Here is a 56,908-nt window from a genome sequence, read left to right on the forward strand (position 1 = left end):
TGTGCGCTAGCAAACAAACTGGCGCGAATCGTGTGGGCGGTACTGGCCAAAGGCGGCCAGTACGACCCACATCCGAACGCTTGAATGCACAGCGTTACCACCGGCTTTTGCGACGTCACTGACTGATGACAGTAAACGGCAAACGGCCCGACTGAGAACCTGGCAATAAAATCAGCTTTAGAAGCTGAGGGTTTTTTCAGGACAGTCGGGAGCGGCTACTCATCGAGGGCCGAGCGTTGTTGCAGCAACGCTCACAACGAGCCCGGATACATTAGCGCAAGCCAGCTTTACCGAAAACAGCCCATGAGGTTGCAGGAGAAGGGCTGACCATACATTTTATTGCCCGCTGATTTCATTGACGTGTTCCGCTCCCCCAGGGACTCAGCTACATTCGACCCTCGCCGCCCTCCCGCAGAGAACCTTATGGACATCACTGGCATCCCCTTCGGCACCACCGACTGGTCGACAATCGAACCCAGCGAACACAAAGGCGTCACCGGAACCGCCTACTGGCGAACCCGGCAGTTCGGGAATATCCGCGTCCGGATGGTCGAGTACACGGCGGGTTACCTGGCCGATCACTGGTGCACCAAGGGGCACATCCTGTTTTGCCTGAAGGGCGAGCTGCATACGGAGCTGGAAGATGGGCGACAGTTCGTGCTCAAGCCGGGCATGAGCTACCAGGTAGCGGACCAGGCCGAGCCCCATCGCTCTTCAACCTCGGTGGGCGCCACCTTGTTCGTGGTGGATTGAGTTTCGAAGCACTCGTCCTGGAGCTGTAGAATCAACCGCCTCATTTTTCATATCAGGAGCCTTGGCCATGCCGTCGGCAAACAAACAGCAGAAGCGAAACCAGCGCGCCAAGGCGAAAGCCAAGAAGAACCGGGTACAGCGTGCCGCTGCGCCGAACGACTTCCTGGACCCGAACGATGAGCGCATCGACCTGGAGACCGTGGACCTGTCCGAGCTGTTCCAGCTCATGCGCGACGCTGAAAAGATCAGCCAGCAAGCCATGTGCATCGCCTTCCTCGGGCACCCACTGCTGGCGCTTGTGCTGGAACAGGAAGGCGAAGAAGAAGCCATGGATTTCATTATCACCGCCCTGATCGAATACCGTCGCGCCACCACCGGCGTCGATGAACAGACTGCGCTTGACTGGGTCGAGAGCGAGCAATTCCAGGCTGATTATCTCGCGGCCTCCAGGGAACTGGTGCAACCCCAGGCCTGAGCCTCGCCCGCCCGGCGCTCTTGCGATGAGGGCGCTTGCTGGGGGGATGACATCCTTCAGCGACAGTTCCTACAAGCCAAGCTCCATCAATATGAGCCGGCGTCAAAACCGTCTTGCATGAAGCGGTTGTTTTTCCTCCACGGCAATCAGCTCCGTCCGGCATCATCAATATGAAGCCTGACGCATCATTCAGTCCGTCCCACTCCACGGCTGAACATCTTGATGACTTCGATCTCCCCACAAGACGATCCGCAATTGGCACCACTGATCGGCGAACTCGCCGAATTGATCCGCCAGGCACGCCAGAAGGTCATGCGCGCCGTTGACACCCTGCAGGTACAGACCTGCTGGCAGATCGGCCGGCATATCATCGAATTCGAACAGGAGGGCGCCGAGCGGGCGACTTACGGGGCCCGACTGTTGCCGACACTGGCGAAGGCGCTGACGGTGAAGTTCGGGAAAGGATTTGATGCATCGAACCTTCGTTACATGCGCCTCTTCTACCAGGCGTTTCCAATATGTGACGCACTGCGTCACGAATTGAGCTGGACTCATTACCGCTTGTTGCTTCGTATAGAAGATGATCATGCGCGCCACTGGTACATGAACGAAGCCGCAGTGCAGAACTGGTCAACGCGCGCCCTGGAACGCCAGATCGGCACCTTCTATTACGAACGCCTGCTGGCAAGTCGGGACAGGCCGGCGGTAGAGCAGGAGGCCAGCGCCCATATCGAGTCACTGGACCCCGGGCCCAGGGATATCGTCAGGGACCCGGTGGTGCTGGAATTTCTCGGGTTGCCCAACGCGGGCACCTTGCTGGAGACCGATCTGGAGCAGGCCTTGATCGACCAGCTACAGGATTTTCTACAAACTGCTCCTGCCCACCGAAGAAGAACTGCGCAATGAGCTGGATCGCGAACGGAGGCGGCTCGAAGAACAGCGACGACACACGATCACTTGAAGCCACGAAAGCCGGCATTGCGTGACCGTTTATTGTAAAAACCGATGTAAGCTTGATGCGCTTCGGAAATACCTACATCTTCAAGAGCTCTATCCTGCATGTCACCGGCCGCACCCTACCCCACTCTGATCCAGGCGTTGCGGACCGAAACCGCTGAACTGCACGTCGCCCTGGAAAAACGCCTGCCGTTTTTCTCCCAACAGCTGGATCTCGATCTGTATCGGCGCCTGATGGTGGCCTACTACGGCTTTTATCAGCCATTGGAACAACGACTCCATGCCCTGGCGCTGGCCGGGCTGGACCAGCCCCTGCGAGTCAAGCTCCCAGTGCTGAGGGCCGATCTCACGGCACTGGGCCTGGACGAAGCGGCTATCGAGGCGCTGCCCCTTTGCAGCGAGTTGCCCGCTATCGACTCTCGTGCCGCCGCGCTTGGGGTTTCCTATGTCCTGGAAGGCGCAACCCTGGGCGGCCAGATCCTGCGGCGCAGGGTGGCCGAGCAGCTTGGCCTCGACGCCAGCAGCGGGGCAGCATTTCTCAACGTATACGGCGAGCTGACGGGGCGGCGCTGGAAGGACTTCCTGGAGTACCTGGGCGACAGGAACCTTGGCGATGGCCAAACGCTCGAAGTCACACATGCTGCCAAAACGACATTTATCTGCTTTGAACGCTGGCTGGACAGCCAGGAGGTCCTGTTATGAACCCTGAAAACCAAGAGGCCTTCGAAGAGCTGCTGGCCAACTGCGCAGACGAACCGATTCGGTTCCCCGGCGCCATCCAGCCTCACGGCGTGCTGGTGATGCTGTCCGAACCCGACTTCGTGATCCGCCAGGTCAGTGCCAACGTATCGCAGCTGATGGGACATGATCCCGAGGCGCTGTTGGGGCAGACGCTGGACGTGCTGCTGGGGCCGGAGCAGGCAGCAGCCATCCTTGACGCCCGGCGCATCGAAGCAGGCCACGACAACGCACCGCTGGATATTCTCGTGAACCGGCACCGCTTCGACGCGCTGGTCCATCGTCACCAGGGCGTACTGATCGTCGAACTCGAGCAGCACCTGAGCGACTATCGTCCGGAAGGCGTCAGCGGCGAAGCCGATATGGGGCGCATGCTCCAGCGTCTGCACAGCGCGAAAAGCCTTCAGGCCCTCTACGAAATCAGCGTTCGGGAAATCCAGGCCATGACCGGCTATGACCGCGTGCTGATCTATCGTTTCGAGGAAGAGGGCCACGGCCAGGTGATCGCCGAGGCCAGCGCGCCATCGATGGAGCTTTACAAGGGCCTGTTCTTCCCGGCCTCGGATATCCCCGAACAGGCCCGGGAGCTGTATCGCACCAACTGGTTGCGGATCATCCCCAACGCCGATTACACGCCGGTACCGCTGGTTCCGAATCTGCGCCCCGACACCCGGGCGCCCCTGGACCTGAGCTTCGCGACCCTGCGCAGTGTCTCGCCGATCCACCGGCAATACATGAAGAACATGGGGGTGCTGTCGTCCATGAGCATCTCGCTGATGGACGGTGAACGCCTGTGGGGCCTGATCAGTTGCGGCAACCGTAAGCCCTTGCTCGTCCCCCATGAGATGCGCAAGGCCTGCCAGACCATCGGTCAGGTCCTGTCACTGCAGATCAGCGCCATGGAAGCACTGGAGCTGAGCCGTCAACGAGACGCCAAGCTCGAGGACCTCGGCATACTTGCCAAGGCCATGGCCGAGTCCAGCGATAACGTCTTCGACGGCTTGTCCCATGAGCCACAACGCTTGATGGACCTGACCGGTGCCAGCGGCGTCGCGATTATCGAGGACAACAAGCTGCATCGCCACGGCCAGTGCCCTGAACCGGAGCAGATCCGGGCGCTGCACCAGTGGATCCTCGAAAGCGGGCAACCGGTGTTTTCGCACCATCAACTGGGCAGCGTCTACGCCCCGGCCCGCGGTTACCAGGACGTGGCGAGCGGCGTGCTGGCGATTCACCTGCCCAAGCCTGTGGAAAATGGCGTGCTGTGGTTCCGGCCCGAAGTGAAGGAAACCATCCATTGGAGCGGTGACCCACAGAAACCCCTGGACCTGGAAAACAGCGAGAACGGCCTGCGCCTGCGCCCCCGGACATCCTTCGAGATCTGGAAAGTCGAAATGGCCGGCATCAGCAACAGATGGAGCCATGGCGAACTGTTCGCCGCCAACGACCTGCGGCGCTCGGCCCTGGAAAACGACCTGGCCCGGCAAGTGCTCAAGGAGCGCCAGGCCGTGCACGCTCGCGACGAGCTGGTGGCAGTGGTTTCCCACGACCTGCGCAGCCCGATGACGGTCATTTCCATGCTCTGCGGCATGATGCAGAAGTCCTTCAGTTCCGACGGTTCCCACAGTTCGAAGCGAATCGCCTCGGCCATCGACACCATGCAACAGGCCACCAGCCGCATGAACACGCTGCTGGAAGACTTGCTCGACACCTCGCGAATCGACGCCGGACGCTACACCATCAATCCCAAGCCAATGGAAGTCAGCCAGATATTCGACGACGCCTGTTCGCTGTTGACGCCGCTGGCCAGCGCCAAGGCCATCAATATCTCGTTCCATGCCGAACCCGACCTGAAGATCAAGGCCGACCCCGAACGGTTGTTCCAGGTGCTGTCCAACCTGATTGGAAACGCCATCAAGTTCACGCCGCACGAAGGCGTCATTGGCATCAGCGCGATGTCGGTGGGCAACGAGATCGTGTTCAGCGTTCGCGATTCCGGCCAAGGCATCGCGCCGGAGCAGTTACCCCACATCTTTGATCGCTATTGGACAATCAAGGAAGGCAACCCCAGCGGCACCGGTCTTGGATTGTATATTTCCAAGGGGATTGTCCAGGCCCATGGCGGTAAACTGCACGCCGAAAGCCAGCCCGGCCAAGGCAGTGAGTTCCGCTTCACTGTCCCGAAAATCGACTGAACCGGGCAACGCCCCTCCTGACAAACTGGAACCCGAAGCCCAATGGCCTCATTGAACAAGCAGCAGAAACGCGCCAAACGCGCAAAGGAAAAAGCCAAGCAGATTCGCATGAGCGGCCGCAAGGCCTCGCCCATGTACGGCGATCCTGCCTACGCCACCGCTCAGCCACCGGTCTATGTACTGGAACTGTTCGCCAAGCTGCGCGAAGCCGAGGCCATCGGTCGCGGCGAACTGCTCGACACGCTGCTGTCCTCCCTGAGTGTGATGATCGCTGAGCGACCAGGCCTGCTGGACCTGAAAAACGCCGAGAACGAAAGCATGGCGGCCACCAACCTGGCTGCCGACATGCTGGTGGACTACCGCATGTGGACCGATGACATGGACCGCGAAACGGCACAGCGCTGGCTCAGCACGCCGGAGTTCATCAAGGATTTCAGCGAAGCGCTGGACCGCTATCGCCAGTCCATGGAAGAACCGGCCGGCGAATAAACCTGTCGTCGGCTATTCGTCACTGTTCCAATGGAACACCAGCTTGCGTGGAGCGCCACTGCCGATGTTGGCGGTGTCGCGCCGCTCCTCATCGTTACGTGTCGCCACCACCGTGTATTTGCCCGGTGGCAGTTGCACGAAAACCAGAGGTCCGGCCTGATCCAGCGTCAGCAGCGTTTGCCCGGACGCATTGCCAATAGCGATGTCCACATCCGCGACATACCTGTTTTCCGGCCCGATCGCGAAGGTCACGTGCAGGTTATACCCCTGGGCCTGGCTGATGGCGCGGGCTTCATCCTCACCGATCCCACCGGACAGATAAGTGATGCCGTTCTGCTGCAACGGCTGGACCTGCACACCGGAGCTGTCGATGGGGGCGAGGTTGGTGGCGTTGAGCGCCAGGATAGGAAACAGCAGCGCCACAGCCGCAAGGGAAGACAACAGAACGCACCGGGTCAGTTTCATGGCGAAGACTCCAGGATCTGGAAAACAACTTCACACGAACACACCTTTGATCCGTAACGCCCGACGTGGTTTAGACCGATTGGAAGTAGGCCGTAGAACGTACCGCTCTCGTGGACCGTTCTTGGTACTCGACACAGCAATGAGATTCAGCGCTGCAGAACAAAAGCGCACGCCAGAAATTCCTCGCTCCTGCCCGGCCGTTCTGCCCTGATGCGGCCGGTATCCAAGCGCAACGGCAACGCTTATCCGTTAACCCTTCCAACCCCCGCCCAAAGCTGGCACCATCGCGCCTTTTTTTACGCAACTCCCCGGGCTCTTCATCGGTAAACAGGGTTCAAACGGCCGTTCGGTTGTTGATGGCGCGACAGTCTGCTGTGCCTATGCGACAACCTGCCACACATCACCGGTTTACCACCCGCAGCGCTGTTGGCTGTCATTCGGACGCATGCTAGCTTGGCCGCCTCGCCAGGAAGGCCACCAACAGCAAGGGAGCACATACCATGAGGACCGCACATGGCCCAGGCCACGCCCGCGCTTGAAATCCGCAACCTGCACAAACGCTACGGACAGCTGGAGGTGCTCAAGGGCGTCTCGCTGACCGCCCGCGACGGCGACGTGATCTCGATCCTGGGTTCGTCCGGGTCCGGCAAGTCCACGTTCCTGCGCTGCATCAACCTGCTGGAAAACCCCAACCAGGGCCAGATCCTGGTGGCCGGCGAAGAGCTCAAGCTCAAGGCCGCGAAAAACGGTGAGCTGGTGGCCGCCGACGGCAGGCAGATCAATCGCATGCGCAGCGAGATCGGTTTTGTATTTCAAAACTTTAACCTCTGGCCGCACATGAGCGTGCTCGACAACATCATCGAAGCCCCGCGCCGCGTCCTTGGCCAGAGCAAGGCCGAAGCCATCGAAGTGGCCGAGGCCCTGCTGGCCAAGGTCGGCATCGCCGACAAGCGTCACGCCTACCCCGCCGAGCTGTCCGGCGGCCAGCAGCAGCGCGCGGCCATCGCACGTACCCTGGCCATGCAGCCCAAGGTGATTCTGTTCGACGAGCCCACCTCCGCCCTTGACCCGGAAATGGTCCAGGAAGTACTTAGTGTGATCCGCGCCCTGGCCGAAGAAGGTCGCACCATGCTGCTGGTGACCCACGAAATGGGCTTCGCCCGTCAGGTTTCCAGCGAAGTGGTGTTCCTTCATCAGGGCCTGGTCGAGGAGCAAGGATCGCCACAGCAGGTCTTCGAAAACCCGCTTTCGGCGCGCTGCAAACAATTCATGTCCAGCAACCGCTAACGGAGCAGTACATATGCAGATCTACAAGAAGTTTTTCCTGGCCGCTGCCGCCGGCCTGGTGTTCTCTGCCAACGCCATGGCGGCTGAAAAGCTGCAGATGGGCATCGAAGCAGCCTACCCCCCCTTCAACAACAAGGACGCCAGCGGTCAGGTCGTAGGCTTCGACAAAGACATCGGCGATGCCCTGTGCGCCAAGATGAAAGTCGAGTGCGGCGTGGTCACCTCCGACTGGGACGGCATCATCCCGGCCCTGAACGCCAAGAAATTCGACTTCCTGATCTCTTCCCTGTCGATCACCGAAGAACGCAAGCAAGCGGTGGATTTCACCGACCCGTACTACTCCAACAAACTGCAATTCATTGCGCCCAAGAACGTTGACTTCAAGACCGACCCTGCCACTCTCAAAGGCAAGATCATCGGCGCTCAACGCGCCACCCTGGCCGGTACCTGGCTCGAAGACCTGGGCGACGACGACATCACCATCAAACTCTACGACACCCAGGAAAACGCCTATCTGGACCTGACTTCCGGTCGTGTCGACGCGATCCTGGCGGACAAGTACGTCAACTACGACTGGCTGAAGACCGATGCCGGCCGCGCCTACGAATTCAAGGGCGATCCGGTGGTGGAAAGCGACAAGATCGGCATTGCCGTGCGCAAGGGTGACAATGACCTGCGCAACCGGCTCAACGCCGCCCTGAAGGAAATCGTTGCCGACGGCACCTACAAGAAAATCAACGACAAGTACTTCCCGTTCAGCATCTATTGATCCTGACGTGCCTGGCCGGTGCCGCTCCCCGCGGCCCCGGCCCTTAGCAAAGCCTGCCGATATGAACACGTACCCATGATCATCGACCTCTACGGATTCGGCCCGGCGCTCGCCGCCGGCGCGCTGATGACCGTCAAGCTGGCGCTCTCGGCCCTGTGCCTGGGGCTGGTGCTCGGCCTGCTCGGCGCCTTGGCCAAGACTTCACCGTACAAGCCCCTGCAATGGCTTGGCGGCACCTATTCGACACTGGTCCGCGGCGTCCCGGAATTGCTCTGGGTGCTGCTGATCTACTTTGGCACCGTCAACCTGATGCGTGCCATGGGCGAGTATTTCGGCCTCCCCGATCTTGCCCTCGATGCCTTCACCGCCGGCGTCATCGCCCTTGGGCTGTGCTTCGGCGCCTATGCCACGGAAGTCTTTCGCGGCGCGATCCTGGCGATCCCCAAGGGCCACCGTGAGGCCGGCGTGGCCCTGGGCCTGTCGAAATGGCGGATTTTCACCCGGTTGATCATGCCGCAGATGTGGCGCATCGCCCTGCCCGGCCTGGGCAACCTGTTCATGATCCTGATGAAAGACACCGCCCTGGTCTCGGTGATCGGCCTGGAAGAAATCATGCGCCACACGCAAATAGGCGTGACCGTGTCCAAGCAACCGTTCACTTTCTACATGGTGGCGGCGTTCATGTACCTGGGCCTGACGATCCTCGCCATGGCCGGCATGCATGTGCTGGAACGAAGAGCGGCCCGCGGCTTTGCCAGGAGTACCCAATGAACTGGGAAGTCATCATCAAGTGGCTGCCGAAACTGGCCCAGGGCGCGACCCTGACCCTGGAGCTGGTCGCCATCGCCGTGCTCGCCGGCCTGCTGCTGGCGATTCCGCTGGGCATCGCCCGCTCTTCTCGCCTGTGGTACGTACGGGCGCTGCCCTACGCCTATATCTTCTTTTTCCGTGGCACGCCGCTGCTGGTCCAACTGTTCCTGGTCTATTACGGCCTGGCGCAATTCGATGCCGTGCGCAGCAGCGCCCTGTGGCCGTACCTGCGGGATCCGTTCTGGTGCGCCACGGCCACCATGACCCTGCACACCGCCGCTTACATCGCCGAGATCCTGCGCGGCGCGATCCAGGCCATTCCCCGTGGTGAGATCGAGGCGGCACGCGCCCTGGGCATGTCGCGGCCCAAGGCGCTGTTCTACATCATCCTGCCCCGCGCCGCGCGAATCGGCCTGCCGGCCTACAGTAACGAAGTGATCCTGATGCTCAAGGCCAGCGCCCTGGCCAGTACCGTGACCCTGCTGGAGCTCACCGGCATGGCCCGCACCATCATTGCCCGTACCTACCTGCCGGTTGAGATCTTCTTCGCGGCCGGTATGTTCTATCTGTTGATGGCGTTCGTGCTGGTGCAAGGCTTCAAGCAGCTGGAGCGCTGGTTGCGCGTCGATGCCTGCCAGGGACGCTGAAACGGTCGTCTTGACGGGCGAGGCATTACTCGCCCGCTTCAGGGCGCTGGACGCTTTTCTCATTGCGCACCAAGGGCTGTGGAAACCCCGGCCGTTCACCCATCTGCAACTACCCTGGGAAACGTCCTACCCGGAGTTAGCCCAATGGCTACGCCGACGTTCGCTGGAAGAGGCAGAAAATGACCATCACCAGCCTTGGCTGATTGAAAACGCCCCCGCACCGTTTCCCGAATGGGCGGCAGTCGCCCATGGGTTGAGCACGATCGGCCCACTGCCTGGCATGGCGCTCGAAGCGCCTGCCCATCGCCTCGACGTCGAGGTGCCCGGCCGCAAGTGGCAGCAGATCGAGGCCTTCGCCAGTCGCCTGGACTTTTCCAGCGAACCGAGCCATTGGCTCGACTGGTGCGCCGGTAAAGGCCATCTCGGCCGGCGCCTGCTGCGCGGCACACAGCGCCTGACCTGCCTGGAATATGATCCGGCCTTGGTCGCCAACGGCCAGCAACTGAGCCAGCGCCACCACCTGAGCGCCACCCATGTGCGACAAGACGTGCTGGCGCAGGACGCAGCCCAAGCGATCCACTCCGAACACACGCCTGTCGCCCTGCATGCCTGCGGCGACCTCCATGTACGGCTCATGCAACTGGCCAGCGCCGCCCATTGCAAGCAGATGGCCATCGCACCGTGCTGCTACAACCGCATCGGCGCCGAACACTACCAACCCCTGTCCGACGCAGCCAAAGGTTCTGCCTTGCAACTGTCGCTGGAAGACCTCGGCCTGCCACTGAGCGAAACCGTTACCGCCGGCGCACGGGTGCGAAGGCAACGAGACCACTCCATGGCCTGGCGCCTGGGTTTCGATCTGCTGCAACGGCAAATCCGGGGTAGCGACAGCTATCTGCCGACGCCCTCGCTTCCCACGTCCTGGCTGGAGAAAACCTTCGCCCAATACTGCACCGATCTGGCGGCCCTGAAAGACTTATCCACAATCGGCTCGCCTGACTGGGCAGCCTTGGAAGCAGCGGGCCATCAACGCCTGGCCCAGGTACGCAACCTGGAGTTGCTACGAAGCCTGTTCCGCCGTCCCCTGGAGCTGTGGCTGGTTGTGGACAGGGCTCTTTTTCTGATTCAAGAAGGCTATGAGGTTCGCCTTGGGACCTTCTGCGAAGCGACCCTGACACCTCGAAACCTGATGCTGTTGGCTGAGCGTTGCGCAGAAGCAACACCCTGTGGATAACTCTGTTGATGAAATACGCCTGGATCCAATAAATTCGCCATTTCCTGACCGATTCAAGGCTGGTCATTTTTTATTCATATGAATAAAAAACCATGAAAACAGGCATTTGCACGCAAACGCGAAAGCTGTCACAGAATTACAATATTCCTTGCGCCTGACCCTGCCCGTTGTGCATAAGCGCCCAATCAAAACGACATAACCGCCGAATCCTAGGGTGCTCTGCGCCAACAATTGCACCCACCGTGCCCGTGCAGTACAACAGTTCCACTTATCGTGACAGACACCCTGCCGACGCACTCAAGGACTGACCGTGACGTTCATCTCCTACGCACAGAACTTCGAAGACATACGCCTGTGGCGCGCCCTCCAGTCGGTGGAAAACGGCTTTTATCTCGACATCGGCGCAAACCATCCGACAGACGACTCCGTGACCCGGGCCTTTTATGACCACGGCTGGCGCGGAATCAACATCGAACCGGTGTCGACCTATTACGAAGCGCTCTGCCAACAGCGCCCCAATGACATCAACCTGCAATGCGTGGCGGGCGAAAACGCCGAAAGCCTGACCTTCTACACCATCGCCGACACCGGCCTGTCCACCGTCGAGGCCAGCGTCGCCCGGCAGCACCGAGAATCCGGCATGGATGTGCGCGAACAGACCGTCCAGTCCCGCACCCTGGCCTCGATCTGCGAGCAATACGCCCAGGACCGCCCCATCCATTTCCTGAAGATCGACGTCGAAGGCCATGAAGAAACCGTGCTGCGAGGCATGGACTTCAGCCGCTGGCGGCCGTGGATCATCCTCATCGAAACCCCATGGGCCCGCGACCAGGCCTGGGAAAGCCTGGTCACCAACACCGGCTACCAATCCATCCTCTTCGACGGAATCAACACCTATTACCTCGCCGAAGAGCACCTGGCCCTCAAACCCGCCTTCGACATCCCCCCGTGCAACCTCGACGGTTTCCAGTTCTGCAAAGGCCACAAATTCAGCCACCCCACCGGCGACACCGAACACCAACTCGCCCTCGCCCTGCAACGCGCCGAACGGGCCGAAGCCCAACTCAGAGCCATCCAGGACAGCCGCACCTGGCGAGTCCTGCACAAATTACGCAACCTCCTGCCCCGCCCATCGCCACGCCCCGCGCAAAAATAGTCAGAATTCAGGGGTTTACAGAAATCCCCCAATGGCTATAATCGTCGCCCACACGCCGGTATAGCTCAGTTGGTAGAGCAACTGACTTGTAATCAGTAGGTCCCGGGTTCGATTCCTGGTGCCGGCACCATTCAAGGTTCCATAGAGCTTTCAAAATCTCTGGAACCCCCGAAAAACCCGCCTTCTGGCGGGTTTTTTCGTTTTGGCGTTCCGTCGGATTCCGAGGGTAGCCAGCGCTAATAAGGGTAGTTTTAAGGATAGAGGTCCGTTTCGATATCGGAGACTACCCTTATGGCCCGCACCACTGCCCCGCTTACAGACACCACCTGTCGCACGGCAAAGCCCAGAGAGCGCGAATACAAGCTCTTCGACGGCGACGGTCTCTACCTGCTTGTGCAACCCAACGGCCGCAAAGGCTGGCGGCTCAGGTACGTGAAACCCGATGGCCGCGAAGGCCTGACCGCCCTCGGCAGCTATCCGGTGGTCGGGCTGGGCGACGCACGCCGCAAGCGCTTCGAGATCAAGCAGCAGCTCGCCAACGGCATAGATCCCATCCAGTACAAGCAACAAACCAAGACCCAAGCCGTGATTAACGGCCGCACCTTCGAAAGCGTTGCGCTCGACTGGCATGCGAGCATGGTGCCCAAATGGGCGCCCGGCCACGCCAAGACTGTACTCAGCCGGTTGAAGACTCACGTATTCCCTTTACTTGGTGCCAGGGCAATCGTTGAGTTGGACACCCACGATCTCATGCAACCACTGGAAGCCGTGACGAAGCGCGGCACCATCGACGTGGCGCTCAGGATCAAGAACTACCTGCAAAGCATCATGCGCGAAGCCAAACGGCTGCGACTGATTACAGCGAACCCGGCTCACGACCTCGATGGCTCGATCAAGACACCACGGGTAACTCACAGACCCGCACTACCCTTATCGCGGCTGCCAGAGCTACTGGCATGCATTGAGGACTATAGAGGTCGCCCGCTCACGCGCCTCACGGTGATGCTGTCGTTGCATGTGTTCGTACGGTCCAGCGAACTGCGCTTCGCCCGTTGGAATGAGTTCGACCTCAAACGCGGAATCTGGGAAATCCCCGACACACGCCCGGCGCTGGACGGAGTGCCGTTTTCCACAAGAGGTACGAAGATGGCCGGGGATATTCACGTTGTACCCTTATCGCCGCAGGCAGTGGCCTTGCTTGAGCAGATCCACGCGATCACCGGCAAGTTCGAGCTGGTGTTCGCGGGGGATGCCAAGCCGTGGAAACCGATGTCCGAGAACACGGTGAATGCCGCGCTCAGGACGATGGGCTACGACACCAAGGTGGATATATGCGGCCACGGGTTCCGAGCCATGGCGTGCAGTGCGCTGGTTGAGTCTGGGTTGTGGTCAGAGACGGCCATCGAAAGGCAGATGAGCCACAAAGAACGCAACAACGTGCGCGCCGCTTATACCCACAAGGCCGAGTTCCTCGAAGAGCGCCGGATGATCATGACCTGGTGGAGCCGGTTTCTGGATGCAAACCGCGAGGACCATGTGACGCCGCATGAGTTTGCCAAGCAGACGGGCGAGAACGTCACGCGCCTGCGCAGTGCCAAGAGGACCGAGTAGCCCGCCACACCACCACCTCAACTCGCTGTGAAGTTACCCACAGCACCGCATGAAGCTCCTCCGCGCGGGTCCTTTCAAACGGGGCTGCAAAGCCGCCCCGTTTGAAAGGACCATACCTAAGAAAAAAACTGCTGGCACAGCGCACGTCTGTGGAAAACCACTGATGTCCACCGGGGGATAGTTTTATCCACAGGCGCTAAATCCCTGATATCACGCTGCTTGACGAATATTGTCCACAAGCGTAGACCGGGAGTCGCAAGAGCTGTCGATGACAGCACCCAGGTGACCCGAACCTTGAAGGTCACGCCGCTCCCGCGGTGGTTCACCCGTAAGTACGATTCGCGTCCGGCAGCTCGTACGGTCACTACCCATGTGATGGATGCCAACTCAATATCGTTGCCCCTGCGGCAACCACCCTACCCATCTGCTCAGCAGCAACCTATCCGCTTGGCCATTTCGCGGGCGCATCTAACACTGCTGCAGCCCTTATCGCACTTGGCTTTGCGGCTACTCCACTCGTGACAATCGGCGTGACAAACGCCGATGTCACCAGCAACAGCGATGTAGATAATGGTGCCGCAGACCACGGAATGGACTGCACCTGACTGACAGTCAGGCATGCCCCGGTCATCGCATTGCTGGGTTCACCCGGCTCAGGATCTCGCGGCACTGGTCTCGTCAGCCAATGCAGCCTCCACCCGCCCACCGGTAACGGTGCTCAGGAGGCCAGATCATGAGATGCCCTTGCTCCCGGTCGTAAGGAGCCGCCAGTCCCGCGTAGAGGACATTCCCCACAGGTCGCAGGGGCCTTGATCCCTGATAACACTCAGCATTCTTGGCGGGATGACGTGGGGCGAGGATTGGAGAAGCGGCGTTGAGGTGATCGACATGGCATTGGTAGGTAGACGCGATGGCCGCAATTTCGGTTACGGCAGGCAATTGAGCTACGCAGGGCCGCAAGCGCTGAAAGAAATGTTCGGTGGTGGCCACTACGGCACGGTCAGGGCGCACAGTGATCGGTGGCAGGCATTCGTAAAGTGGTGCCGCTCCGAACAGGGGCCTGGTATTAATGATGCGCGGCAAATTGATCGGAAGGTATTGGCCGACTACGCGTCGTATCTGCGCGACATTGTTAAGCGCGGCGATCTCGCCGTCAGCACCGCGCAAAACCGGCTATCCAGCGTTAACAGGACCATGGCGGCGCTTCGCGGTGATCAGTACGTGAATTTACCAAGTCCGAGCAAGGCGTTGGGTATGCAGCGCACTGGGATTCGCCAGACGGTGCCGCAGGGCCAAGGCCGCGAACAAGTTAAACAGATCGTCGAGGTGCTTTGCCGCCATCATCAACTGCGGGCCGCCGCGATCGTTCTGTTGGCGCGAGCCACCGGCATGCGCTTACGTGAGGCCATCTTGGCAGACCTGCCACGGCTGAGCCGTGAGGCTGAAGACCTAGGCAGGATCAACATTCAAGATGGCACCAAAGGCGGTCGCGCTGGCGCTTCAGCGCCACGATGGATTGCGGCGGACCACCATGTTCAAGAGGCACTTGGGTTTGCACGGCAGGTGTCGCCTGCGAGTAGCCGCAACCTGATTGCGCCACACGAAAGCTACTTTGACGTTCTGCAGGACGTCGTCCGCCCGGCACGGGACATCCTGCATGCACACAACCTCAAAGGCTTCCATGAGCTACGAGCGGCGTACGCGTGTGAGCGCTATGAGCAAATTACTCTAGACCGCGCGCCTATCAACGGCGGCCAATGTTGCCAGGTAGATAGAAACCTTGATCGTGAGGCCCGCAGACAGATCAGCTATGAGCTGGGACACAGTCGGATTGACGTAGTTGCTGCGTACATTGGAGGTCGGTCATGAGTAAGTCATTCGATATGGAGTTGTTCTTGACTGGCATGCTGACCGGGTCGCACGCGACGCGACAACGCCACTTGCGGCAGGCGAATGTCATCCAAGCTGAAATTGCAAAACGCTGGCTGCAAAAAACGCCTTGGGGTTGGCAGCGAAAACATGTGGCTTGGTTCCTAGAGCACCGCATGAACCACCGCAGTGAGGCCACACGGTACTACTACCTGCTAACGGTTCGGCTGCTCGCTCGTCGTCTAGACAAATCATGGGTTTTCTATCTTTGAGCCGAAACTAAATTTATCAGTAACCTCTGTCAGCAATCGACGAGGAACAACCCATAACAAATGGCTTGCTGATGGACTAATTATAAACAACCGCAACCGATCAGATTGACGATGGACGCTCAAGTTCTCGACTTCTTAATCTTCGCGCAGCCTATACGAAATAGAAGGTACTTTCTTAACACACAAATAAACCTTAAGTACATATAGACCACTTTATGGACAATCACAACACAAGACAAAATCTGTGACCATTGAATATCGTATTAGTGAGATGGCGATCAACGCCAACTCTAGGAGGCCGCTTAAAAATGTGGTAGCATGCAAAACTTTTTGGATGCTTTTATTCGAGATTTAGAAAAGCAATGCTATGAATAAATTTAATCCTCACAATTACGCACTAGAAAATTTTTTCGATTCAATAATCGACACTATTGATCGAGAAGCGCTAGCTGAGCTGGTCAACCTTGACTCTGCTGACTCCGTACTGAGAACATTCCTGTCCATCGATGAAATGAGGGAATTTGGGAGTTTTTTCACTGGCCAAGAGCTTTCCACCTGCGCCGTGGCCGCCTTTAATGCACCCATTTCATTATATTCAATAGTTCTCGACCCAACATGTGGCACTGGAAACCTGTTGATTGAATTTTCTCGAAGGCTAGAGGTTAAAGAGTATCTATCTGAAACTCTACGCCAATGGGGAAAAGTCCTCGCAGGATTCGACATTCACGAATCCTTTATTCGAGCTACAAAACTACGCCTTGTCCTCGAAGCACTAAATCGTGGAGTCATTAAAGATTGTACGATTGATGAGGCACAATCTTTATTATCAAAAATCATAGTAAAAGATGCTATGTCCGTCACTGCTCAGGATTTGTGCAATACGACGCACTTGCTAATGAATCCTCCGTTTTCGAACTGGGACTCCCCTCGAGAGAACTATTGGAGGATAGGTAAAGTCAATGCGGCAGGCGTTGTTTTCGATCACTATCTACGTCGCGTTCCCACTAACTGCGCAGTAAGCGCGATACTCCCTGACGTTCTACGCTCAGGGAGTCGCTATCAAAACTGGCGTGATTTTGTAGAAGCAAATATTGACGGCCACGCTGAGATAGCTGGCCGCTTCAACGAAAAAACTGATATTGACGTTTTTTTAATACACGGCTTTGCCACCCCACCCCAGAACCAAACTATTATCTGGTTCCCAGAACAGTGTAAAAGCTCCACTATCTCTGAGCATTACGATGTTTGCATTGGACCACTGGTAGCATATCGCGACCCTCTTGAAGGTCCATCTTCGCCTTACGCGCACTCCAAAAATACACCTCTTTGGAGTTCAATAACCAATCTTTCAGAGACGCGAAACTTTAAAGGAAGATTGATTGAGCCACCATTCGTAGTAATTCGACGTACTTCTAGCCCCTCGGATAAATTCCGGGCATCTGCAGCAATTATAAATGAATCATTTCCCGTGGCAGTCGAAAACCATCTTATTGTCGTAAAGCCCAGATCCAATAGCTTGGAAGACTGCCACAGGTTAGTAGACGTTTTAAAGTCTAAACGCACAAATGATTTTATCAACAATAGAATCCGTTGCCGCCATCTGACGGTGGGAGTAGTCAAGGACATACCATTATGGTGACTCAATATGATTAAAAGGACCCTCGTCGATGAAAAGCCGTTTGAGTTTTCTGCTAGGGTAACTCTTCAGCTTGGTCGCGAAAGCATCTCCAGTTCGACAGTGGCATTGTCAGAGCTTATAAAAAACTCTTACGATGCGGATGCCGATCATGTGACCTTAGATTTTCACTTAAGAGAGAATTCTGTTTCAACCCTTATAATAGATGACAATGGTAGCGGGATGGATCCCGAAACATTACTAGGGCATTGGTTAAAAATCGGCACTGACAATAAGTCAGTAGTAGAACGCTCTGCTGGGAAAAGCAGGATATTAACTGGCGCGAAGGGCCTGGGCCGCCTCGGCATTGATCGTCTTTGCAAAAAGTTAGTGCTCTATAGCAAAACCAAAGAAATGACCAAAGCTATACAGCTAAACATTGACTGGAAACTTTTTGAGAAGACCAACAAATCTTTATCTGAAATAAAACATCCAATTTATGAAGTAGACCTGCCTATCACAGATAAATACGGTAGTGTTTTTTCTAATCCTGAGAGCAGTGGAACTCGGATGGTTCTCATTGGTCTCAAGGATGAATGGGATCAAAACTTCTTAGATATTCTAGAAAATGAATTGAGACTATTGACCTCTCCATTTCAAGCTGAAAATGAGTTTTCTATCAGGCTTAAAATAAGGAAGGGTGAGAGTCAAGTCGACAAGTCATTGAACTCAGAGAAATTTCTTAGCGCAGCCCGATGGAAAGTCAAAGCCACTGTTGATTCAAATGGTAACGTAGAAGCGTGCTATACAAATAACCAGCAAAAACTCGATATCTTACAGGAACCAATTGCATGGAGCTCTTGGTTAAAAAATAGCGGCTCCGCTCCTCTTTTCGGTCCAGTAAAATTCGAGTTTTACTATCTAGCTCAAGATACTGAAAACCTCAGCAAGCTCAATCTGAAGGTTAGAAACTTCAGGGAATTTATGCGCCTTAACCAAGGCGTTCGACTTTATCGAGATCATTTTCGCGTCCGTCCTTATGGTGAGCCTTCAGGCAAGGGCGACTGGCTTGACATAGGCTTGAGAAAAGTTTCCAGCCCAGGGGGGCTTTCTCAATCAGGTTGGAAAATTGGCCCAAACCAGATAGTAGGCTCAGTATTAATTTCTCGAGAAACTAATGCCATTCTCAACGACCAAGCAAACCGAGAAGGCATAGTAGAAAATAGCGCTTTCTTTCAGTTACGTACATTCCTACTGAAGGTCATTGAGACCTTTGAGACGCTTGTACAAAAAGATGCTAGTAGTGATGGAAAGCTAGACCTTTCTACTGAGCTTGCAAGAATCTTAAGCAAATCAAACGAAGACGTAGAAAATGCTATAGAGGACCTGAAAAAGACCGTTTCCTCTATAAGTCGCAAGAAAAAAAACAAGAAGAAATCACTATCCCCATCTCAACTCGTAGCTCAACGGCTAAGCCATCTTGAAATACTTAGACACAAGCAAAGTCAAGCGGAACAAGAGTATTTAGATGCATTGCGCGCAGAGAAGAAGGAACTAGAAGAACAAAAAAATACACTTTCAAATTTGGCGTCGATTGGCATTCTAACAATCAGCTTTGGGCATGAGGTCCGACAGCATTCTGGATTTGCTCTAAATGGGTCTACTCGAGCATTGGCATATTTAGAAAAACTAGACAATCCTAATGGTCTATTAGACGATCCTATAGATTACGTTCAGATTGCTAAGGACGGGGCCAAGTATGTAGACAACTTCTCAAGATTTGCCATTGAGAATATTAAGCCTGACAAGCGCACGCGGAAAAAGGTACATATCCCAAGCGTATTTAAATATGTATTCGAAATATTTTCTGTCACGCTTGATAAAATGGGAGTTTCGTCTGAGATAAACATTCACACGGACGGAGCTGCTTATGAAGCCTATGCATTTGAAATAGACTGGGAAAGTATAGTCATAAACTTTATGACCAACTCAATCTGGGCTATTGAAGCACAAAAGCAACGCCAAAAATCAACTATCCGTGTTGACCTATATGAAACTGATGGTGAAATCACAGTCATTTACTCAGACTCAGGAATTGGCTTAGAAGCCGGTACTGAGGAGTCGGTATTTGTACCGATGAATAGCGGCAAGCGAGATGGCCGTGGGAATATTATCGGAACCGGCATGGGCCTCGCTATAGTCAAGACTCATGTCGAAGATCATATGCTTGGATCTATTAGTGCGAAAGCGCATAGTGACTTAGGTGGGGCTGAGTTCACTATCAAAGTCCCTGTTAGAGGAAAAAACAAATGACAAACAAGGAAATAGTTCTTTTCATTGACGATGAAAGAATGTCAAGAACCCTGTATCGAGGCACTTTGCAAGATATTTATGGCGACGAATATGACGTGTTCGCTATAGAGCCATCCCCCACCATCTCTGATATGTTAGCTACAATTGAAAAATTCGAGAGAGTAGTTTCAATTGTTATAGATGAAAAGTTACATGTCGAAGTGGGTGCCGATTACAAGGGCTCCCAGCTTGTCACAGCTATACGGTTGCTAGACGCGAAACTTCCTTTATATATTCTAACCAGTGAAATGGGGCTAATTGAGCCTCCATTTGGCTCGGTTGAATATATAATTGACAAAAGTAGGATTGAGCAGCCTGCTTATAAGGAAGAATGCTCCATCCTAATGCGCCGCCATATTAACTCATTCAATGAAATAAAGTCTGCTAGAAATATTCGTTTTGATGAACTTCTTAAAAAATCCATAGAAGATAGTCTTACACCCGAAGAAGTAGAAGAATACAACGCTCTAGATTTTCTGCGGGTACGCCAAGTCCTGACCACAGAGGCGATAGTACCTTCTGAGGAACTAAGCAAACAAGAAAAACTGCTTGCAGAAATTGAAAAGCAATTGAAACAATTGGGTGGCGAATAACGCTATGTTTTATCCCAGACTTTCCCGCCGCAAAATCGAATATTACTACAGTAATCGCAACAAATTTTATGCCGATTACAGATCAAATTATGAAAAGATTTCTGAGGACTGCCAACAGCGATGTGTTTACTGTGACATATCAGTAACCGAGCACGGCGGCGACGAAATGCATCTAGATCATTTCCGCCCTCAAGAACACTTTGAAAAATTATCTACGCACCCGTACAACCTACACCTTTCATGCCCTAAGTGCAATGGCCTAAAGACTTCTGATTGGCCTTGCTCCAAAGAAGATGGCGCTCTGACCTTTATAGGAAAAATTGGCTACATTGATCGATTTGAGCGCCATATTGATGAATTCTTAAAGGTGGAAGACACAGGCCACATCACCGCATTAGCTGGTCCGGTGGAGTACATGATTAAAAAAATGCACTTAAACCGAAGCAGTAGGGTTAACATCAGAAGAAAGCGACTCATAGAGCATAGGAAAACACGCACATTAGAGGGCATTCTACGCCTCACTCAATCTCTGACCACAGCAGAGGTCGAAGGTCGGCTAACTAAAGAGCAGTCATTAGAGAGACGTAAACAGATAGATGCTCTCCTGCTTAGCTATTCACAGCTTTGAAAAGCGACACCTAACGCTATCAAACTATATAACAGTGAATAAGTAGATATTTCGAAAAGGATATTTTTAGGGGTAGCTGGATTTTCCTCCCCTAAAAATAACTCTTTAATACAGGCAGTTAAAGAAACATTCGACTCCTGGTGCGACCATACAAAACAAAGCCCTCGCAGACATGCGAGGGCTTTGTTGTTTCCGGGTTTTGGTAATTCCCTAAAGCCGACTTGCCGCGATCAGACCAAAAAGGCCTTACCTCCATCGACAGCCAAACGTTATCCGCATGCCTGCCCGTTACAATTCAATATCAGCGCAACGTTGACGGTCTCTCACTCCTACCCGTAATGCCCCCCAACACACCCGCCAGGCCTAGGTTGAGCCTGTCAGCAAGCTCGAATCGTGCTGTTTTTCTGGCCTGGAGAAAACTACATGAGGCCCTTCGACAAGCCGGCCCTCAGCGTAGAATCCGCCAAGACCCGCGCCTTCATTGATTCGTTGATGGGTCATGCCCGTGAACAGCAGTGGGCGAGACGTTTTGATGCGAGGACGTGAATTCAAGGACGGCGACACCGTTTGCACCGTCGGCTTGCGAGGCTCTCCGTGATCAGTTGCGCAGAAAATCCAGGATAGCCTGGCTGGTGAACTGCATTTTCTCTTCAAGGACCCAATGCCCGGTGTTTTCCAGGATCAAGGATTGCGGCTGCGAGGTAATGTGCTGCACCTGCGTGAATAACGTCTTGCCTCTGGAATGATCCCCACCGATGGTAAGCACCGGTATGTTCAGCTTGTGCTCGGCAAACGCCTGATTGTCATTGGCGTCATGCTCTACCCAGGCAGAATAAAGCTTGAATGCCGCCTCCATGCGTCCGGGTCGGGAATAATCCTTTACCAAGGCGTCCCGCACCTCGTCGGGCACCCGGGGATTGTCGTTGTATACGAACTCATCGAAGAACATGTCCAGGTAATTTCTTTCCTTACCTTCGATCATCTTTATGGCTGTGGCGCCAAAGAAGCGGAAGTGCCACTTGCTCGTAGTGCCTGTGGCAGGGTTACCGTTATAGGGAATCTCCCATCCGGGAATGCCGGGTATGAACCCGTCCATCAGCACGATATGCGTGGTTTCCTCGGGATAAAGAGCGCCATAGGCATAGGCGATAATCAACCCCATGTCATGACCGACGATATCCACCTGCTTGATACCCAGCGTCTTGATCAGCTCATGAAGATCCAGGGCCATGTTCTTTTTGTCATAGCCGCTTGCTGAGATCTCCGTTTCTCCGGCACCCCGATAATCCGGAACGATCGGGGTGTAGCCGGCGCGTAGCAGTCTCCCCATCAATGCTTCCCAATTACGCCAGCTTCCCGGAAAACCGTGGACCAGCAAGACCGGCTTCTCGCCGTTTCCGCTTACCAGATAGTGCATGCGGATGCCGTTCACGTTCGCGTATTCGCTTCTGAATTTATCGCCATTCACGACAACGCCGCGCTTTGCCAAGGCAGCGCTCGCCTGGTTGGAAGCCATCGAATCGAACAAGCAAAGCACTGACGAAATCAGCTTCTTCATACACAGACCACCTTGATAAGCCAGAGCCATACGCAATGACTCGCCGTATTCAGAAGCTCTCTTCGGCGACCAGTTTCAATTCAACTCAACCAGCAGACTACTGTCAGGAATGACAGTGCCGACCAACGGCGAACCCGATCTGCCCCGCCATTACCGCGCCACGCTCCGATTCAGGTGCAAGCCCTTTTTCAGCCAGAAGTGTCATGCAGTCTTCAGCCAATCGTTATTGCCGCCGATACCCCGAATAAGAGCATCACTTTCCCAAGGCTCCGCCGACGCTCAACTACACTTGCCCAAAATCCTCGCCTCAGGAGCAGTCGGCGATGAAAATCCGCACCAAGATCATCGGCTCGGGGTTGGTCAGTCTGATTTTTGCACTGCTGCTCGGTGGCATCGGGTTGTGGGGATATCACTCCATGACCGAAGCCCTGGTGCAGAACGAGACCAGTATCTCGGCCATGCGCAAGCACATGGAGGCGGACATGATGCACGACGCCATTCGTGCCGATGTGCTGGCTGCGTTGCTGGTGGCGCCGGGCGATGCTGGGGCGGCCAAGGAAGTCACCGAGGCGTTCGATGAGCACACGGCGCGGATGCGCAAGGTCATTGCCGAGAACGCCGAAGCGCAGCTGCCAGAGGATGTGGCGCAAGCGATCGTCGAGCTGAAACCCCAGGTGGAAACCTATATCGACAAGGCCAGGCAGGTCATCGGCAAAGCCTTGAGTGGCGCCCAGGATGGTCGTGCGTTACGGGCGGAGTTCGATCAAGCGTTTTCGGCGCTCGAAGAGCGCAACGAGGTCGTGAGTGAACTGATCGAAAACCAGGCCCACTCGTCCCGCCAGCATCAGGATCGAAGCATCCATGCCTCGGAACGCTGGTTGATCGTGACGCTGCTGGCTACCTGCGTGGCGCTGGCACTGCTGTCCTGGAGCCTGCTCAAGGCGGTGCTCACGCCGTTGAACAAGATCATTCTCAACACCCAGGCGATTTCCCAAGGGGATCTGCAGCGGTCGATGGGCGCGCATGGCAAGGACGAGCTGGGCCAATTGCAAAGTGTGATCGAACAGATGCAGGCCAACCTGCGCCAGATGATCGCCACGATCCGCAACCAGAGCGATGAACTGCACGATACCTCCCGGACCCTGGGCGATACCGCACGACAAATTGTTTCCAGCGCCGACCACCAGGCCCAGAGTGCCACCAGCATGGCGGCGAGCATGGAGCAGATGATGGCGAATATCAGCCAGATCCATGAACATGCCGACAATGCCCGGACAATTTCGGCACAGTCCGAACAACTGGCGAGCAGCGGCGGACAGGTGATTCTCGGGGTGGTGGAAGGCATGAGCCGCATCGCCGAGGTGGTGAACCAGTCCTCCGTCAAGATCACGGCCCTGGACGCTTCGTCCGAAGACATTCATTCCATCATCCAGGTGATCAAGGGCATCGCCGAGCAAACCAACCTGCTGGCCTTGAATGCCGCCATCGAGGCCGCTCGCGCGGGTGAGGCAGGCCGCGGCTTCGCGGTAGTGGCCGATGAAGTGCGTAACCTGGCGGCTCGTACAACCCAATCCACCCAGGAAATCACCGCGATGATCGAACGCATCCAGGCCAACGCCCGGGATGCGGTCGCGAACATGCAGGCTTGCGTCAGCAGTGTCGATGAAGGCGTGAACCTGGCCCAACAGGCCGGGGTCTCTATCAGCGAAATCCGCTCGGGTGCCCGGCATGCCGCCGAAGTGGTGGAGGAGATATCCCTGACCATCGCCGAGCAATCGAAGGCCAGCGATGAGATGGCCCAGCGGGTAGAGTCGATTGCCGAGCAGTCACGGGAAAATACGCGGTCGATTCACAACCTGACGCAAACGGCGGATCAGCTCAACGATGCGGCCGGCTCGATGCAGGCATCGGTGCAGCAGTTCAAGATCTGAAGGCTGGCCCGGCCTCGCCTTGGCCCAGGATGCCCTGGGCCAAAAACCGCTCACACCTGGCTCACCTCGAACACAAACGAAATCTCGCGCTTCTGGGCACTCCAGACGTACCGGATGTGTTTACCCTGCACTGGAATGGAAACCGCAGGCGGTCGAAACGCGGCGACACATTCGTGGCCGGCCAGACGAACGCTGTTGTAGAGCAGGCCCCAGGACAGGCTCTCGCGCAGTTGCCGGGCGAATACCTGGGACGGGCCGTAGGCATCGGGGTCCGGGTTGTGCAGGTGCGGGTAATCGTGGCGGATGTCGTGCAGCGGCTTCACCACCTGGTTGACGTAGGTCCGCATGGTCAATTCCAGGTCCGGTTCGTTGGTCGCCCCCAGGAATCGCGCCTGGTGATAACAGGTCTCGGCGATGGCGGCCTCCTGGCTGCTGGCGGCGTAGTAGACGCCGAAGGTGCCGTCGCTGAAGCGGCTGCTCTTGCCGATATGGGTAAACGCCGCCATCACCGGCGAGGAACCCGGCCCCGACACACGGTCTTCGGGACGCACGCGTGACAATACCCCCGCCTCCTCCATCAGCCGGTCATTGGTCAACGCCTCCAGGGCATAGGCGGTTGGCAGGTCCTCCGGATCGAGCACATCTTCGAACAGCGTGATGGGTGGGAAGCAGCTGTTGACGATCCGGTAGGCGCGCGTCCATTGCGGGTCCGCCAGTGGGGGGGTCATCAGCCGCGCACTCCATCCAGATATCGCCGCACGTCGGCAATGTCCACCACCCGTCCGGCCAGCATATAGGACAGCGCCGATTGACCATTGAATGGCGCCGCGGTGTTGGGCGTGCTGACCCATTGATAGGCACGGTCCCGGCTGTTGCTGAAGATGATGCTCAATGCCTTGTGAATACCCATGAGATAGGAGATGCGCTCCAGAGTGTCACGCGGCAAGCGTATGTTGGCCGGCAGTTGCTTGTATTTATAGAAGGTGGTGTTTCCTACCTTGCCCAGCAACGTCCGCTGTTGCTCGACGCTACAGCCCCACAGCTCCATGAGGTTGAAGAAGAACTTCAACGCGACTCGACCCGCATCCGGGGAATCCAGCTGTTGTTGTGCGTTGAGGGTGATGGAAGACGTGGCCATGGAATCAGGACTCCGTTGTTACCGGTAATGCCTAGAGAATAGTACACATACGGATATAAATTAAGTTTTAATTCGCAAACGAATAAACACGGCCGAGCGTGATTGTTTCTCAAGGCAACTTGGTGAGCATCAATTTCATCCATTACACCGGCGTTCGGATATCAGCCACGGCTTTTTCTTTCCTGGGAAATTTCTGCCGGGGCCGCAGGCAAAGCCCTCACGAGGCGAACTGAATCATTCAATAAACGCCAAACCGGCAAAAAAATTGAAATCCGCATAAGCTCCAACCATCGCCTGCCGAGCTTTTCGCGACAAAATCGCGACAACCACGGCAAGGTGCATGATGATAGCCGCATGTACTGCCTGACCCGGGCCAGGTACACAACAATAGCGAGCCCACTTAAGCAGAGGGCATTACCTCATGGATAGCAGAACCTTACGCAACCTCATGCGCATCGTGCAGACCGGCTCCCTGTCGGCGGCAGCGGAGCATTCGTGCCTCACGGTGCAGGCATTGGCGGCGCAACTGAACAAGGTAGAGGAGCAATTCGGTTTCCGATTGTTCCGGCGTTCGAACAAGGGGCTGACGTTGACGAGCCAAGGCTCGGAACTGACCCCCTTCATGAATCAGGTACTGGTGGCTACGCGACAGTTGGAAGAAAAGGTCGCGGCTCTCAAGAAGCCTCGACAACGCACACTGAAAGTGGCGCTCAACACCACCCTTCCGGCGGAATTCAACCGACGATTGATCGATAGGCTGATCGCCGTCTTTCCTCAATATCAACTGGAGTTCAGCTACGCCGAATCCATGGAGAACCTGAGCAAGCTCAAGAACGAGGAGTTTGACCTGGCGATCCTGATCGGGCCGCAGCAGAGCGGCTTTTCCAGTATCGCGATGCCGGATGTGCAGGTCCGGGTGGTGGGCGCTCATTGCGGTGACGAGGACGATCCGCTGGGGTTGCTGGGCGACAGGTTCCAGGTGCGTCCGGCACAGGAGTGCCCGTACTCCCACAGCTTCCTTCGTTTCCTCGATGCCGGCCTGGGCGAATACGGTTCGAGCCAGCGCATGGTGTATTCCTGCAGTGAAACGCTGACCTTGTCGTTGATCACACAGCTCGATGGGCTGGGACTGGTCTCCAGGGAAGCGGCGCTGCACAACGGCCTGGCGATCTTTCCGGATTTCGAAGACTTTCTCGAAGTCCGCCTGGCGGTGAACAACCCGGAGCTGTCCGACCAGGCGCTGCACGACGTGGTGGACCTGAAGCTACAGGAACGAGCCGAGCGCGATATACGCCGCCGTGCCCACCGCCACACTGAGAAACAGGTTACGGCTGAAATACGCACATAGCAGCGTCGGAATCGCGGCATAGAACTCCGGGCGATCCAGTTGTATCTGCTGATCCTTGATCAACAGCGGGGTGAGGCTGATGGCAGCGACGATCGCCACCGGCAGGTATTCGAGGGCACGGGCGACGAAGGGCGGCCAGTGCTCCGTATTGACCTGCAACGGCAAGGCGCGGGGCAGGAAGGTCACGGCCATCATCAGGACCACCACCAGGATCAGGAACGTTTGGTCAGGCATACGCCTACCCCGCAGCCAACGAACGTGGCGATGAAGACGTTGAACGGCGAACTGCCCAGCAGGCTCAGCACGCCCATGCAGACAACGGCCGCCAGGGCCGCGATCAGTTTGTTGCGGGTGTCGCACAACGAAACCAGCACGTAGAGCATCATCGCCGTCAGTGCGTAATCGAGCTGGTACTTGATCAGGTGGGCGGCGTATTGCGCGCAAACGGCGCCCAACAAGCCACCAAGCACCCATGAGGTATGGCAGAACAGGTTGAAACCGATGAGGTAGCGCACGCTGACCGGCGCCCCGCTGCCGAGCTTGACGCTGTGGAAGGCAAACGATTCGTCCGTGAGCCCGGCGGCGTAGCACCAGCGTTCGAAACGACTGAGCCCCAGCGCGCGCAGGGCCTTGGCCATGTAGACCGACATCAGCATGTGTCGCGCATTGATCAGGAACGTGGTGAGCACGATGGTGGTCAGCGACGCCCCGCTGGAAATCAACGCCAGCGCGGCGAACTGTGAGGCGCCTGCATAGACGAACAGGCACATCGCGACCGGCAGCCACAAAGGCAACCCGGCGTTGACCGCCATCAGACCGAACACAAACGAAACCGTAAAATAACCCGCCACCACCGGACTGGCTTCAGCGAAGGTGCGCGAGGCTTGTGGTTCGACCGCCAGCGGCTGGCTGGAAGTCTTGCTCATAAATCCCTCTCGAAAGTGATTTCACCCCGGGGTTCGTAGAACCCCTGGGCCGCCCAGAAACGCTTGCCGGCCAGGTTAGCATCGTCGACGAACAGGAACATGCGCAACACGCCCACCCGTTTCATGTCGGCCGATGCCGCTTCCACCAGGCGCTGGCCCAGGCCCCGGGTACGATAGCCCGGGCTGACCGCCAGGTGATTGATGGTGCCACGGGTACCGAGCCTGCCGCCAATCACCGCGCCGACCACTTCACCGCTGGCATCGATGGCCAGGTAGGCCGTGGTGGTCTCCTGGAGAATGACCCCACGCAGGAATCGAGCATCCTGCCATTCGCAGAACGATACTTCGTCGAAGCCGCGAAAGAACTGCTCCATTCTTTCCGCATCCCTGACCATGGCCCGGCGCAACATGACCTGTTGCACCGGATCTTCCATGGGTTCGAGCTGTTCAGCGAACAATGTCAAAAGCGGTCCCGGGCCGCGAGAAGGAAATCGCCAGGATCTGCCTGAACGCCATTTCATGGCTATGGACGTTTCGGGCCGGGGTCACGTAGTGACGCATGTCGCGGTCGAGGAAGAAGGTAGTGTCGAGGATGTCCTCGTAGGTGGTCGCCGCCAGTTGCTCTTCCTGGGGGCTGTACAGCCGGCTTTCCGCGCCTGCCACGTTATGGCGGCCCCAGAAGTGCACGCCGCTGAACGGGTAGCCGTCGCAGTGAATCCCTTCGGGAGTGATTTCCAGCTGCTTGCCAGGCTTGATCTCGATGCGGATCTGATGGATCTGGCACTGCCAGATTTCATCATGCAGCTCTTGTGGAAGGACGTTTTTATAAACTTCGAAGTCCGTATCGATCAGGCTGCGCATCACGGGCGAGTTGATCACTTCGTTGGAAAAATCCTGGAAGTGCCGCTCCAGTCCTCCGACATAGCTGTTGTTGGCCTTGGACTGGATGTAGGCCCGGTGTTCGAGCTGCTTGAGCTCACGGGTCTTCGGGTTGTATTCGAAGTCGCTGTAACGACGAAAACGCATGCCTGACTCGGCCTGGCCGTAATAACTGTCGGGCTCCATGTTTTCCCAGCTTTTGGTCAGCCGGACAAAGTCGCCGAAATGACCGTAGAGATTGAAGTCTCCACCGCGGACGTTAACGTATTTGTCACGTCGAAGCGCTTCGCCCACTTCCCTGTTCAGAACGATCATTTTTATCAGGTCTCCACTGCATTGAGCGGCCTAATCTAGTAGGTGCAGGATTTACGTCCATGAGAAAGAATTTGAGGCATTTCAAGCCTTGCTTGAAACGATGGGGGAAGGTCCGTCGGCACGACTTTTTATCGGGAAAAAGGTCGTTTTCAGTGGTATTTCTGGCGCCAAAAGATAAAAAACCCCCGAATTGGATTCGGGGGTCTGTTCAAACTGACTGACGCGATCTGCTATCAGAAGACGTTGATCGGGTAATCCACGAAGACCCGCAGCTCGTTACCGCTGACGTTGTACTCGCTGGACTTCTGCGAGACACGCAGCACCGAGCTGCGCAATCTTACGCTCAGGTCCTTGGCCGCACCGCTCTGGACCACGTACTTGAACTGGTTGAAGATTTCCCGCTCGGTCCCGCCTTCGCTGGTGGACGTGGTGATGTTGTCGCCGCGCACATATGCCACGTTGTAGGTCAGCCCGGGGATGCCGAAGGTGGTGAAATCCAGGCCGTAGCCCAACTGCCAGCTGCGCTCGTCCTCGGCGTTGAAGTCCGACCAGTAGGAGTTGGCCAGGTAGATCGTGTTACCGCCATCGCCCACCCGATTCTGTCCCCGCTGGTATCCGCCATAGGCATAGCCCAGGTTGCTGTCGCCGGTGCTGCGCTGATGGGCGAGGGTGAAGCTGTGCGGTCCGGTGGCGAACGTCGCGGCCAGGCTCCAGATCTTGTTGTCGTCGCCGGTGACGTTGTTCTCGCGAACGTAACTGTTATCCAGCTTGGTGCGATAGCCGTTGAAATCCAGGGTCAGGGATTGATCCTTGGCCAGCGGGAACACGTAGTTGGCATTGACGTATTGTTTCTTCAGCACGTCCTCGACATCCGAGGCATACAGGGACGCCTTGAACTGCTCGGTGAACTGATAGCTGCCGCCCAATACGTTGATCGACTTCAGGCCACCGCTGTCACGGCCTTCGGCGCTCTTGCGCGACTCGGCGGTGAAGCGCCCCGCATTCAGCTCCAGGCCCTTGATCTCCTTGGAGGTGATCAGGGTGCCGGTGTAGCTTTCCGGCAGCAGGCGCGAATTGTCGTAGCTCAGCACCGGCAGAGCCGGCATCTGGTCACCGTAGGCCAGCACCGTGTTGGAAACGCGGAATTTGACTGCCGCACCGAACTTGGACAGGTCATCCGCGGCGTTGCCACTGTCGCCCTGCTTGAAGAAGTCGATGCCTTGCGCGCCGCTACGGCCCTTGCCACCGTCCAGACGCAGCGCGTACAGGCCAAAGGCATCCACTCCCACACCGATGGTGCCCTGGGTGAAACCGGACGAGAACGTACCGATAGCGGCCTGGCCCCACTCGGCCTTGTCCTCGTTGCCGTCCTTGTAGTCGCGGTTCATGTAGGCATTGCGCAACAGCACCTTCAGGCTGCTGTCCTCAACGAACCCCTTCGATTGTGCCTGGTCGTTGGCCATGGCGTGTGTCGTGCTCAAAATCCCCAGTGCGATCAGACTGATGCGCTTGTTCAACATGATTATTTTCCTTATACGGGTTGATACGCACTGCGACCGGCAACCGAAACGGCGCTTTTTGCGCTCTTTTCTCGGACTCTTGCTCCTGGAAATAATGAAAAGGCCCGCCCACGAGCGATCGTGTCGGGCCTTTTTATTATTTAAGAGTCATGGCTGTTGGCCACAGGCGTAGGCGAATCCTATTCGCGCCGCTAACAATGTGTCAATTTCGTGAATCGTCTGTAATCAGGCGAAAAACGACTAATAACTTTCAAAAACGGAATATGCCCCAAGGGCCGCAAGAATGTTTGCGCCCAGCGGGCGTATATACAGCCCATAAAAAAAGCGCTGCCATGCCGGCCAGCGCTTTTTATTCAATCCGTCGAATTTCTATCCTTGCATCACGTCCCACAACGCCTCCAGCTCCGCCTCGCTGAACAGTCCAGCGGGGTAGCGCTCCGTGATCATCCGACGCGGATCAGGCTCTCTGATCTGACGCGTTCCATTGGACTTCAACCACTGCGCCAAGGCTTGAAGCGACTCACCATTAACGGCCAAGGGATGGCATGCGCGCTCGCTTATCATATTCATTCCAGCGCCCTCTCCTGGTTGATGAGCGGCTAATTTATCCAAGGTTTATGACAAAACAACTCAGTTCCGCTCCCCAGAACTGCCGATATGCAGATACAAGAGCTATGCCAATGTATCGATGCCGCTGGCACGAAGGGCATAAAAAAGCCCGCGCCCCAATCAGGGCGCGGGCTTGCTGAAAATGGATCCAAAAACCCCGGCGCAGAGCCGTGGGATAACTATCACCAAGCTGTTACATCGCCACTCATTTTGTGCGCGGAGCGGGCTGCTGCTGGGTAAGGCAATGGATATTCCCACCCCCCAGTAACAATTCACGCCCAGGTACCATGACCACTTCGTGCTGCGCAAACAGGTTTTGCAGGATGTCCTTCGCCGTGGCATCCAGCGGGTCGTCGAAGCTCGGGACGATAATGCCGCCGTTGACGATCAGGAAGTTCACGTAGGAACCGGCCAGCCGCACGGTCGGATTGCGCTCCTGGGAGCCTTCCACCGCATCCACGCCGGCGCATTCCTCTTCGGTGGCATAGAGAGGTCCCGGAATCGGCATCTTGTGCACTATGAACGGGCGCCCCTTGGCGTCGGTGCTGTTTTGCAGGACGTTCATCGCAGCATGGCAACGGCTGTAGTTGGGATCCTGCTCGTCGTCGGTCCAGGCGAGCAAGACTTCTCCCGGGCGAACGTAGCAGCAGAAGTTATCCACATGGCCGTCGGTCTCGTCATTGAACAGGCCGTCCGGCAGCCAGATGATCTTGTCCACCGCCAGTTGCTCCCTGAGCACCGCCTCGATTTCCTCGCGGCCCAGGTGCGGGTTGCGATTGCGGTTGAGCAGGCATTCCTCGGTGGTGATCAGGGTGCCTTCGCCATCGACGTGGATCGAGCCGCCCTCCAGCACGAACCCTTCGGTGCGGTAACGCGGACTGCGCTCGATCTCCAGGATCTTGCCGGCGACCTGCGAGTCACGGTTCCACGGCGAATACAGCCCACCGTCGAAACCGCCCCAGGCGTTGAAATCCCAATCGATGCCGCGCACTTCGCCACTGTCATTGATGACGAACGTCGGGCCGGTATCCCGGACCCAGGCGTCGTCGCTGGACATTTCCACCACACGGATATTCGGTACATCGAGGCGCGCCCGGGCGTTTTCGTACTGGGCCGCGGAGACCGCCACGGTCACTGGCTCGAAACGGGCGATGGCCTTGGCCACGGCGACATGAGCCGCCTGCGCGGGTTTGCCACCCAGGCGCCAGTTGTCTGGACGCTCGGGCCAGATCATCCAGACCTGGGTCTGGGTTGCCCACTCGGCAGGCATATGGAAACCATCCGCGCGAGGCGTGCTGTGCAAGGTTGTCATGAATCAGGACTCCAGTGAGCCGTCGAGGGTTTTGATCGCGCCGTACAGGTTCGGGCGCCGATCCCGGAATGTGCCCCAGGCACTGCGTATATGTTCCAGTTCGTCGAGGTCGAAGCTGTGCACCAGCACGCCCTCTTCGGTTTCGTTCAGTTCCTGGACCTTTTCGCCGAACGGGTTGGCGATGAAAGACGAACCATAGAACGTGATGTCGTAGCCGTCCTGTTCTTCATTGCCTATCCGGTTGCTGGCCACCAGCGGCATCACGTTTGCGCCGGCATGGCCTTGTTGCACACGCTGCCAGTGATCGCGGGACGAAATGGTCTTGTCGTGGGGCTCGCTACCGATGGCGGTAGGGTAGAACAGTATCTGCGCGCCTTGCAGCGCCATGCTGCGGGCGCATTCCGGGAACCATTGATCCCAGCAGATCCCCACGCCGATTCTGGCGTAGCGGGTATTCCACACCTTGAAGCCGGTATCGCCCGGGTTGAAATAATATTTCTCATGGTAGCCGGGGCCGTCTGGAATGTGGCTCTTGCGGTACACCCCCAGGTTCCGGCCGTCGGCATCGATGATCGCGATGCTGTTGAAGCGTGCGCGCCCGGCCCGCTCGAAGAAGCTGATGGGCAATACCACCTGCAGCTCCTTCGCCACCTTCTGGAAATGCCGGATGGCGACGTTCTCTTCTACCGTAGTCGCCAGTTGCAGGTAGTCCGGGTTCGGCTTCTGGCAGAAGTACGGCGTCTCGAACAACTCCTGGATCAGGATGATCTGCGCACCTTTGGCCGCAGCTTCGCGAACCAACCTCTCGGCGGTCTCGATATTGGCTTCGAGGTCCCAGGAACAGGCCATCTGAGTGGCGGCAACGGTAACGATACGACTCATGAATCATCTCCTGGATGATGGGCAAGGCCGGGGCTGGCTTCGATCGATGACGGAAAGTGAACCCCAGGTGCGAACAGAGGCACCGCGTCACCGGGAGACGTTATAGCCGATAAAAATCGGCTTTAGAAGCAAATTTTTTTAACAAGAACCTCAAACCGCTTATTTAAGCCGACAAATATCGATATAAAAGTTTTAGTGTTGGGTGGAGCGGGCTTGCCCGCGCAGGCAATGGACCGTCGACCCTGAAGATCGATCGGTCCGCAGCCGTCACGGGCAAGCCCTGGTGCGGGCGTCAGCCCTGTGGAATGGTCATAGATCTTCGTCCAACACTTTCGACAGCGTATCGACGAAGAAATCCACGCTCTGGCGCGTGGTAACCATCGGAGGCTTGATCTTGAGGATGTTCAGGTAATCACCGGTTGGTTGCATGAAGATACCCAGCTCCCGCAGGCGATCGCACAATGCCGCGGTTTCTTCGGTGGCCGGCTCCAGGGTGTCGCGATTGCGGATCAGCTCCAGTCCCAGGTAAAACCCCGAGCCATGGACTGCGCCCACCAAGGGATGGCGCTCGATCAAGGCTTGCAGCCGCGCCTTGAAATACCGCCCCACTTCCCGGGCGTTTTCCCAGAGCCTTTCTTCCTGCATGACATCCAGCACGGCGATACCAATCTGACAACTCACCGGGCTGCCACCGGCCGACGAGAAGAAATAGCCTTCCGCCTCCAGCGCCTCGGCGATTTCCCGCCGGGTGATCACCGCACCCAAGGGCTGGCCGTTGCCCATGCCCTTGGCCATGGTGATGATGTCCGGCACCACGCCCTGCTCTTCGAAGCCCCAGAAAAACTCGCCCATACGCCCGTAGCCGACCTGTACCTCATCGGCGATACACACCCCCCCCCGCTCGCGCACCAGCCCATAGACCTGCTTGAGGTAACCGGGCGGCAGGGCGATCCCTCCGGCATTTCCATACACAGGCTCACAGATAAAGCCCGCCAGTTGACGCTTGCGCTCGGCGATTTTCGCCAGGCTGTGTTCGACGCTGCGCAGGTAGTCCGGCGTGCTGTCCGGACCGCGGAATTCCCCGCGATAGGTGTTGGGCGCGGTCACCGGATGCACCCAGTCCGGGCGACTGCTCAGCGCCTGGGGGTTGTCGGCGATGGAGGTCGACACCGCATCGGCTGCCACCGACCAGCCGTGGTAGGCCTCCAATACGCTGAGCATGTCCCGGCCACCGCTATAGGCCCAGGCCAGGCGGATCGCCAGGTCATTGGCCTCCGTGCCGCTGTTGACCAGGAAAACCCGGTCCATGCCCGGCGGCGCCAGCGCCAGCAAGCGTTCGGAGAACTCGGTGACCGATGCATAGTGAAAACGCGAGTTGGTATTGAGCAGCGACCATTGCCGGGCGGCCACTGCCGCCATGCGCGGGTGGCCGTGTCCCAGTACCGCGACGTTGTTGAGCATGTCGAGATAGGAGCGCCCCTGCATGTCGATCAGATGGTTGCGCCAGCCACGCTCGATGCGCGGTGGATCGACGTAGTAGTGCTTCTGCGTCCGGGCAAAGCTCGCGTCGCGACGGGCCAGCAGCGTCTTGGCGTCCACTTCTGCCTCGGCATCGCACGCCAGCCCCAGCAACACCGACGGCGACGGGCACAGCGCCTGCCAGGCCGCGGCTCGGGACGGCGTGCAAAACAGCGGTGGATCCAACTGCGCGCCCCGGCATAGTTGAACCAGCAAGGGCTCGCTCACCTCCCCCAATACCTGTCCCTTGACCAGCGCGGCTCCGGAGTGCAAAGGCGAAGTAACGCCCCAGAGCCGCACGCTCAACTGCGTACCGTCCAGCTGCAGCATGCCGTCGGCGCGCTTGTGCACCACACCGGCGAACGGCGACTCCAATGGCGTGCCCCTGGGTACGTGCAATTCCACATGCAGCGGGAAAGTATCGGGTTCCTCGGCACTGTCCGGCCGGGTTCGAGACAATCGGTACTGCCCGTAGCGGCTGGCGGCCAGCCCGTGAACGGCCGCGGCCTCACCCAGCAGACGCCGGTCGATACCCGGTGCCTCCCAGTTCCCGGCCTCGAAATGCGGGCTCAGCACACCCAGGTCGATCAGGGCGAACTCACGCCCCACCAGGGTGGGCAGTAACGGCGCGAAGCCTTCACTGGCCACAGGTGGCAAAGACTGGTCGACGGCAGCCAGGATCGCTGCTTCCATCAGTTCGAACGGCACCGAGTGGGCGACCCGGAAGATCTCCCATTCATGCTCCAGGTTATCGCGACTGTAGGCATTATCCGGATCGATGCTGGCCTGTTGCTCGCCACTGAGCACCAGTATGGCGGCACGCGTCACGATCAACGGCCAAAGCGCCAACAGTTCCTCGCGCTGCAAGGGGTTGGCCGAGTGATAGGCCTGGACCGCCGGCAGGATGAAGAACGGATCGCCGTCGGCATGATGCAACAACGCCGCGCAGGTCACCGATAACTCGGTGATGCGCCAGGTACGGATCAGATCACCGAAATCGATGACCCCCTTCACCTGCCAATGACGCAGGGCATCACGCTGCCAGACCACATTGTCATCGGTGAGGTCCATGTGGATCGCCTGTACCGGCAGGCTGGCCTTGAGCGGATGCAGGCGCCGCTCGGCCTGTTGCGCGGCTTCAGCGACGAGGCTGCGCCGCGGGTCATCCTGGACGACGGGCAGCAGGTGGTCGATCAGGGCACTGGCATGGCGAGGATCCCATTGCAGGGTGCGCTCCAGGCCCGGGTGGTCAAACGACGCCAGGGCCAGGTCGACTTGCGCGCACAGGCGCCCCAGGCCGCTCACCAGCTCGGGTCCCATGTGCTTGAGCCGGGTCAGGGGCTGGCCGTCTATATATTCCAGCAAGCGGACGTGTACCGCCTGGCCGTCCACATCGAGTGTCAGCAAGTCCTGGCCGTTATTGGCGGCGATGACCTGCGGCACTTTCACGGCGCCGTTCCCGGCCAGTTGCTTGAGAGCGGCATGCTGGGCCTGGAGCTCCTGGACGGCATAGTCGCCATGACAGATCTTCAACACGAATCGTCCGCGCTCGCTGTCGACGCGCAAGTTGAGGTCCTGCTGGCTGCCAAGGGGTCGCAGGTCACCGCTGAGTCCGTAATTCGAGCGCAGCAGTACCACCGCCTGGGCGGCGCTGAGCTGTGGGCTTGGCAAACTGGCACGGTGAACCAACGTGGCGAGTGGCATGTAACGACCCCTAGGGTGGTTTGTTGAGTGCCTATCTCGCCACTGAGTCAAGGGATAAGCAACCCCTCCCTGCGGAAACCATGGCGCCGGGACGGGTCGGCGATCCCCCCCTCGACGGGTTGTCCGGTAAGAAAAGCGCCTGTGCCATCCCTTTCGCGCCCTCTGGCCCCGAGATCCCGCTTGCATCCCCCTCCTCCTGCCGACAAGCTATGCTCCATGCTTTGTCGTCTCATGGAAAAAGGCTTAACCGGATGCGCATTCTCATCACTGGCGGTGCCGGCTTCATCGGCTCGGCTCTCATACGGCATTTGATCCACGATACGGGACATCAGGTCCTGAACCTCGACAAGCTGACCTACGCAGGCAATCTTGAATCCCTGAGTAGCATCGATCATGACAGTCGTTATGAATTCGTACAGGCCGATATCGTCGACCAACCGACTGTCAGCGCGGTGCTGGAGCGGTTCAAGCCCGACGCGATCATGCACCTGGCGGCCGAGTCCCACGTGGATCGCTCCATCGATGGCCCGGCGGACTTCATCCAGACCAATATCGTAGGCACCTACAGCCTGCTGGAAGCGACCCGCGCCTACTGGCAGGCCCTGCCCGAACCCCAGAAGCGCGCGTTTCGTTTCCACCACATTTCCACCGACGAGGTCTACGGGGACCTGCATGGCGTGGACGACCTGTTCACCGAAACCACCGCCTACGCCCCCAGTTCCCCCTATTCGGCCAGCAAAGCGGCGTCCGACCACCTGGTCCGTGCCTGGCAGCGTACCTACGGGCTGCCTGTGCTGCTGACCAATTGCTCGAACAACTACGGGCCGTTCCACTTCCCCGAGAAGCTGATTCCGCTGGTGATCCTCAACGCGCTGGCAGGCAAGCAACTGCCGGTATACGGCGACGGTCAACAAGTACGGGACTGGCTGTACGTTGAAGACCACGCCAGGGCGCTGCTGAAGGTCGTCACCGAAGGTACCGTCGGCGAGACCTACAATATCGGCGGCCACAATGAGCAGAAGAACATCGATGTGGTACGCAACATCTGCGCGCTGCTGGAAGAGCTCGCGCCACATAAACCCGAAGGGGTGGAGCACTACGCCGACCTGATTACCTTCGTCAAGGATCGTCCCGGTCACGACCTGCGCTACGCCATCGATGCCGGCAAGATCGAACGGGAGCTGGGCTGGACGCCGCAGGAGACCTTCGATACCGGGTTGCGCAAGACTGTGCAGTGGTACCTGGAAAACCTGCTGTGGTGCCGACGTGTCCAGGACGGCAGCTATCAGGGCGAGCGCCTGGGCTCGCTCGACAACAAGGAATCGATTGCATGATGAAGGGCATCGTTCTGGCCGGCGGTTCCGGCACACGCCTGCACCCTATTACCCTCGGCGTGTCCAAACAGCTGTTGCCGGTTTATGACAAGCCGATGATCTACTATCCGATCTCGGTGCTGATGCTGGCAGGCATCAAGGACATCCTGGTGATTTCCACGCCGCAAGACCTGCCGCAATACCGCAACCTGCTAGGCGACGGCAGCCAGTTCGGCGTGCAGTTCAGTTATGCCGAGCAGCCTTCGCCCGATGGGCTGGCCCAGGCATTCCTGATCGGTGAGCAGTTCATCGGCAGCGACCCGGTGTGCCTGATCCTGGGCGACAACATCTTTCACGGCCAGCGCTTCAGCGAGCAGTTGCAGACCGCCGTCAACCGACAGAGCGGCGCGACCGTGTTCGGCTATTGGGTCAAGGATCCGGAGCGTTTTGGGGTGATTGACTTCAACGACGAAGGCCATGCCATTTCCATCGAAGAAAAACCGACCGTACCTAAATCCAGCTACGCGGTGACCGGCCTGTATTTCTACGATAACGACGTGATCCGGATCGCCAAGTCCATCAAACCCTCCAAGCGAGGCGAACTGGAAATCACCGACGTCAACAACGCTTACCTGCAACGCGGCGATCTGCATGTCGAGCGCTTCGGCCGGGGTTTCGCCTGGCTGGACACCGGCACCCACGACAGCTTGCTGGAGGCCTCGCAGTACGTACAGACCATCGAGCACCGACAAGGCCTGAAGGTGGCTTGCCTGGAAGAAATCGCCTACCAGCAGGGATGGGTCAGTCGCGAGCACGTTCTCGAGCGCGCCGGCTATTTCGGCAAGACCGGCTATGGCCAGTACCTGTTCAAGATCGTGGGAGAGACACGTTGAACGTCATCGCCACCCGATTGCCTGGAGTGCTGATCATCGAGCCGAAAGTCTTCGGTGACGATCGCGGTTTTTTCTATGAGAGCTTCAATGCCAGGGCGTTCGCCGATGCCACAGGCTGTGCCCTGCAGTTCGTCCAGGACAACCATTCGCGTTCGAGCCGGGGCGTATTGCGCGGCTTGCATTACCAGATCGAACAGGCCCAGGGAAAACTCGTGCGGGTCACCGCCGGAGAAGTGCTGGACGTCGCGGTGGACATCCGCCGCAGTTCGCCCACCTTCGGCCAGTGGGCCAGCGCACGTCTTTCGGCGCACAACCAGCGCCAGCTATGGATTCCGCCCGGGTTTGCCCACGGTTTTGTGGTATTGAGCGAATCGGCGGATTTCCTCTACAAGACCACCGATTACTATGCCCCCGCGGCCGAACGCTGCATTCGCTGGGACGACCCGCGACTGGCCATTGACTGGGAGCTCGAAGACACGCCGATCCTGTCGCCCAAGGACCAGAACGGCAAATCCCTGGACGAGGCCGACCTGTTCCCATGACTGCCTCCTTGCGCATCCTGATCATTGGCCGCAACGGCCAGGTGGCTCAGGCGCTTCAATCGCGCCTGGCCGGCACTGCGGAACTGATCGTGCGCGGCAGTGACCAGCTCGACCTGGCGCACCCGGACAACCTGCGGTCCGCCATCACTGCCCTGGGGCCGGACCTGATCATCAACGCCGCGGCCCATACGGCAGTCGACCAGGCCGAGAGCGAGCCGGAGCTGGCATTCGCCATCAACGCCACCGCCCCCGGGATCCTGGCTGGAACGGCGGTCTCCCTGGGCGTCCCGTTGATCCATTACTCCACCGATTATGTCTTCGATGGCCACCGGCGCGAGCCCTACACCGAGGACGACGCGACCAACCCGCTGAGCGTCTATGGACGCAGCAAACTGGCCGGCGAAGATGCGATCCGCCAGGCCGGGGGGCAGTACCTGATACTGCGCACCAGCTGGGTGTATTCCACCAGAGGTCGCAATTTCCTGCTGACCATGCAGCGCCTGCTTCAGGAAAAACCGAGCCTGCGGGTGGTGGCCGACCAGATCGGTGCACCGACCTGGGCGGCCACCATTGCCGACAGCACCGCGAAGCTCATCGAGCGCTGGCAGGCCGGACAGCCTGGCGCCTGGGGCACCTATCACCTGACGGCCCAGGGCGAGACGTCCTGGTTCGGTTTCGCCCAGGCCATCGGCGAACATCTGGCCGAGCAGCAAAAGCCCTGTGCCGTACTCGAACCCATCCCCTCCAGTGCTTACCCGACGCCGGCTCATCGGCCCCTCAACTCGCGGCTGGATTGCTCGCGACTGCTGCGGGAATGGGGAGTGAGCCAGCCAGACTGGCGAATCGCGTTGCGCCAGTGCCTTGCCGGGCAGACCTAGGCTCTGGCCGAAGAATATCTTTCAGGCAGCGCCGGCTTTGTACGTCGCTGCGCAGGCATTTTCCATTCAAGCCCGGGCATAATGCGCGTGTTCCCACAGGCGCACGTTTATGAACTCCACTCTTCCCCGCAGACCCCGTTGGCGCAGCCTGGCCCTGCTAGCGCTGTGCCTGGCACCCTTGCTGTGGCCGCTGGAGCATCTGGCTGAACGTTATTACCGCAGCGAACTGGCCGGGCAGAACCGCCAGACCCTCGATCTGTACGTCGCCAACCTGTTGGGTACGCTGCATCGCTATGAAGTGCTGCCGCAGATCCTCGGCGACCTGCCGGCCCTGCGCGCGGCACTGTCGGCTCCCGACGACAGCGTCACCCAAGGCAACGCCAACCAGCTGCTGAAGAACATCAGCGCCCAGAGCGGGGCCGAAGTGATGTACCTGATGGACCCCACCGGCAAGACGCTGGCGGCGTCGAACTGGGACAAGCATGACAGTTTCGTCGGGCGCAATTTCTCCTTCCGGCCGTATTTCATCGAAGCCATGGCCGGGCGCCTGGGACGCTTCTTCGGCCTGGGCACCACGTCGGGCAAGCGCGGTTACTTTTTCGCCGCCGCGGTACGCGACCATGAAAAAGTCATCGGCGTGCTGGTGGTCAAGGTGGATCTGGACCACACCGAAAGCCTGTGGGGCAAGACGCCGGAGCAACTGTTGGTCACCGACCACAACGGCGTGGTCATCCTGACATCTCGGCAGGAGTGGCGATTTCGCGCGACCCGCCCCCTCAGCGACGAGGAGCGCACGGCCATCAGCGCCGTACAGCCCTACCCGACCCGCGATCCCCAGCCGTTGAACCTGGATGCCAGCGCCTGGCTGACCCAGACCCAGTCCATCGAGGAGACGGGCTGGAGCGTGAGCATTCTCGCCCCTCGTACGCTGATCGACCGGCCAGTGCGCACCGTGGTCGCCACGGGCGGCGCGGCGCTTCTGGTGCTGATGCTGCTGCTCGGATTGATGATGCAGCGCCGGCGCCATTACCTGGATAGGATCGCCTTCGAAGCCAAGGCACGCCACGAACTGGAGGGCCGGGTGGCCGAGCGTACCAGCGACCTGGAAGGGTTGAACCGGCGACTGAGACAGGAAGTGCTGGAGCGTGAACATGCCCAGCAGGAGCTGGTCCGTGCCCAGGACGACCTGGTCCAGGCCGGCAAACTTTCCGCCCTGGGCACCATGTCGGCCAGTATCAGCCACGAACTCAACCAGCCCCTGGCGGCGATTCGAAGCTATGCCGAAAACGCCGAGATCCTCCTGGACCACCAGCGCACCGAGGACGCCCGGGGCAATCTCAAGCAAATCGGCGAACTGACCGGGCGCATGGCCTCGATCATCGCCCACCTGCGCGCCTTCGCCCGGCGCGACCGCCACGCTCCGGAAAGCGTCGCCCTGCAACCGGCCCTGGACGACGCCCTGGCGTTGCTTGCCAAGCGCCGCCGCAGCATGGAAGTCGAGCTGATCCGTGACCTGCCGGCCGCCACGCTGTGGGTCGAGGCCGGCGAAACCCGCTTGCGCCAGGTGCTGGGCAACCTGCTGGCCAATGCCCTGGATGCCCTGACCGAGAAAGGTCCGCCGCGCAAACTCTGGCTCAGTGCCCAGGCCACCGAAACCGGCGTCACCCTGTACATCCGCGATAACGGTCCAGGCTTCTGCATGGAAGCCCTTGGCCGCGCCAGCGAACCCTTCTACACCACCAAGACCCGTACCCAGGGCCTTGGCCTTGGGCTGGCGATCTGCGAAACCCTGATGCGCGCCTTCGGCGGTGAACTGTCGTTCGCCAACCACAAGGAAGGCGGCGCACTGATCACCCTCAAGCTGCGCGCCGGCGCGCCCGGAGTGAGCCTGCAACCATCCGAGGACCGTAGCGTATGACCATCGATAACCGGATTGAGGTGGTGCTGATCGACGACGATCCCCACCTGCGCCAGGCCCTGAGCCAGACCCTCGACCTGGCCGGGCTGAAAGTCCTGCCCCTGGGCGAGGCCAAGGACCTTGTCGAGCAATTGCCCCGTGACTGGCCGGGCGTGGTGGTCAGCGATATCCGCATGCCGGGTATCGACGGCCTCGAACTGCTCAACCTGCTGCATGCCCAGGATCCGGAATTGCCGGTGCTGCTGATCACCGGTCACGGCGACGTGCCGCTGGCGGTGCAGGCCATGCGCGCGGGCGCCTACGACTTCCTGGAGAAGCCCTTCCCCAGCGATCACTTGCTCGACAGCGTACGCCGGGCCCTGGCGCTACGCCGCCTGGTGCTGGACAACCGCAGCCTGCGCCTGGCCCTCAGTGACCGTCATGAGCTCAGCGCCCGGTTGATCGGCCAATCGACGCCGATCCTGCGCCTGCGCGAGCAGATCGGCGCCTTGGCCGCGACCCGTGCCGACGTATTGATCCTGGGTGAAACCGGTGCGGGCAAGGAAGTGGTCGCCCGTGCCTTGCATGACCTCTCGGGGCGGCGCAACGGCCCGTTCGTGGCGATCAACGCCGGAGCGCTGGCCGAATCGGTGGTGGAAAGCGAGCTGTTCGGCCACGAGCCTGGCGCTTTCACCGGGGCGCAAAAGCGCCGCATCGGCAAGTTCGAGTTCGCCAACGGCGGTACGCTGTTTCTCGATGAAATCGAAAGCATGAGCATGGACGTCCAGGTCAAGCTGTTGCGTCTGTTGCAGGAACGCGTGGTGGAACGGTTGGGAGGCAATCAACAGATCCCGTTGGACATCCGCATCATTGCCGCCACCAAGGAAGACCTGCGCCAGGCCGCCGACCAAGGGCGTTTCCGCGCCGACCTGTATTACCGCCTGAACGTCGCGCCGCTGCGCATTCCGCCGCTGCGCGAGCGGGGCGAGGATACGCTGATGCTGTTCCAGCACTTCGCCAACGAAGCCAGCGCCCGCCACGGGCTACCACCCCATGAGTTGCAACCTGCACAACGGGCGCTGTTGCTGCGTCACAGTTGGCCGGGCAACGTCCGGGAACTGCAGAACGCGGCCGAACGCTTTGCCCTGGGCCTGGAACTGGCCCTGGATAACAGCGCGCCGGACGGCACCCCGGGGGCACCGGTGGAGATCGTCAGCGGCGGCTTGAGCGAACAAGTGGAAAACTTCGAGAAGACCCTGATCGCCGCCGAACTGGCCCGCCCCCACAGCTCGGTACGCAGCCTCGCCGAAGCCCTGGGCATTCCGCGCAAGACCTTGCACGACAAGCTGCGCAAGCATGGCCTGACCTTTGGCGACAGCAGCCAGGGTGCGGCCGATGAGTCCGATTGAGTTATCGTCATCCTTCTTTCACCCAAGAGGCCTGCAATGAACCGCGACAGTCGCTACCTGGAATCGATCCTGCACCACGACATCCCGCTGACCCGGGACATGGGCCTCAAGGTGCTCGATTGGCAGGCCCGGCAACTGCGCCTGTTCCTGCCACTTGCGGCCAACGTCAACCACAAGAGCACCATGTTCGGCGGAAGCCTGTATTGCGGCGCGGTACTCGGCGGTTGGGGCTGGCTGCACCTGGCCTTGCGCGAGGAAGGCATCGAAGACGGGCATATCGTGATCCAGGAAGGGCAGATCAGCTATCCGCTGCCAGTGACGCGCGATGCGACGGTTGTCTGCGATGCGCCCGAGGAAAAAACCTGGAAACGCTTCCTGGCCACTTACCGGCGCTATGGCCGGGCGCGGCTGGCCTTGCAGACACAGGTGATGAACGTGGGAAGCGATGACACCGCGGTGCAGTTCGAAGGGCAGTACGTGTTGCACCGCTGACATTGAAAAAACACCGCAACACCTGTGACAAGGGGAGTTATCCCGTCGGGGCGCGAAGCAGCCCTGGTTTTTAGGGCGGCTGCGCAGCCCAACGGGGAGCGATCCCCTCACCCGTATGGCCGGAGGTGGCTCAGGAGCGGGCCAGTTCCAGCAATTTGCCCCGCCACGCGGCTTTCGCCGGCAGCGCCAGGAACGACGCATTGAGCAGCGACTCCCGCGGTAGATAGCAGAACACTTCGCCACTCAAGTCCAACACCTCGCCCCCCGCGCCCTCCAGCACGCCCTGGGCGGCAGCGGTGTCCCATTGGGACGTCGGCGCCAGCCGTGGATAGCAATCCGCCGCGCCTTCGGCCACCAGGCAGAACTTCAATGAACTGCCGATACTGGTCAGTTGCAGCTCTCCCAGGCTTTGGCTCAAGCCGTCCAGCAGGCGCTCCTGTTCGGGGCTGGTATGGCGGCGACTGGCGACCACGGTAAACGTTTCGCCGGGCGCCAGTGCATGACGAACCTCGATGGGCGACGGCTCGCCCCCCTTGTCACCACGCCAGGCACCGAGCCCCGAGCCGCCGACGTAGAAGCGCCCGCTGGTGGGCATCGACACCACGCCAAACACCACCTGCCCCTGCTCGATCAGTGCGATGTTGACCGTGAACTCCTCGCTGCCGGAAATGAACTCCTTGGTGCCATCCAACGGATCCACCAGCCACCAGCGCTGCCAGCCGGCGCGCAGGTCCTGGGCAATATCGGCGTCCTCCTCGGAGAGGATCGGGATCTGCGGCGCCAGCGCCGTCAGCCCGGCCACGATAACGTCGTGAGCGGCCATGTCCGCCGCGGTGACGGGCGACTCGTCGGCCTTGCGATCAACCTGCACGTTGGCTCGCCAGAAGGGCAGGATCGCCTCACCGGCCTTGAGCGCCAGCTCGATGACGGGGGCCATCAGTGGATGAGGATAATTCATGCCAGGAATGCTCCGCGCTGGGTCAGCAGGTCACGGGCCAGGTACAACGCCGCCAAGGCGCGGCCCTCCGTGAATTGCGGGTTCTGCGCCAGGGCCGCCAGCTCCCGTAGATTGACCTTGTCCACGCGCATCGGCTCGGGCTCGTCGCCCTCCAGCCGTTCCTCGTACAGATCGCTTGCCAGCACCACCTGGATCTTCTGGCTCATGTAGCCGGGCGACAAGGACAGTTCGGTCAGGTGCTCCAGTTGGCGCGCACCGAAACCGGCCTCCTCCTTGAGCTCCCGCTCGGCTGCCGCCAGCACGTCTTCCCCGGGCTCGATCAATCCCTTGGGCAGGGACAGTTCGTAGGCATCGGTACCGCCACAATACTCTTCCACCAACACCGCGTGCTCGGCATCGAGCATGGCCACGATCATCACCGCCCCATACCCGGCGCCCTTGCCCGCCAGGCGCTCATAGGTGCGCTCCACACCATTGGAAAAACGCAGTTTCAGTTCTTCCACGCAAAACAGGCGGCTGGTGGCGACGATCCGTCGATCGAGTATGGTGGGTTTCTGGCGCATAAACGGCTCCCTGGGCGATAGCGGGCTACTATACCCGGCCTATTCTGATTGTTTGTGTCGGATATCCGATTACCGCTGGAGAAGTTTTATGACCTTGTTGCCCTGGCACGAGATCGATACGGTTCTGCTGGACATGGACGGCACGCTGCTGGACCTGCATTACGACAATCATTTCTGGATGGAGCACCTGCCCCAGCGCTACGCCGAACTGCATGGCGTGAGCCGGGCCATGGCCGAAATGGAGCTGCAACCGCTGTTCGAACGCAACGCCGGACAATTGCAATGGTATTGCCTGGACTTCTGGACCGCCGAACTGAAGCTGCCGGTGCGCGAATTGAAGCTGGAGACCGCACACCTGATCGCCTTGCGACCCGACGCCGATACCTTCCTGGCGGCGATCCAGCGAGCCGGAAAGCGGGTGGTGATGATTACCAACGCTCACCGGGACTCGTTGTCCCTGAAACTGGAACGTATCGAGCTTGAGCCTTATTTCGAGCGTTTGATCAGCTCCCATGACTACGGTTTCCCGAAAGAAAATCCACAGTTCTGGGACGCACTGCAAGCCGACCTGAACTTCGATCCGGCCCGCAGCCTGTTTATCGACGACACCCTGCCGGTACTACGCAGCGCAAGGGATTTCGGCGTGGCGCACTTACTGGCCGTCAGGGAGCCGGACAGCCGCAAAGGCCCCAAGGACACGGGGGAGTTCGAGGCGCTGGAGGATTACCGGGACGTGCTTGTGGGTCTATGACGTCCGTGAAGCGAGGGGACCTGTCCCCTCGCCATGGGCGGTACTATTGCGGGATGCGCAACGTCTGCCCCGGATAGATCTTGTCCGGGTGCTTGAGCATCGGTTTATTGGCTTCGAAGATCTTGTTGTACTGGTTCGCATCGCCATACTCTCGCTTGGCGATGGCGCTGAGGGTGTCGCCTTTCTTCACCGTCACGAACCGCGCAGGCTGCTCCACGGGGCCGGTCACGGTGATCCGGTCTTCGACACTGCCGACATCTTCGATGTTGCCTACCGCCAACAGGATCTTTTCCTTTGCTTCCTGACTTTCGACTTCGCCGGTCACGATGACCCTGTCGCCTTCGATGGTCGCCTGGACGTTCGGATTACCCAACCCGACATTTTCGATGTGCGCTCTCAACTGCTCGCTGGCGTTGGCGTTGCCGGGGGTCAGCAGATCGATCAGTTTTGTGCCTGCTTCCTTTACAAAGTTGAAGATGCTCATGGTGCACGCTCCCTGGGTTTTTGTGTCCAATCGCAAAAAACTGGGCTCTTTGAAATAGGTAAAGGCCAGGCAAGGCGAAACGGGGCGAGGAAGCGGAGCGGACTGGAGTACATGAGCATTCCGATCGGACTCGCGCACGAGCCTCGTTTCAACGCGCCATGGCCGATTGCAGACCTATTTGGGACAGCCTAGTCCAAGCCAGGCGAACCGGGCTGCGGATCGACCAATGACCCGGCCTTGCGCAGGCGCTAGAATCGGGTCTTCCTGCGCCCCGGAGCGAAGATGGACATCAAGCAGCTGAAATTTCTCATTGCACTGGACGAAACCCGCCACTTCGGCCAGGCCGCCGCACGCTGTCACATCACCCAACCGACCTTGTCGATGCGCTTGCGCAGCCTTGAAGAGGAACTGGGCCTGCCACTGGTCAATCGAGGCCAGCGTTTCGAAGGCTTCACCGCACCGGGGGAACGGGTGCTGGCCTGGGCCCGCACGGTGCTGGCGGCCTATGATGGCCTGCAGGCCGAAGCGGCGGCCTGTCGTGGCAACCTGGTGGGCACCCTGCGCCTGGGCATCGTTCCGTTGTCGGACTTCGACCCGCTGTCGATGATGCAGCGCTTGCATACCGAGCATCCCAACCTGCGCTTCGAGCTGTCCTCACTGAGCTCCGAGCAGATCATCGAACAACTGGCCAATAACCGCATCGACCTGGGGATCTCCTACCTGGAACGCCTGGACAACGAGCGCTTCGAGTCCCTGAGTTTCACGCCGACCCGCATGGGCCTGTTGTACGACCAGCGTTTCTTCTACTTTGGTGAACAACCGCTGAGTTGGCAGGCGTTGATCGAACTGCCCCTGGGGATGCTCACCAGCGGCATGCATTTTCGCCAGTCCATCGACCACAGTTTCCACAGTCGAGGGCTGACGCCCAAGCCGCTGTTGCAGACCGATGCGGTGTATCAATTGTTACAAGCTGTGCACGGCGGGCTGTGCTGTGCGGTGATGCCATTGAACAGCGGCATGGACATACTGACCGAAGATTTACGCATGCAGCCCATCGAAGAGGCGCAAACCCTGGTACCGCTTGGCCTGATCATGCGCCGTGGCGCGCCTCGCTCGGCGCTGGCGGAGGCGTGTTTCGCCCTCTATCAGAAATCAGCGGCCATATCTTGATCGACGTCATCTATTGATAGATTGGTAATAGCGATTAGACGTGGCAGATTGCCGCATTTAGTCTAGCCACTATCCAAACCGTCGGTGATGCCATGAAAGCCAAGCCTCCGGTCTGCCCGGTGCCTGCGGTGGAAACACCCGCGGCCACTGCCAGCCAGAGTTACCGCTACTGCAACCTGGACCACTCCGAATCGGACAGCACAGCGCTGGCCGAGGAAGTGGCGCTGGCGATTGCCTATAACGGCATCAGCCAGGCCGTGATGCTGGTCACGCCCACCGACCTCGAGGATTTCATCGTCGGCTTCAGCCTTGGCAGCGGCATCATCGAAGACCCATCGGACATCTATGACCTGCAGCTGACCGGCGCGGGCTCCGCGCAGTACGCCCAGGTAACCATCGCCAATCGTGCCTTCTGGAACCTCAAGCAACAGCGCCGGCAACTGGCCGGTACCAGTGGCTGCGGGCTATGCGGGGTGGAAGCCGTGGAACAGGCGCTGCCGGATCTCAAGGTACTGCCTGGCGCGCCGCTGCCGCCGGCGCAATGGCTCGATGGCCTGCGCCAGCGCATCGGCCAGTTCCAGCCCCTGGGACAGCACTGCGGCGCGGTACACGCGGCGCTGTTCATGAATGACCAGGGTGAATTGCTGCTGGGCCGTGAAGACATCGGCCGCCACAATGCCCTGGACAAGCTGATCGGCGCATTGATCCGGCAACGGATCCCGGTAGCCGGTGGCCTGGCGATCGTGACCAGTCGCTGCAGCCTCGAACTGATCCAGAAGGTGCTGCGCGCCGGTATCCAGACCCTGGTCAGCCTGTCGTCGCCCACCGGGCTCGCCGTGCAATGGGCCCGACAACACAACCTCAATCTTATCCACCTGCCACAGAAAAGTGCGCCTCGGGTCTACAGCCCTGCGATGGAGAAACAAGCGTGAGCAATCATCAACAAGCCGACCAGAAACCCGTACCACGCTACAAGCCCTACAAGGGCCCGGCCGGTGGTTGGGGCGCGCTGATCAGCGTCGCTCAAGCCTGGCTGACCAGCGACAACGCGCTGAAGAACATCCGCATGATGCTCAAGACCAACCAGAACGGTGGTTTCGATTGCCCGGGCTGTGCCTGGGGCGACTCGCCGGAAAGCGGCGTGGTCAAGTTCTGCGAAAACGGCGCCAAGGCCGTGAACTGGGAGGCCACCAAGCGCCGTGTCGACGCGGCCTTCTTCGCCAGGCACAGCGTGACCTCGTTGCTGGAGCAGAGCGACTACTGGCTTGAATACCAGGGCCGGCTGACCGAGCCGATGAGCTATGACGCCCAGACCGATCGCTACAAGCCCATCAGTTGGGAAGCGGCGTTTGCCTTGATCGGCAAGCACCTGCAAGGCCTGTCCAGCCCGGACCAGGCCGAGTTCTACACCTCGGGGCGGGCCAGCAACGAAGCGGCCTATCTGTACCAGTTGTTCGTCCGTGCCTATGGCACCAACAACTTCCCCGACTGCTCGAACATGTGCCACGAGGCCAGCGGCGTAGCGCTGTCCCAGAGTGTCGGCGTGGGCAAGGGCACCGTGACCTTCGACGACTTCGAGCACGCCGACGCGATTTTCGTCTGGGGACAGAACCCCGGCACCAACCACCCGCGGATGCTGGAGCCGCTGCGCGAAGCGGTGAAGCGCGGCGCCCAGGTAGTGTGCATCAACCCGCTCAAGGAGCGCGGCCTGGAGCGTTTCCAGCATCCCCAGCACCCACTCGAAATGCTGACCAATGGCGACAAGCCGACCAACACCGCCTATTTCCGGCCAGCCCTGGGCGGTGACATGGCGATTGTGCGAGGCATGGCGAAGTTCCTGCTGCAATGGGAACGCGAAGCACAGAACACCGGCGCCCCCGCGGTGTTCGACCACGGATTCCTCAACGAGCACAGCACCAACGTGCTGGAGTATCTGGCCGTGGTCGACGATACGCCATGGGAACAGATCGTCGAGCAATCGGGCCTGACCCTGGCCGAGATCGAACAGGCGGCACGCATGTACGCCAAGGGCAAGAGTGTGATCATGTGCTGGGCCATGGGCATCACCCAGCATCGCCACTCGGTGGCCACCATCCAGGAAATCGCCAACCTGATGCTGCTGCGCGGCAACATCGGCCGGCCGGGCGCAGGCCTGTGCCCGGTTCGCGGCCACAGTAACGTCCAGGGCGACCGGACCATGGGCATCAACGAGCGCCCACCGGTGGCCTTCCTCGATTCGCTGGAACGGCGCTTCCAATTCAAGGTTCCGCGGGAGAACGGTCACAACGTCGTCGAGGCGATCCACGCCATGGCCGCCGGCCGGGCGAAGGTATTCATCGGCCTGGGGGGCAACTTCGCCCAGGCCACGCCGGACAGCCATCGCACTTTCCAGGCCCTGAGCAATTGCGACCTGACGGTGCAGATCAGCACCAAGCTCAATCGCAGCCATCTGGCCCATGGCAAGCAAGCACTGATATTGCCCTGCCTGGGCCGTACCGACATCGACCGGCAAGCCGAAGGCCCGCAAGCGGTGACCGTGGAAGATTCGTTCAGCATGGTCCATGCGTCCATGGGACAATTGGAACCGCTGTCGAACCAGATGCGCTCCGAACCCTGGATCATCGCCGGCATGGCCGCCGCCACGCTGGGCAACCGTCCGGTGGACTGGAGCTGGCTGGTGGCCGACTACAGCCGCATCCGCAACCTGATTGCCGACACCATCCCAGGATTCAAGGATTTCAACGAGAAGCTGCGCAACCCCGGCGGTTTCTACCTGGGCAACAGTGCCGGGGCGCGCCGCTGGAATACCCCTTCGGGCCGCGCCAACTTCAAGCCCAACCGCCTGCCGACCGACCTGGTGCATGAACGCACCCGTGCCACCGGCCGGCTGCCGGATTTGATCCTGCAATCCATGCGCTCCCACGACCAGTACAACACCACCATCTACGGCCTCAACGACCGCTATCGTGGCGTGAAAGGTCAGCGCGACGTGTTGTTCGTCAACGAGGCCGATATCATCCGCCTGGGCTTCAAGCCCGGACAGAAGGCCGATATCGTTTCACTCTGGGATGACGGCCATGAGCGACGGGTCAAGGGCTTTACCCTGCTGGCGTTCGATATCCCCGCTGGACAGGCCGCAGCCTATTACCCCGAAGTGAACCCGTTGGTGCCATTGGAAAGCACTGGCGATGGCAGCCACACGCCCACATCGAAATTCGTCGCGATCCGCCTGGAAGCGGCAAGCGAGGACAGCCTGATCCTGGCCAAGTCGGCCTGAGCAAAACCCGGGCACAAAAAAGGCCGCTTTACGTGTAAAGCGGCCTGTCCGAAGTAGCTAAAGACCGGCGAAAAATGCTTAAGTTCCGCCCAAAAAACAATAAGTTAGAGAATTGTGCACAAGTCGTGCTACTCGTCGGATTTCGATTGTAACCAAGCGAAGCCAGCCTCAGGATCGCGCCGTCATCCCTTTGAGGCTCCTCTATGAAGTTCTCCTCCATTCTCTTGTTGTCCCTTGGCCTGGTCAGTGGCATCGCCTCCGCTGGTGGTACTACCGAAGCAGGCGTGGGCGGCGCATTGGGCGGGGTATTGGGTTCGGTTGTCGGCCAATCCCTGGGCGGCAGCACTGGCTCGACCATTGGCGCGGCCATTGGCGGCGCAGGTGGCAGTGCGGTCGGTGCGGACAGACACAGCCGTGGCGAAGCAGCCATCGGCGGTGCGTTGGGCGCCGCTGGCGGTAACGTGGTCGGTCGTAACCTGGGCGGCACCACCGGCAGCCTGATCGGCGCAGCCGCGGGTGGTGGTGCCGGCGGCGCGCTGGGCAACTACATGGGCAAGGACGATGACGACGACCGTCATTATGACGGTCGCCGTGGTGACCGCCGCTACTACCGTGACGGCCACCCGGGTCGCGGTCATGCCTATGGGCATCGCAAGAAGCATCATCGCTACTACCGCGACTAACGGCTGACAGACTCCAGCCGTTGAAGATCGCAGCCTCCGCCCGCCGGAGGCTGCGATCTTTCGTTTCAGGCCACCAAACGTTCCAACGCCGTACGCAGCCGCCCTGGAATCGTCACCGGCAGGTTCGACGCCCGGTCCACGAACACGTGTACGAAGCGTCCCGCAGCACAAGCCTCTTCCTCCCCCGCCTTGAACACAGCCAGCTCGTATTGCACCGAGCTGTTGCCCAGCTTGCCGACTCGCAGGCCGACTTCGATCCGGTCGGGAAAGGCGATGGATGCAAAGTAATCGCAGGCCGAACTCACCACGAACCCCACCACTTCCCCGGTGTGGATATCCAGGCCGCCGACCTCGATCAGATAGGTGTTCACCGCCGTGTCGAAAAAACTGTAGTAGGTGACGTTGTTGACGTGACCGTACGCATCGTTGTCATGCCAGCGCGTGGTGATGGGATGCAGGTGCGGGTATTCGCTACGTTGGGGCATCGGTTGTCCTTTGCGGTGGTCCAGTGATCGTCGCGCGATGCGGTTACCGCTGCGCAAACCCCTTGTGCTGGGCGGCAAGCTCCCCGATCAGGCGCGCGGGCTGCCAATGATCCCCCTGCTTCGTCTCGAGTTCGAGCAGGCGCGCGTGAATATCCTCGAGCCCTTGCTCATCCGCCCAGGCCATCGGCCCACCCTTTTGCGCTGGAAAACCATAGCCGTTGAGATACACCAGGTCGATATCGTGGGCCGACTCGGCGATGCCCTCCTGCAGGATCTTCGCGCCTTCGTTGACCAGCGCCAGGAGACAACGCTCGAGAATCTCCTCGGTGCCGATCTGGCGACGCTGGAAACCCAGCTCTTCGCTGACCCGCTGCACCAGCGCATCCACTTCCACGTCATGCTCGGCCTGCCGGCTACCCGGCTCGTAGTGATAGTAACCGTTGCCGCTTTTCTGCCCGAACCGCCCCAGCTCGCACAATCGGTTATCCACCTGCACTTCGGGCGCGTCCTGGCCTTTGCCCGCCAGCTCCCGGGCGCGCCACTCCAGGTCGATCCCCACCACGTCGTACATGCGGAACGGCCCCATGGCGAAGCCGAAGCCCTGTAGCGCCGCATCGACCTGATGAGGGAACGCCCCCTCCAGCAGCATCTTGCGGGCCTCCAGCACATACGGGTGCAGCATGCGGTTGCCGATGAACCCATGGCAGTTGCCGGAGATCACACTGACCTTGCCCATGCGCTTGCCCAGGGCCAGGGCCGCGTCCAGGACCGCCCTGGAGGTCTGGGCGCCCCGTACGATCTCCAGCAGTTTCATGATGTGCGCCGGGCTGAAGAAGTGCAGGCCCAGCACCTGGGTGGGCCGCTGAGTGGCGGCCGCGATGGCGTCGATGTCCAGCGCCGAGGTGTTGCTTGCCAGGATGGCCTCGGGCTTGAGCAACGCATCCAGGTCTCGAAAGATCTTCTGCTTGAGTTCGAGGTTTTCGTAGACGGCTTCGATCACCAGGTCCACCTCACGAATCGCCGCATAGTCATCGGCCCGTGTCACCCGGGCGACCCGCGCATCGGCCTCAGCCTGTTCGAGACGTCCCTGGCGTACGTTATGGGCGTAGGTCTCGGCCACCGCAGCCAGCGCCTGCTCAAGCATCTGCGGGTTATTGTCGACCCACTGTACCGCCACGCCGGCATTGGCCAGGCACATCACGATGCCACGGCCCATGGTACCTGCACCCACTACGGCGGCGCGCTGAATATCGAAGGGTGTCTGGTTCATGTCTGTTCTCTTGTCAGCGATCCAAAGACAGCCTCCACCTTAGTCAGGCATTGAATCTTTTTGAAATTTATTCGTGTGATGGCGGGCATTCAGCGGATGGATGCGGCTTGCTGGGCACCCTGCACAAACGCGCCGGAGATCGCCACGAAGAGATACAAATCCGGGCACTCTGATGCCTCGTTCCCACGAGACCAGCACGTTAAGGTGCCTTTTCACTTCATGCATGCGCCGGGCAGGAAGCCCGGCGCCCACGACACTTTTCAAGGAACGAACCATTGTCACCCTTATCGCTCACCTTACGTGCCCTGTTCGTGATGTCAGTCCTGTCGCTGACGGGCTGCCTGACCGTCGCTGAACGCACCGACACCGATCCGGGCGTTTTCGAAACAGCGGAATATCATGCCCAGCGAGGCTTGGCGGCGGTCAAGGCTTCCGCCCTCTACGCCCGGGGCGGTACTGGCAAGGATACGGTCGTTGCCTTGATCGACTCGGGGCTCGACACCCGCCAGAAGGAATTCGAGGGCAGGCTGGCCGACCCCGGGTTCGATCATGTCGAAAACCGTCCCGGCACCCTTGACCGTATCGGTCATGGCACACAGATGGCCGGCATCCTCGCCGCCAACAAGGACGGCCAGGGCATGCACGGCATCGCATTCGACGCCCGCTTGATCCCCTTTCGTTTCGGCGACGACAACGAGCCTTTCTTCTTCGACACGCAAATTGCCCGATCCTGGCAAAGCGGCTTCGACAAAGGCGCTCGCCTGTTCAATAACGCCTGGGCCAACGCCATTCCGGCGACTGAAATCAACGAAGCCCGTTACAACCAGGTCATGCCGGACGCCCTGGCCACCGCTCGAAAGCTGGTGCAGGACGGAGCCGTCTTTGTCTTCCCGACCGGCAACGAACTCAAGCGCCAGCCCCTGGCCGAACCCGGATTGCCGGTGGCATTGCCCGAACTGGAAAAAGGCTGGATCGCGGTGGTTGCACTGAAGAACGACGGCAGTGCCATCAACGGCAAATCCAACTATTGCGGGGTCGCGGCCGCCTGGTGCATTGCCGTGCCCGGCGGCGACGTCGGCGAAGGACGCGGGCTGCTCACGGTGGGCAAGAACGGTCGCTACGTACAAACCGCGGGCACCTCGCCGGCGACCGCGATGGTCAGCGGCGCACTGGCAGCTCTGCACAGCCTGTATCCCCAGCTCAGTGCGCAACAAGTGCGCGACCATCTGCTGGCAACCGCCAACCGCACGGGCGTCTACGCCAACCAGGAAGCCTATGGCAGGGGCTTGATGGACCTCGACGCAGCCTCCCGACGCCCCCCTGAAACGATGGTTGAATGATCGAACTCCATAAGGAGACCACCATGCCGCACACATTGACCCGCCACATCGCTGTCATCACATGCCTGTTCCTGAGCGCATGCACGAAGCTTCCCGAAGAAGTACCAATGCTTGCGATCCTTGAGGCCCCGATCACAATGTCCTGGGCGGCTTCCTCCCGACTGATTTTCTGCGAGGCCCCTGGCTAGCTGACACCTGATACGGTGGACGTTTTTGACAGCATCGTCGGAAGTAGCCTACCGCTTCCGACGGTGGTCCTACGGCGCATGGGTAGGCACGGGATGATTGTCGAAGGGGAATGGGGACGGATCGAAGAAAACCAGGCAAGCGCATCAAACTGGACTTCAGACGGTGGTAAACGCCCTACACATCCCGTCCCTCCAAGCCATATTGCGGTACCTGATCGGGGCTCTCTATAGTCCCCACACGATTCCAAAATCGTACCGAAGAGGCTCAAATGCAAGTATCCAACCCGCCTTGCGAGCGGTACCAGCAGCTCCACAGCACACCGGCCATGGTCATCGACACCGAGGCCAATCTCCAGCAACTCTGCGATGCCGCCGCCCAACGTATCCGGGCATCCAGCGACCTGCTCGAAACCCTGCATTGCCTGTGCTTCAAGCACGCCGATGTGAAGGATATCCCCAGCATCGTTCACGCCCTTTACCTGTTGGTCCAGGACGGCAGCCAAATGCTCGAAGTCGTGCGGCAAAGAGTGCGTTGAGCCGGATAGTCACCAGGTCTCCTCCCCCCTTGATGAAGCCCCTGCCAGAGTCGATCTTCATCTCCCTGAACCACGGAGCAGCCGTCGAGACATTCACTTCTCCAGGCGCTGGACAAATAGCGGCCATGAAAAAGCCGCCCATGAGGGGCGGCTTTTTCATTCGCAAACCAGGCCTTACAACTGTGGACCGGCAGCCTTGATTGCATCGCTCACTTCGAACTTCTTGAAGTTCTCGATGAACAGGCCAGCCAGCGCCTTGGCAGCTTCGTCGTAGGCGGCCTTGTCGGCCCAGGTATTGCGTGGGTTCAGCAGGCCAGTCTCGACGCCTGGAACGGCCAGCGGCACGTCCAGGTTGATGATGTCCAGGTGCTCGGTTGCGGCACCCACCAGCGCGCCGCTCTGGATCGCTGCGATCACCGCGCGGGTGGTCGGGATGTTGAAGCGCTTGCCGACGCCGTAGCCACCACCGGTCCAGCCGGTGTTGACCAGATAGACCTTGGAACCGAAGCCACGGATACGCTTGATCAGCAGTTCTGCGTATTCGCCGGCCGGACGTGGGAAGAACGGTGCACCGAAGCAGGTGGAAAAGGTCGACTTGATGCCGCTGCCCGACCCCATTTCAGTCGAGCCCACCAGTGCGGTGTAGCCGGACAGGAAGTGGTAGGCCGCTTGCTCTTCGCTGAGGATCGAGACAGGCGGCAGTACGCCGGTCAGGTCGCAGGTCAGGAAGATCACGGCGTTAGGCTCACCGCCGAGGTTTTTCGCCGAACGCTTCTCGACATGCTCCAGCGGGTAGGCTGCGCGGCTGTTCTGGGTAAGGCTGCCGTCGGCGTAGTCAGCCTTCTTGGCCTCATCCAACACAACGTTTTCCAGCACGGCGCCGTGCTTGATGGCTTTCCAGATTACCGGCTCGTTCTTCTCCGACAGGTCGATGCACTTGGCATAGCAACCGCCTTCGATGTTGAACACCACGCCTTCGCCCCAACCGTGCTCGTCGTCACCGATCAGGTAACGGCTTTCATCGGCGGACAGAGTGGTCTTGCCGGTGCCGGACAGGCCGAAGAACAGGGTCACGTCACCCTCTTCGCCGATGTTGGCGGCGCAGTGCATTGGCAGCACGTCAGCGGCCGGCAGCAGGAAGTTCTGCACCGAGAACATGGCTTTTTTCATTTCACCGGCGTAGCGCATGCCGGCGATCAGGACTTTCTTCTGCGCGAAATTGAG

At 59.1% G+C, this 56,908-nt stretch carries 53 protein-coding genes, 1 tRNA gene and 1 pseudogene (1 of these 55 cut by a window edge); 36 read left to right on the forward strand and 19 right to left on the reverse strand.

The genetic code is table 11. From position 1 onward, the window contains the following. The first annotated feature begins 423 nt into the window (after positions 1-423). The 6 genes and pseudogenes from BLP99_RS19925 (at position 424) to BLP99_RS19950 (ending at position 5,607) form a co-directional block, all read left to right on the forward strand. Positions 424-753 (forward strand): DHCW motif cupin fold protein, encoded by a 330-nt coding sequence (locus BLP99_RS19925; protein WP_072397776.1) that lies wholly within the window; start codon positions 424-426, stop codon positions 751-753. A gap of 67 nt (positions 754-820) precedes the next feature. Beyond that, a complete protein-coding gene (locus tag BLP99_RS19930; RefSeq protein ID WP_072397775.1) occupies positions 821-1,228 on the forward strand; it encodes a hypothetical protein in 408 nt (135 codons plus the stop codon). 222 nt (positions 1,229-1,450) lie between these two features. Beyond that, positions 1,451-2,095 (forward strand): annotated as a pseudogene (locus BLP99_RS19935) (DUF1016 N-terminal domain-containing protein); the annotation flags it as partial. A 192-nt stretch (positions 2,096-2,287) separates the two neighbouring features. Next, positions 2,288-2,887: a biliverdin-producing heme oxygenase gene (locus tag BLP99_RS19940; protein WP_072431689.1), complete on the forward strand. Its 600-nt coding sequence runs from the start codon at positions 2,288-2,290 to the stop codon at positions 2,885-2,887. Then, positions 2,884-5,118 carry an ATP-binding protein gene (locus tag BLP99_RS19945; protein WP_072431690.1) on the forward strand — a complete coding sequence of 745 codons (2,235 nt, stop codon included), beginning with the start codon at positions 2,884-2,886 and terminating at the stop codon, positions 5,116-5,118. The genes BLP99_RS19940 and BLP99_RS19945 overlap by 4 nt, the downstream gene beginning before the upstream one ends. Before the next feature lie 42 nt (positions 5,119-5,160). Next, positions 5,161-5,607 carry a hypothetical protein gene (locus tag BLP99_RS19950; protein ID WP_072397772.1) on the forward strand — a complete coding sequence of 149 codons (447 nt, stop codon included), beginning with the start codon at positions 5,161-5,163 and terminating at the stop codon, positions 5,605-5,607. 12 nt (positions 5,608-5,619) lie between these two features. Here the strand turns inward: BLP99_RS19950 and BLP99_RS19955 are convergent, their stop codons facing one another. Next, the gene (locus tag BLP99_RS19955) at positions 5,620-6,072 is read right to left on the reverse strand and encodes a hypothetical protein (protein ID WP_072397771.1); all 453 of its coding nucleotides are present in this window, start codon (positions 6,070-6,072) and stop codon (positions 5,620-5,622) included. A gap of 513 nt (positions 6,073-6,585) precedes the next feature. Here BLP99_RS19955 and BLP99_RS19960 point away from each other — a divergent pair. From BLP99_RS19960 to BLP99_RS20030, 14 genes are all read left to right on the forward strand, one after another. Next, positions 6,586-7,359, forward strand: coding sequence for an ABC transporter ATP-binding protein (locus BLP99_RS19960; RefSeq protein ID WP_072397770.1), 774 nt, complete (start codon positions 6,586-6,588; stop codon positions 7,357-7,359). A gap of 13 nt (positions 7,360-7,372) precedes the next feature. Continuing rightward, positions 7,373-8,128, forward strand: coding sequence for an ABC transporter substrate-binding protein (locus BLP99_RS19965; protein WP_072397769.1), 756 nt, complete (start codon positions 7,373-7,375; stop codon positions 8,126-8,128). A gap of 75 nt (positions 8,129-8,203) precedes the next feature. Beyond that, positions 8,204-8,899 carry an ABC transporter permease gene (locus tag BLP99_RS19970; RefSeq protein ID WP_072397768.1) on the forward strand — a complete coding sequence of 232 codons (696 nt, stop codon included), beginning with the start codon at positions 8,204-8,206 and terminating at the stop codon, positions 8,897-8,899. Continuing rightward, complete coding sequence (locus tag BLP99_RS19975; protein ID WP_072397767.1) at positions 8,896-9,585, forward strand: ABC transporter permease; 690 nt, start codon at positions 8,896-8,898, stop codon at positions 9,583-9,585. The genes BLP99_RS19970 and BLP99_RS19975 overlap by 4 nt, the downstream gene beginning before the upstream one ends. Further along, positions 9,566-10,819, forward strand: coding sequence for a methyltransferase (locus BLP99_RS19980; RefSeq protein ID WP_092181493.1), 1,254 nt, complete (start codon positions 9,566-9,568; stop codon positions 10,817-10,819). Before BLP99_RS19975 ends, BLP99_RS19980 begins: the two co-directional genes overlap by 20 nt. Positions 10,820-11,129: 310 nt before the next feature. Then, positions 11,130-11,975 (forward strand): FkbM family methyltransferase, encoded by an 846-nt coding sequence (locus tag BLP99_RS19985; protein WP_092181496.1) that lies wholly within the window; start codon positions 11,130-11,132, stop codon positions 11,973-11,975. Between the two features lie 54 nt (positions 11,976-12,029). Further along, positions 12,030-12,105: transfer RNA gene (locus BLP99_RS19990), tRNA-Thr, on the forward strand. Between the two features lie 161 nt (positions 12,106-12,266). After that, positions 12,267-13,586 (forward strand): tyrosine-type recombinase/integrase, encoded by a 1,320-nt coding sequence (locus BLP99_RS19995; protein WP_092181499.1) that lies wholly within the window; start codon positions 12,267-12,269, stop codon positions 13,584-13,586. Positions 13,587-14,474: 888 nt separating this feature from the next. Continuing rightward, a complete protein-coding gene (locus BLP99_RS20005; RefSeq protein WP_092181588.1) occupies positions 14,475-15,455 on the forward strand; it encodes an integrase domain-containing protein in 981 nt (326 codons plus the stop codon). Beyond that, positions 15,452-15,727, forward strand: a complete 276-nt coding sequence (locus BLP99_RS20010) for a hypothetical protein (RefSeq protein WP_092181502.1) — start codon at positions 15,452-15,454, stop codon at positions 15,725-15,727. The genes BLP99_RS20005 and BLP99_RS20010 overlap by 4 nt, the downstream gene beginning before the upstream one ends. 367 nt (positions 15,728-16,094) lie before the next feature. Then, complete coding sequence (locus BLP99_RS20015) at positions 16,095-17,366, forward strand: N-6 DNA methylase (protein ID WP_092181504.1); 1,272 nt, start codon at positions 16,095-16,097, stop codon at positions 17,364-17,366. Between the two features lie 6 nt (positions 17,367-17,372). Beyond that, positions 17,373-19,655, forward strand: a complete 2,283-nt coding sequence (locus BLP99_RS20020) for a sensor histidine kinase (RefSeq protein ID WP_092181507.1) — start codon at positions 17,373-17,375, stop codon at positions 19,653-19,655. Continuing rightward, positions 19,652-20,287: a hypothetical protein gene (locus tag BLP99_RS20025; protein ID WP_092181510.1), complete on the forward strand. Its 636-nt coding sequence runs from the start codon at positions 19,652-19,654 to the stop codon at positions 20,285-20,287. The genes BLP99_RS20020 and BLP99_RS20025 overlap by 4 nt, the downstream gene beginning before the upstream one ends. A gap of 4 nt (positions 20,288-20,291) precedes the next feature. Beyond that, complete coding sequence (locus BLP99_RS20030) at positions 20,292-20,915, forward strand: HNH endonuclease (protein WP_092181515.1); 624 nt, start codon at positions 20,292-20,294, stop codon at positions 20,913-20,915. 598 nt (positions 20,916-21,513) lie between these two features. On the opposite strand, the gene BLP99_RS20035 is transcribed toward BLP99_RS20030, so the two are convergent. After that, complete coding sequence (locus BLP99_RS20035; RefSeq protein WP_083714535.1) at positions 21,514-22,473, reverse strand: alpha/beta fold hydrolase; 960 nt, start codon at positions 22,471-22,473, stop codon at positions 21,514-21,516. A gap of 323 nt (positions 22,474-22,796) precedes the next feature. On the opposite strand from BLP99_RS20035, the gene BLP99_RS20040 reads away from it, so the two are divergent. Then, on the forward strand, positions 22,797-24,404 hold the full coding sequence (locus tag BLP99_RS20040) for a methyl-accepting chemotaxis protein (protein ID WP_076405734.1): 1,608 nt from the start codon (positions 22,797-22,799) through the stop codon (positions 24,402-24,404). Positions 24,405-24,454: 50 nt separating this feature from the next. Here BLP99_RS20040 and BLP99_RS20045 read toward each other — a convergent pair whose 3' ends face one another. Continuing rightward, the gene (locus BLP99_RS20045; RefSeq protein ID WP_072397763.1) at positions 24,455-25,132 is read right to left on the reverse strand and encodes an RES family NAD+ phosphorylase; all 678 of its coding nucleotides are present in this window, start codon (positions 25,130-25,132) and stop codon (positions 24,455-24,457) included. Further along, positions 25,132-25,542 (reverse strand): MbcA/ParS/Xre antitoxin family protein, encoded by a 411-nt coding sequence (locus BLP99_RS20050; protein ID WP_072397762.1) that lies wholly within the window; start codon positions 25,540-25,542, stop codon positions 25,132-25,134. Before BLP99_RS20050 ends, BLP99_RS20045 begins: the two co-directional genes overlap by 1 nt. A gap of 421 nt (positions 25,543-25,963) precedes the next feature. Here BLP99_RS20050 and BLP99_RS20055 point away from each other — a divergent pair, with 421 nt between their 5' ends. Then, positions 25,964-26,890: a LysR family transcriptional regulator gene (locus BLP99_RS20055; protein ID WP_092181518.1), complete on the forward strand. Its 927-nt coding sequence runs from the start codon at positions 25,964-25,966 to the stop codon at positions 26,888-26,890. Here BLP99_RS20055 and BLP99_RS20060 read toward each other — a convergent pair. The 9 genes from BLP99_RS20060 to BLP99_RS20100 form a co-directional block, all read right to left on the reverse strand. Then, positions 26,807-27,124 carry an AzlD domain-containing protein gene (locus tag BLP99_RS20060; RefSeq protein WP_076405736.1) on the reverse strand — a complete coding sequence of 106 codons (318 nt, stop codon included), beginning with the start codon at positions 27,122-27,124 and terminating at the stop codon, positions 26,807-26,809. The two genes, BLP99_RS20055 and BLP99_RS20060, sit on opposite strands and share 84 nt — an antisense overlap. Beyond that, complete coding sequence (locus BLP99_RS20065) at positions 27,103-27,816, reverse strand: AzlC family ABC transporter permease (protein ID WP_072397759.1); 714 nt, start codon at positions 27,814-27,816, stop codon at positions 27,103-27,105. The genes BLP99_RS20060 and BLP99_RS20065 overlap by 22 nt, the downstream gene beginning before the upstream one ends. After that, the gene (locus BLP99_RS20070; protein ID WP_172834649.1) at positions 27,813-28,250 is read right to left on the reverse strand and encodes a GNAT family N-acetyltransferase; all 438 of its coding nucleotides are present in this window, start codon (positions 28,248-28,250) and stop codon (positions 27,813-27,815) included. The genes BLP99_RS20065 and BLP99_RS20070 overlap by 4 nt, the downstream gene beginning before the upstream one ends. A gap of 13 nt (positions 28,251-28,263) precedes the next feature. Then, positions 28,264-29,010, reverse strand: coding sequence for a 2OG-Fe dioxygenase family protein (locus BLP99_RS20075; protein ID WP_072397758.1), 747 nt, complete (start codon positions 29,008-29,010; stop codon positions 28,264-28,266). A 233-nt stretch (positions 29,011-29,243) separates the two neighbouring features. Next, on the reverse strand, positions 29,244-30,530 hold the full coding sequence (locus BLP99_RS20080) for an OprD family porin (protein ID WP_072397757.1): 1,287 nt from the start codon (positions 30,528-30,530) through the stop codon (positions 29,244-29,246). A gap of 369 nt (positions 30,531-30,899) precedes the next feature. Then, entirely contained in the window at positions 30,900-31,100 is a 201-nt protein-coding gene (locus tag BLP99_RS20085; protein WP_072397756.1) for a hypothetical protein, read from the reverse strand. A gap of 244 nt (positions 31,101-31,344) precedes the next feature. Next, positions 31,345-32,451 (reverse strand): agmatine deiminase, encoded by a 1,107-nt coding sequence (gene aguA / locus BLP99_RS20090; protein WP_092181521.1) that lies wholly within the window; start codon positions 32,449-32,451, stop codon positions 31,345-31,347. 3 nt (positions 32,452-32,454) lie between these two features. Next, positions 32,455-33,333, reverse strand: coding sequence for an N-carbamoylputrescine amidase (gene aguB, locus BLP99_RS20095; RefSeq protein ID WP_072397754.1), 879 nt, complete (start codon positions 33,331-33,333; stop codon positions 32,455-32,457). Positions 33,334-33,642: 309 nt separating this feature from the next. Continuing rightward, a complete protein-coding gene (locus tag BLP99_RS20100) occupies positions 33,643-36,555 on the reverse strand; it encodes an aminotransferase (protein ID WP_092181524.1) in 2,913 nt (970 codons plus the stop codon). Between the two features lie 251 nt (positions 36,556-36,806). On the opposite strand from BLP99_RS20100, the gene rfbB reads away from it, so the two are divergent. The 7 genes from rfbB to BLP99_RS20135 all read left to right on the forward strand — a co-directional run bounded on the left by rfbB (position 36,807) and on the right by BLP99_RS20135 (position 43,979). Continuing rightward, a complete protein-coding gene (gene rfbB / locus BLP99_RS20105) occupies positions 36,807-37,889 on the forward strand; it encodes a dTDP-glucose 4,6-dehydratase (RefSeq protein ID WP_072397752.1) in 1,083 nt (360 codons plus the stop codon). Further along, positions 37,886-38,761 carry a glucose-1-phosphate thymidylyltransferase RfbA gene (gene rfbA / locus BLP99_RS20110; protein ID WP_072397751.1) on the forward strand — a complete coding sequence of 292 codons (876 nt, stop codon included), beginning with the start codon at positions 37,886-37,888 and terminating at the stop codon, positions 38,759-38,761. The genes rfbB and rfbA overlap by 4 nt, the downstream gene beginning before the upstream one ends. Beyond that, a complete protein-coding gene (gene rfbC / locus BLP99_RS20115) occupies positions 38,758-39,303 on the forward strand; it encodes a dTDP-4-dehydrorhamnose 3,5-epimerase (protein WP_072397750.1) in 546 nt (181 codons plus the stop codon). Before rfbA ends, rfbC begins: the two co-directional genes overlap by 4 nt. Continuing rightward, positions 39,300-40,181, forward strand: coding sequence for a dTDP-4-dehydrorhamnose reductase (gene rfbD / locus BLP99_RS20120; RefSeq protein ID WP_072431751.1), 882 nt, complete (start codon positions 39,300-39,302; stop codon positions 40,179-40,181). Before rfbC ends, rfbD begins: the two co-directional genes overlap by 4 nt. A 109-nt stretch (positions 40,182-40,290) precedes the next feature. Continuing rightward, complete coding sequence (locus BLP99_RS20125) at positions 40,291-42,099, forward strand: sensor histidine kinase (RefSeq protein WP_072397748.1); 1,809 nt, start codon at positions 40,291-40,293, stop codon at positions 42,097-42,099. Continuing rightward, positions 42,096-43,487 carry a sigma-54-dependent transcriptional regulator gene (locus BLP99_RS20130; protein WP_092181527.1) on the forward strand — a complete coding sequence of 464 codons (1,392 nt, stop codon included), beginning with the start codon at positions 42,096-42,098 and terminating at the stop codon, positions 43,485-43,487. The genes BLP99_RS20125 and BLP99_RS20130 overlap by 4 nt, the downstream gene beginning before the upstream one ends. A 36-nt stretch (positions 43,488-43,523) precedes the next feature. Next, positions 43,524-43,979 carry a YiiD C-terminal domain-containing protein gene (locus BLP99_RS20135; protein WP_072431752.1) on the forward strand — a complete coding sequence of 152 codons (456 nt, stop codon included), beginning with the start codon at positions 43,524-43,526 and terminating at the stop codon, positions 43,977-43,979. A 130-nt stretch (positions 43,980-44,109) separates the two neighbouring features. Here BLP99_RS20135 and cysQ read toward each other — a convergent pair whose 3' ends face one another. Together cysQ and nudE are read right to left on the reverse strand one after the other, a co-directional pair. Continuing rightward, entirely contained in the window at positions 44,110-44,937 is an 828-nt protein-coding gene (gene cysQ, locus BLP99_RS20140; RefSeq protein WP_092181531.1) for a 3'(2'),5'-bisphosphate nucleotidase CysQ, read from the reverse strand. Beyond that, a complete protein-coding gene (nudE, locus tag BLP99_RS20145) occupies positions 44,934-45,500 on the reverse strand; it encodes an ADP compounds hydrolase NudE (protein ID WP_072397744.1) in 567 nt (188 codons plus the stop codon). The genes cysQ and nudE overlap by 4 nt, the downstream gene beginning before the upstream one ends. An 88-nt stretch (positions 45,501-45,588) precedes the next feature. Between nudE and yrfG the strand changes: the two genes are divergently transcribed. Beyond that, positions 45,589-46,251 (forward strand): GMP/IMP nucleotidase, encoded by a 663-nt coding sequence (gene yrfG, locus BLP99_RS20150; RefSeq protein WP_072397743.1) that lies wholly within the window; start codon positions 45,589-45,591, stop codon positions 46,249-46,251. A 43-nt stretch (positions 46,252-46,294) separates the two neighbouring features. On the opposite strand, the gene lysM is transcribed toward yrfG, so the two are convergent. Continuing rightward, a complete protein-coding gene (lysM, locus tag BLP99_RS20155; protein ID WP_072397742.1) occupies positions 46,295-46,735 on the reverse strand; it encodes a peptidoglycan-binding protein LysM in 441 nt (146 codons plus the stop codon). Between the two features lie 282 nt (positions 46,736-47,017). On the opposite strand from lysM, the gene BLP99_RS20160 reads away from it, so the two are divergent. The 4 genes from BLP99_RS20160 (at position 47,018) to BLP99_RS20175 (ending at position 51,865) form a co-directional block, all read left to right on the forward strand. Beyond that, a complete protein-coding gene (locus tag BLP99_RS20160) occupies positions 47,018-47,905 on the forward strand; it encodes a LysR family transcriptional regulator (protein WP_072397741.1) in 888 nt (295 codons plus the stop codon). A 92-nt stretch (positions 47,906-47,997) separates the two neighbouring features. Continuing rightward, positions 47,998-48,837 (forward strand): formate dehydrogenase accessory sulfurtransferase FdhD, encoded by an 840-nt coding sequence (fdhD, locus tag BLP99_RS20165; protein ID WP_072397740.1) that lies wholly within the window; start codon positions 47,998-48,000, stop codon positions 48,835-48,837. Continuing rightward, the gene (locus BLP99_RS20170; RefSeq protein ID WP_092181534.1) at positions 48,834-51,182 is read left to right on the forward strand and encodes an FdhF/YdeP family oxidoreductase; all 2,349 of its coding nucleotides are present in this window, start codon (positions 48,834-48,836) and stop codon (positions 51,180-51,182) included. Before fdhD ends, BLP99_RS20170 begins: the two co-directional genes overlap by 4 nt. A 203-nt stretch (positions 51,183-51,385) precedes the next feature. Then, positions 51,386-51,865, forward strand: a complete 480-nt coding sequence (locus tag BLP99_RS20175; RefSeq protein ID WP_072397738.1) for a glycine zipper domain-containing protein — start codon at positions 51,386-51,388, stop codon at positions 51,863-51,865. A gap of 65 nt (positions 51,866-51,930) precedes the next feature. Here BLP99_RS20175 and BLP99_RS20180 read toward each other — a convergent pair whose 3' ends face one another. Together BLP99_RS20180 and BLP99_RS20185 are read right to left on the reverse strand one after the other, a co-directional pair. Next, positions 51,931-52,350 (reverse strand): acyl-CoA thioesterase, encoded by a 420-nt coding sequence (locus tag BLP99_RS20180; protein ID WP_092181537.1) that lies wholly within the window; start codon positions 52,348-52,350, stop codon positions 51,931-51,933. Between the two features lie 43 nt (positions 52,351-52,393). Then, positions 52,394-53,620 (reverse strand): 3-hydroxyacyl-CoA dehydrogenase, encoded by a 1,227-nt coding sequence (locus tag BLP99_RS20185; RefSeq protein ID WP_072431755.1) that lies wholly within the window; start codon positions 53,618-53,620, stop codon positions 52,394-52,396. Positions 53,621-53,934: 314 nt separating this feature from the next. On the opposite strand from BLP99_RS20185, the gene BLP99_RS20190 reads away from it, so the two are divergent. Then, positions 53,935-54,960, forward strand: a complete 1,026-nt coding sequence (locus tag BLP99_RS20190; RefSeq protein WP_092181591.1) for a S8 family peptidase — start codon at positions 53,935-53,937, stop codon at positions 54,958-54,960. A gap of 457 nt (positions 54,961-55,417) precedes the next feature. Beyond that, positions 55,418-55,684, forward strand: coding sequence for a hypothetical protein (locus BLP99_RS20200; protein ID WP_072397734.1), 267 nt, complete (start codon positions 55,418-55,420; stop codon positions 55,682-55,684). Positions 55,685-55,858: 174 nt separating this feature from the next. On the opposite strand, the gene BLP99_RS20205 is transcribed toward BLP99_RS20200, so the two are convergent. Beyond that, a protein-coding gene (locus BLP99_RS20205; RefSeq protein WP_072397733.1) for a phosphoenolpyruvate carboxykinase crosses the window boundary here: on the reverse strand, positions 55,859-56,908 show its 3' portion. 492 nt of this gene lie beyond the right edge of the window; only the last 1,050 of its 1,542 coding nucleotides appear in the window; its start codon lies beyond the right edge, outside the window — the gene reads right to left on this strand; its stop codon occupies positions 55,859-55,861.

It is taken from the genome of Pseudomonas sp. NFACC32-1, assembly GCF_900101215.1.
GTDB lineage: Bacteria > Pseudomonadota > Gammaproteobacteria > Pseudomonadales > Pseudomonadaceae > Aquipseudomonas.

What these genes read in the sequence shown, in the direction of transcription:
- BLP99_RS19925 (WP_072397776.1), top strand. Translation starts at nt 424, where the DNA reads ATGGACATCACTGGCATCCCCTTCGGCACCACCGACTGGTCGACAATC.
- BLP99_RS19930 (WP_072397775.1), top strand. Translation starts at nt 821, where the DNA reads ATGCCGTCGGCAAACAAACAGCAGAAGCGAAACCAGCGCGCCAAGGCG.
- BLP99_RS19940 (WP_072431689.1), top strand. Translation starts at nt 2,288, where the DNA reads ATGTCACCGGCCGCACCCTACCCCACTCTGATCCAGGCGTTGCGGACC.
- BLP99_RS19945 (WP_072431690.1), top strand. Translation starts at nt 2,884, where the DNA reads ATGAACCCTGAAAACCAAGAGGCCTTCGAAGAGCTGCTGGCCAACTGC.
- BLP99_RS19950 (WP_072397772.1), top strand. Translation starts at nt 5,161, where the DNA reads ATGGCCTCATTGAACAAGCAGCAGAAACGCGCCAAACGCGCAAAGGAA.
- BLP99_RS19955 (WP_072397771.1), bottom strand. Translation starts at nt 6,072, where the DNA reads ATGAAACTGACCCGGTGCGTTCTGTTGTCTTCCCTTGCGGCTGTGGCG.
- BLP99_RS19960 (WP_072397770.1), top strand. Translation starts at nt 6,586, where the DNA reads ATGGCCCAGGCCACGCCCGCGCTTGAAATCCGCAACCTGCACAAACGC.
- BLP99_RS19965 (WP_072397769.1), top strand. Translation starts at nt 7,373, where the DNA reads ATGCAGATCTACAAGAAGTTTTTCCTGGCCGCTGCCGCCGGCCTGGTG.
- BLP99_RS19970 (WP_072397768.1), top strand. Translation starts at nt 8,204, where the DNA reads ATGATCATCGACCTCTACGGATTCGGCCCGGCGCTCGCCGCCGGCGCG.
- BLP99_RS19975 (WP_072397767.1), top strand. Translation starts at nt 8,896, where the DNA reads ATGAACTGGGAAGTCATCATCAAGTGGCTGCCGAAACTGGCCCAGGGC.
- BLP99_RS19980 (WP_092181493.1), top strand. Translation starts at nt 9,566, where the DNA reads ATGCCTGCCAGGGACGCTGAAACGGTCGTCTTGACGGGCGAGGCATTA.
- BLP99_RS19995 (WP_092181499.1), top strand. Translation starts at nt 12,267, where the DNA reads ATGGCCCGCACCACTGCCCCGCTTACAGACACCACCTGTCGCACGGCA.
- BLP99_RS20005 (WP_092181588.1), top strand. Translation starts at nt 14,475, where the DNA reads ATGGCATTGGTAGGTAGACGCGATGGCCGCAATTTCGGTTACGGCAGG.
- BLP99_RS20010 (WP_092181502.1), top strand. Translation starts at nt 15,452, where the DNA reads ATGAGTAAGTCATTCGATATGGAGTTGTTCTTGACTGGCATGCTGACC.
- BLP99_RS20015 (WP_092181504.1), top strand. Translation starts at nt 16,095, where the DNA reads ATGAATAAATTTAATCCTCACAATTACGCACTAGAAAATTTTTTCGAT.
- BLP99_RS20020 (WP_092181507.1), top strand. Translation starts at nt 17,373, where the DNA reads ATGATTAAAAGGACCCTCGTCGATGAAAAGCCGTTTGAGTTTTCTGCT.
- BLP99_RS20025 (WP_092181510.1), top strand. Translation starts at nt 19,652, where the DNA reads ATGACAAACAAGGAAATAGTTCTTTTCATTGACGATGAAAGAATGTCA.
- BLP99_RS20030 (WP_092181515.1), top strand. Translation starts at nt 20,292, where the DNA reads ATGTTTTATCCCAGACTTTCCCGCCGCAAAATCGAATATTACTACAGT.
- BLP99_RS20035 (WP_083714535.1), bottom strand. Translation starts at nt 22,473, where the DNA reads ATGAAGAAGCTGATTTCGTCAGTGCTTTGCTTGTTCGATTCGATGGCT.
- BLP99_RS20040 (WP_076405734.1), top strand. Translation starts at nt 22,797, where the DNA reads ATGAAAATCCGCACCAAGATCATCGGCTCGGGGTTGGTCAGTCTGATT.
- BLP99_RS20045 (WP_072397763.1), bottom strand. Translation starts at nt 25,132, where the DNA reads ATGACCCCCCCACTGGCGGACCCGCAATGGACGCGCGCCTACCGGATC.
- BLP99_RS20050 (WP_072397762.1), bottom strand. Translation starts at nt 25,542, where the DNA reads ATGGCCACGTCTTCCATCACCCTCAACGCACAACAACAGCTGGATTCC.
- BLP99_RS20055 (WP_092181518.1), top strand. Translation starts at nt 25,964, where the DNA reads ATGGATAGCAGAACCTTACGCAACCTCATGCGCATCGTGCAGACCGGC.
- BLP99_RS20060 (WP_076405736.1), bottom strand. Translation starts at nt 27,124, where the DNA reads ATGCCTGACCAAACGTTCCTGATCCTGGTGGTGGTCCTGATGATGGCC.
- BLP99_RS20065 (WP_072397759.1), bottom strand. Translation starts at nt 27,816, where the DNA reads ATGAGCAAGACTTCCAGCCAGCCGCTGGCGGTCGAACCACAAGCCTCG.
- BLP99_RS20070 (WP_172834649.1), bottom strand. Translation starts at nt 28,250, where the DNA reads ATGGAAGATCCGGTGCAACAGGTCATGTTGCGCCGGGCCATGGTCAGG.
- BLP99_RS20075 (WP_072397758.1), bottom strand. Translation starts at nt 29,010, where the DNA reads ATGATCGTTCTGAACAGGGAAGTGGGCGAAGCGCTTCGACGTGACAAA.
- BLP99_RS20080 (WP_072397757.1), bottom strand. Translation starts at nt 30,530, where the DNA reads ATGTTGAACAAGCGCATCAGTCTGATCGCACTGGGGATTTTGAGCACG.
- BLP99_RS20085 (WP_072397756.1), bottom strand. Translation starts at nt 31,100, where the DNA reads ATGAATATGATAAGCGAGCGCGCATGCCATCCCTTGGCCGTTAATGGT.
- aguA (WP_092181521.1), bottom strand. Translation starts at nt 32,451, where the DNA reads ATGACAACCTTGCACAGCACGCCTCGCGCGGATGGTTTCCATATGCCT.
- aguB (WP_072397754.1), bottom strand. Translation starts at nt 33,333, where the DNA reads ATGAGTCGTATCGTTACCGTTGCCGCCACTCAGATGGCCTGTTCCTGG.
- BLP99_RS20100 (WP_092181524.1), bottom strand. Translation starts at nt 36,555, where the DNA reads ATGCCACTCGCCACGTTGGTTCACCGTGCCAGTTTGCCAAGCCCACAG.
- rfbB (WP_072397752.1), top strand. Translation starts at nt 36,807, where the DNA reads ATGCGCATTCTCATCACTGGCGGTGCCGGCTTCATCGGCTCGGCTCTC.
- rfbA (WP_072397751.1), top strand. Translation starts at nt 37,886, where the DNA reads ATGATGAAGGGCATCGTTCTGGCCGGCGGTTCCGGCACACGCCTGCAC.
- rfbD (WP_072431751.1), top strand. Translation starts at nt 39,300, where the DNA reads ATGACTGCCTCCTTGCGCATCCTGATCATTGGCCGCAACGGCCAGGTG.
- BLP99_RS20125 (WP_072397748.1), top strand. Translation starts at nt 40,291, where the DNA reads ATGAACTCCACTCTTCCCCGCAGACCCCGTTGGCGCAGCCTGGCCCTG.
- BLP99_RS20130 (WP_092181527.1), top strand. Translation starts at nt 42,096, where the DNA reads ATGACCATCGATAACCGGATTGAGGTGGTGCTGATCGACGACGATCCC.
- BLP99_RS20135 (WP_072431752.1), top strand. Translation starts at nt 43,524, where the DNA reads ATGAACCGCGACAGTCGCTACCTGGAATCGATCCTGCACCACGACATC.
- cysQ (WP_092181531.1), bottom strand. Translation starts at nt 44,937, where the DNA reads ATGAATTATCCTCATCCACTGATGGCCCCCGTCATCGAGCTGGCGCTC.
- nudE (WP_072397744.1), bottom strand. Translation starts at nt 45,500, where the DNA reads ATGCGCCAGAAACCCACCATACTCGATCGACGGATCGTCGCCACCAGC.
- yrfG (WP_072397743.1), top strand. Translation starts at nt 45,589, where the DNA reads ATGACCTTGTTGCCCTGGCACGAGATCGATACGGTTCTGCTGGACATG.
- lysM (WP_072397742.1), bottom strand. Translation starts at nt 46,735, where the DNA reads ATGAGCATCTTCAACTTTGTAAAGGAAGCAGGCACAAAACTGATCGAT.
- BLP99_RS20160 (WP_072397741.1), top strand. Translation starts at nt 47,018, where the DNA reads ATGGACATCAAGCAGCTGAAATTTCTCATTGCACTGGACGAAACCCGC.
- fdhD (WP_072397740.1), top strand. Translation starts at nt 47,998, where the DNA reads ATGAAAGCCAAGCCTCCGGTCTGCCCGGTGCCTGCGGTGGAAACACCC.
- BLP99_RS20175 (WP_072397738.1), top strand. Translation starts at nt 51,386, where the DNA reads ATGAAGTTCTCCTCCATTCTCTTGTTGTCCCTTGGCCTGGTCAGTGGC.
- BLP99_RS20180 (WP_092181537.1), bottom strand. Translation starts at nt 52,350, where the DNA reads ATGCCCCAACGTAGCGAATACCCGCACCTGCATCCCATCACCACGCGC.
- BLP99_RS20185 (WP_072431755.1), bottom strand. Translation starts at nt 53,620, where the DNA reads ATGAACCAGACACCCTTCGATATTCAGCGCGCCGCCGTAGTGGGTGCA.
- BLP99_RS20190 (WP_092181591.1), top strand. Translation starts at nt 53,935, where the DNA reads ATGTCAGTCCTGTCGCTGACGGGCTGCCTGACCGTCGCTGAACGCACC.
- BLP99_RS20200 (WP_072397734.1), top strand. Translation starts at nt 55,418, where the DNA reads ATGCAAGTATCCAACCCGCCTTGCGAGCGGTACCAGCAGCTCCACAGC.